This is a genomic window from Rhodococcus sp. C3V, from assembly GCF_029269915.1.
In the GTDB taxonomy this organism is placed as follows: domain Bacteria; phylum Actinomycetota; class Actinomycetes; order Mycobacteriales; family Mycobacteriaceae; genus Rhodococcus_F; species Rhodococcus_F qingshengii.
Genome location: NZ_JARJBE010000001.1, coordinates 112218 through 167232 on the forward strand (window position 1 = coordinate 112218; position 55015 = coordinate 167232).

General features: G+C 62.5%; 61 protein-coding genes and 1 tRNA gene (1 of these 62 running past the window's edge). 38 read left to right on the forward strand and 24 right to left on the reverse strand.

Going from position 1 to position 55015, the window contains the following annotated elements; all coding sequences use genetic code 11:
* Window positions 1–41 precede the first annotated feature (41 nt).
* Entirely contained in the window at window positions 42–287 is a 246-nt protein-coding gene (locus P3G66_RS00575; protein WP_276116063.1) for a hypothetical protein, read from the forward strand.
* A gap of 34 nt (window positions 288–321) precedes the next feature.
* Here P3G66_RS00575 and P3G66_RS00580 read toward each other — a convergent pair whose 3' ends face one another.
* Both P3G66_RS00580 and P3G66_RS00585 read right to left on the reverse strand, forming a co-directional pair.
* Window positions 322–768: a hypothetical protein gene (locus tag P3G66_RS00580; protein ID WP_276116064.1), complete on the reverse strand. Its 447-nt coding sequence runs from the start codon at window positions 766–768 to the stop codon at window positions 322–324.
* 73 nt (window positions 769–841) lie between these two features.
* Window positions 842–1723: an alpha/beta fold hydrolase gene (locus P3G66_RS00585; protein ID WP_050654557.1), complete on the reverse strand. Its 882-nt coding sequence runs from the start codon at window positions 1721–1723 to the stop codon at window positions 842–844.
* Between the two features lie 112 nt (window positions 1724–1835).
* Between P3G66_RS00585 and P3G66_RS00590 the strand changes: the two genes are divergently transcribed.
* The 3 genes from P3G66_RS00590 to P3G66_RS00600 are packed head-to-tail and all read left to right on the forward strand — an operon-like array spanning window position 1836 to window position 3376.
* Window positions 1836–2480, forward strand: a complete 645-nt coding sequence (locus P3G66_RS00590; RefSeq protein WP_003939902.1) for a TetR/AcrR family transcriptional regulator — start codon at window positions 1836–1838, stop codon at window positions 2478–2480.
* A gap of 9 nt (window positions 2481–2489) precedes the next feature.
* Window positions 2490–2939: a MaoC family dehydratase N-terminal domain-containing protein gene (locus P3G66_RS00595; protein ID WP_019745537.1), complete on the forward strand. Its 450-nt coding sequence runs from the start codon at window positions 2490–2492 to the stop codon at window positions 2937–2939.
* A complete protein-coding gene (locus P3G66_RS00600; RefSeq protein WP_021331850.1) occupies window positions 2936–3376 on the forward strand; it encodes a MaoC/PaaZ C-terminal domain-containing protein in 441 nt (146 codons plus the stop codon). Before P3G66_RS00595 ends, P3G66_RS00600 begins: the two co-directional genes overlap by 4 nt.
* Window positions 3377–3452: 76 nt before the next feature.
* On the opposite strand, the gene P3G66_RS00605 is transcribed toward P3G66_RS00600, so the two are convergent.
* Entirely contained in the window at window positions 3453–4307 is an 855-nt protein-coding gene (locus P3G66_RS00605) for a hypothetical protein (RefSeq protein WP_161121054.1), read from the reverse strand.
* A 120-nt stretch (window positions 4308–4427) separates the two neighbouring features.
* Between P3G66_RS00605 and P3G66_RS00610 the strand changes: the two genes are divergently transcribed.
* From P3G66_RS00610 to P3G66_RS00625, 4 genes are all read left to right on the forward strand, one after another.
* The gene (locus tag P3G66_RS00610; protein ID WP_276116065.1) at window positions 4428–5492 is read left to right on the forward strand and encodes an FAD-binding oxidoreductase; all 1065 of its coding nucleotides are present in this window, start codon (window positions 4428–4430) and stop codon (window positions 5490–5492) included.
* A gap of 118 nt (window positions 5493–5610) precedes the next feature.
* Window positions 5611–6798, forward strand: coding sequence for an ATP-binding protein (locus P3G66_RS00615; protein WP_042924931.1), 1188 nt, complete (start codon window positions 5611–5613; stop codon window positions 6796–6798).
* The gene (locus P3G66_RS00620; protein WP_003940327.1) at window positions 6795–7514 is read left to right on the forward strand and encodes a M50 family metallopeptidase; all 720 of its coding nucleotides are present in this window, start codon (window positions 6795–6797) and stop codon (window positions 7512–7514) included. Before P3G66_RS00615 ends, P3G66_RS00620 begins: the two co-directional genes overlap by 4 nt.
* A 174-nt stretch (window positions 7515–7688) precedes the next feature.
* Entirely contained in the window at window positions 7689–8525 is an 837-nt protein-coding gene (locus tag P3G66_RS00625) for an NAD(P)-dependent oxidoreductase (protein WP_047272023.1), read from the forward strand.
* Window positions 8526–8579: 54 nt separating this feature from the next.
* On the opposite strand, the gene P3G66_RS00630 is transcribed toward P3G66_RS00625, so the two are convergent.
* Together P3G66_RS00630 and P3G66_RS00635 are read right to left on the reverse strand one after the other, a co-directional pair.
* Entirely contained in the window at window positions 8580–9587 is a 1008-nt protein-coding gene (locus P3G66_RS00630; protein WP_003940093.1) for an NAD(P)H-dependent glycerol-3-phosphate dehydrogenase, read from the reverse strand.
* Window positions 9588–9684: 97 nt separating this feature from the next.
* Complete coding sequence (locus P3G66_RS00635) at window positions 9685–10413, reverse strand: FCD domain-containing protein (RefSeq protein ID WP_030536531.1); 729 nt, start codon at window positions 10411–10413, stop codon at window positions 9685–9687.
* A 133-nt stretch (window positions 10414–10546) separates the two neighbouring features.
* On the opposite strand from P3G66_RS00635, the gene P3G66_RS00640 reads away from it, so the two are divergent.
* The 4 genes from P3G66_RS00640 to P3G66_RS00655 all read left to right on the forward strand — a co-directional run bounded on the left by P3G66_RS00640 (window position 10547) and on the right by P3G66_RS00655 (window position 14107).
* The gene (locus P3G66_RS00640) at window positions 10547–11935 is read left to right on the forward strand and encodes a gluconate:H+ symporter (protein WP_003939838.1); all 1389 of its coding nucleotides are present in this window, start codon (window positions 10547–10549) and stop codon (window positions 11933–11935) included.
* Window positions 11936–11947: 12 nt separating this feature from the next.
* The gene (locus P3G66_RS00645; protein WP_003940404.1) at window positions 11948–12478 is read left to right on the forward strand and encodes a gluconokinase; all 531 of its coding nucleotides are present in this window, start codon (window positions 11948–11950) and stop codon (window positions 12476–12478) included.
* Between the two features lie 76 nt (window positions 12479–12554).
* Window positions 12555–12992 carry an SRPBCC family protein gene (locus P3G66_RS00650; RefSeq protein WP_054801947.1) on the forward strand — a complete coding sequence of 146 codons (438 nt, stop codon included), beginning with the start codon at window positions 12555–12557 and terminating at the stop codon, window positions 12990–12992.
* Between the two features lie 143 nt (window positions 12993–13135).
* Window positions 13136–14107 carry an alpha/beta hydrolase gene (locus P3G66_RS00655; protein ID WP_054825391.1) on the forward strand — a complete coding sequence of 324 codons (972 nt, stop codon included), beginning with the start codon at window positions 13136–13138 and terminating at the stop codon, window positions 14105–14107.
* Window positions 14108–14116: 9 nt separating this feature from the next.
* Here the strand turns inward: P3G66_RS00655 and P3G66_RS00660 are convergent, their stop codons facing one another.
* From P3G66_RS00660 to P3G66_RS00670, 3 genes are read right to left on the reverse strand one after another with little or no spacing between them, the layout of a single operon-like run.
* The gene (locus P3G66_RS00660) at window positions 14117–14920 is read right to left on the reverse strand and encodes a transglutaminase-like domain-containing protein (RefSeq protein WP_064073888.1); all 804 of its coding nucleotides are present in this window, start codon (window positions 14918–14920) and stop codon (window positions 14117–14119) included.
* A 58-nt stretch (window positions 14921–14978) separates the two neighbouring features.
* Complete coding sequence (locus tag P3G66_RS00665) at window positions 14979–15545, reverse strand: nucleotidyltransferase family protein (protein WP_231782588.1); 567 nt, start codon at window positions 15543–15545, stop codon at window positions 14979–14981.
* 2 nt (window positions 15546–15547) lie between these two features.
* On the reverse strand, window positions 15548–16390 hold the full coding sequence (locus P3G66_RS00670) for an alpha/beta hydrolase (RefSeq protein WP_276116066.1): 843 nt from the start codon (window positions 16388–16390) through the stop codon (window positions 15548–15550).
* A gap of 146 nt (window positions 16391–16536) precedes the next feature.
* Between P3G66_RS00670 and P3G66_RS00675 the strand changes: the two genes are divergently transcribed.
* Together P3G66_RS00675 and P3G66_RS00680 are read left to right on the forward strand one after the other, a co-directional pair.
* Window positions 16537–17646, forward strand: coding sequence for a DUF6670 family protein (locus P3G66_RS00675; RefSeq protein ID WP_210377760.1), 1110 nt, complete (start codon window positions 16537–16539; stop codon window positions 17644–17646).
* 18 nt (window positions 17647–17664) lie between these two features.
* Window positions 17665–18240, forward strand: coding sequence for an AAA family ATPase (locus tag P3G66_RS00680; RefSeq protein ID WP_276116067.1), 576 nt, complete (start codon window positions 17665–17667; stop codon window positions 18238–18240).
* Here the strand turns inward: P3G66_RS00680 and P3G66_RS00685 are convergent.
* Complete coding sequence (locus P3G66_RS00685; RefSeq protein WP_276116068.1) at window positions 18223–18867, reverse strand: SUMF1/EgtB/PvdO family nonheme iron enzyme; 645 nt, start codon at window positions 18865–18867, stop codon at window positions 18223–18225. The genes P3G66_RS00680 and P3G66_RS00685 overlap by 18 nt on opposite strands.
* A 26-nt stretch (window positions 18868–18893) precedes the next feature.
* Window positions 18894–20414 (reverse strand): PucR family transcriptional regulator, encoded by a 1521-nt coding sequence (locus tag P3G66_RS00690; RefSeq protein ID WP_241064861.1) that lies wholly within the window; start codon window positions 20412–20414, stop codon window positions 18894–18896.
* A gap of 175 nt (window positions 20415–20589) precedes the next feature.
* On the opposite strand from P3G66_RS00690, the gene P3G66_RS00695 reads away from it, so the two are divergent.
* Together P3G66_RS00695 and codB are read left to right on the forward strand one after the other, a co-directional pair.
* A complete protein-coding gene (locus P3G66_RS00695) occupies window positions 20590–21054 on the forward strand; it encodes a nucleoside deaminase (RefSeq protein WP_003940577.1) in 465 nt (154 codons plus the stop codon).
* Complete coding sequence (gene codB / locus P3G66_RS00700) at window positions 21051–22382, forward strand: cytosine permease (protein WP_276116069.1); 1332 nt, start codon at window positions 21051–21053, stop codon at window positions 22380–22382. The genes P3G66_RS00695 and codB overlap by 4 nt, the downstream gene beginning before the upstream one ends.
* 94 nt (window positions 22383–22476) lie before the next feature.
* On the opposite strand, the gene P3G66_RS00705 is transcribed toward codB, so the two are convergent.
* Window positions 22477–23322 carry a mechanosensitive ion channel family protein gene (locus P3G66_RS00705; RefSeq protein ID WP_003939801.1) on the reverse strand — a complete coding sequence of 282 codons (846 nt, stop codon included), beginning with the start codon at window positions 23320–23322 and terminating at the stop codon, window positions 22477–22479.
* A gap of 86 nt (window positions 23323–23408) precedes the next feature.
* On the opposite strand from P3G66_RS00705, the gene P3G66_RS00710 reads away from it, so the two are divergent.
* The 4 genes from P3G66_RS00710 (at window position 23409) to P3G66_RS00725 (ending at window position 27136) form a co-directional block, all read left to right on the forward strand.
* On the forward strand, window positions 23409–24047 hold the full coding sequence (locus tag P3G66_RS00710; protein WP_054828147.1) for a DUF2461 domain-containing protein: 639 nt from the start codon (window positions 23409–23411) through the stop codon (window positions 24045–24047).
* Between the two features lie 428 nt (window positions 24048–24475).
* Complete coding sequence (locus P3G66_RS00715) at window positions 24476–25468, forward strand: ABC transporter substrate-binding protein (protein WP_007729992.1); 993 nt, start codon at window positions 24476–24478, stop codon at window positions 25466–25468.
* An 83-nt stretch (window positions 25469–25551) separates the two neighbouring features.
* Complete coding sequence (locus tag P3G66_RS00720; protein ID WP_276116070.1) at window positions 25552–26337, forward strand: alpha/beta hydrolase; 786 nt, start codon at window positions 25552–25554, stop codon at window positions 26335–26337.
* A 70-nt stretch (window positions 26338–26407) separates the two neighbouring features.
* Window positions 26408–27136 carry a Clp protease N-terminal domain-containing protein gene (locus tag P3G66_RS00725; protein WP_080552754.1) on the forward strand — a complete coding sequence of 243 codons (729 nt, stop codon included), beginning with the start codon at window positions 26408–26410 and terminating at the stop codon, window positions 27134–27136.
* Here the strand turns inward: P3G66_RS00725 and mqo are convergent.
* Window positions 27120–28562: a malate dehydrogenase (quinone) gene (gene mqo / locus P3G66_RS00730; protein WP_050654569.1), complete on the reverse strand. Its 1443-nt coding sequence runs from the start codon at window positions 28560–28562 to the stop codon at window positions 27120–27122. The two genes, P3G66_RS00725 and mqo, sit on opposite strands and share 17 nt — an antisense overlap.
* Before the next feature lie 95 nt (window positions 28563–28657).
* Between mqo and P3G66_RS00735 the strand changes: the two genes are divergently transcribed.
* Window positions 28658–29566 (forward strand): LysR substrate-binding domain-containing protein, encoded by a 909-nt coding sequence (locus tag P3G66_RS00735; protein WP_042447004.1) that lies wholly within the window; start codon window positions 28658–28660, stop codon window positions 29564–29566.
* Window positions 29567–29624: 58 nt separating this feature from the next.
* Here the strand turns inward: P3G66_RS00735 and P3G66_RS00740 are convergent, their stop codons facing one another.
* Entirely contained in the window at window positions 29625–29828 is a 204-nt protein-coding gene (locus P3G66_RS00740; protein WP_003939930.1) for a cold-shock protein, read from the reverse strand.
* A gap of 346 nt (window positions 29829–30174) precedes the next feature.
* On the opposite strand from P3G66_RS00740, the gene P3G66_RS00745 reads away from it, so the two are divergent.
* Together P3G66_RS00745 and P3G66_RS00750 are read left to right on the forward strand one after the other, a co-directional pair.
* Window positions 30175–31224: an ABC transporter substrate-binding protein gene (locus tag P3G66_RS00745; RefSeq protein WP_228232258.1), complete on the forward strand. Its 1050-nt coding sequence runs from the start codon at window positions 30175–30177 to the stop codon at window positions 31222–31224.
* Between the two features lie 46 nt (window positions 31225–31270).
* Window positions 31271–31990 (forward strand): dienelactone hydrolase family protein, encoded by a 720-nt coding sequence (locus P3G66_RS00750; RefSeq protein WP_030536547.1) that lies wholly within the window; start codon window positions 31271–31273, stop codon window positions 31988–31990.
* Here the strand turns inward: P3G66_RS00750 and P3G66_RS00755 are convergent, their stop codons facing one another.
* Window positions 31991–32716, reverse strand: coding sequence for an SDR family oxidoreductase (locus P3G66_RS00755; protein WP_276116071.1), 726 nt, complete (start codon window positions 32714–32716; stop codon window positions 31991–31993). It lies immediately after the preceding gene.
* Between the two features lie 72 nt (window positions 32717–32788).
* Between P3G66_RS00755 and P3G66_RS00760 the strand changes: the two genes are divergently transcribed.
* Window positions 32789–33328, forward strand: coding sequence for a MarR family transcriptional regulator (locus tag P3G66_RS00760; RefSeq protein WP_225320148.1), 540 nt, complete (start codon window positions 32789–32791; stop codon window positions 33326–33328).
* Here the strand turns inward: P3G66_RS00760 and P3G66_RS00765 are convergent, their stop codons facing one another.
* Genes P3G66_RS00765 through pcaH form a run of 6 tightly spaced genes read right to left on the reverse strand, consistent with a single transcriptional unit; the run spans window position 33329 to window position 39257 of the window.
* The gene (locus P3G66_RS00765) at window positions 33329–34540 is read right to left on the reverse strand and encodes an acetyl-CoA C-acetyltransferase (protein ID WP_007730007.1); all 1212 of its coding nucleotides are present in this window, start codon (window positions 34538–34540) and stop codon (window positions 33329–33331) included.
* Between the two features lie 24 nt (window positions 34541–34564).
* Window positions 34565–35389, reverse strand: coding sequence for an IclR family transcriptional regulator C-terminal domain-containing protein (locus P3G66_RS00770; RefSeq protein WP_007730008.1), 825 nt, complete (start codon window positions 35387–35389; stop codon window positions 34565–34567).
* Window positions 35386–36567, reverse strand: a complete 1182-nt coding sequence (gene pcaD, locus P3G66_RS00775) for a 3-oxoadipate enol-lactonase (RefSeq protein ID WP_276116072.1) — start codon at window positions 36565–36567, stop codon at window positions 35386–35388. Before pcaD ends, P3G66_RS00770 begins: the two co-directional genes overlap by 4 nt.
* Window positions 36564–37892, reverse strand: a complete 1329-nt coding sequence (pcaB, locus tag P3G66_RS00780; RefSeq protein WP_050654574.1) for a 3-carboxy-cis,cis-muconate cycloisomerase — start codon at window positions 37890–37892, stop codon at window positions 36564–36566. Before pcaB ends, pcaD begins: the two co-directional genes overlap by 4 nt.
* Before the next feature lie 11 nt (window positions 37893–37903).
* Window positions 37904–38545 (reverse strand): protocatechuate 3,4-dioxygenase subunit alpha, encoded by a 642-nt coding sequence (gene pcaG, locus P3G66_RS00785; RefSeq protein WP_209909986.1) that lies wholly within the window; start codon window positions 38543–38545, stop codon window positions 37904–37906.
* A complete protein-coding gene (pcaH, locus tag P3G66_RS00790) occupies window positions 38538–39257 on the reverse strand; it encodes a protocatechuate 3,4-dioxygenase subunit beta (protein ID WP_007730015.1) in 720 nt (239 codons plus the stop codon). Before pcaH ends, pcaG begins: the two co-directional genes overlap by 8 nt.
* Before the next feature lie 171 nt (window positions 39258–39428).
* On the opposite strand from pcaH, the gene P3G66_RS00795 reads away from it, so the two are divergent.
* Window positions 39429–40175 (forward strand): CoA transferase subunit A, encoded by a 747-nt coding sequence (locus P3G66_RS00795; protein WP_030536554.1) that lies wholly within the window; start codon window positions 39429–39431, stop codon window positions 40173–40175.
* Entirely contained in the window at window positions 40172–40819 is a 648-nt protein-coding gene (locus P3G66_RS00800; protein WP_003940102.1) for a CoA transferase subunit B, read from the forward strand. The genes P3G66_RS00795 and P3G66_RS00800 overlap by 4 nt, the downstream gene beginning before the upstream one ends.
* Before the next feature lie 63 nt (window positions 40820–40882).
* On the opposite strand, the gene P3G66_RS00805 is transcribed toward P3G66_RS00800, so the two are convergent.
* Window positions 40883–41761: an AraC family transcriptional regulator gene (locus P3G66_RS00805; RefSeq protein WP_208690203.1), complete on the reverse strand. Its 879-nt coding sequence runs from the start codon at window positions 41759–41761 to the stop codon at window positions 40883–40885.
* Window positions 41762–41915: 154 nt separating this feature from the next.
* Here P3G66_RS00805 and P3G66_RS00810 point away from each other — a divergent pair, with 154 nt between their 5' ends.
* The 4 genes from P3G66_RS00810 to P3G66_RS00825 all read left to right on the forward strand — a co-directional run bounded on the left by P3G66_RS00810 (window position 41916) and on the right by P3G66_RS00825 (window position 46017).
* Window positions 41916–42488 (forward strand): peroxidase-related enzyme, encoded by a 573-nt coding sequence (locus P3G66_RS00810; RefSeq protein WP_003940498.1) that lies wholly within the window; start codon window positions 41916–41918, stop codon window positions 42486–42488.
* Between the two features lie 133 nt (window positions 42489–42621).
* Window positions 42622–44319: a hypothetical protein gene (locus P3G66_RS00815; RefSeq protein WP_081558474.1), complete on the forward strand. Its 1698-nt coding sequence runs from the start codon at window positions 42622–42624 to the stop codon at window positions 44317–44319.
* Window positions 44291–44908, forward strand: a complete 618-nt coding sequence (locus P3G66_RS00820) for a sortase (RefSeq protein WP_208690204.1) — start codon at window positions 44291–44293, stop codon at window positions 44906–44908. The genes P3G66_RS00815 and P3G66_RS00820 overlap by 29 nt, the downstream gene beginning before the upstream one ends.
* Before the next feature lie 26 nt (window positions 44909–44934).
* On the forward strand, window positions 44935–46017 hold the full coding sequence (locus tag P3G66_RS00825) for a M20/M25/M40 family metallo-hydrolase (protein WP_054828142.1): 1083 nt from the start codon (window positions 44935–44937) through the stop codon (window positions 46015–46017).
* On the opposite strand, the gene P3G66_RS00830 is transcribed toward P3G66_RS00825, so the two are convergent.
* Window positions 45978–47003, reverse strand: a complete 1026-nt coding sequence (locus P3G66_RS00830) for a LacI family DNA-binding transcriptional regulator (RefSeq protein WP_003939717.1) — start codon at window positions 47001–47003, stop codon at window positions 45978–45980. The two genes, P3G66_RS00825 and P3G66_RS00830, sit on opposite strands and share 40 nt — an antisense overlap.
* Before the next feature lie 234 nt (window positions 47004–47237).
* Here P3G66_RS00830 and P3G66_RS00835 point away from each other — a divergent pair, with 234 nt between their 5' ends.
* The 8 genes from P3G66_RS00835 to P3G66_RS00870 are packed head-to-tail and all read left to right on the forward strand — an operon-like array spanning window position 47238 to window position 54213.
* Window positions 47238–48080: a BtpA/SgcQ family protein gene (locus P3G66_RS00835; protein WP_003940276.1), complete on the forward strand. Its 843-nt coding sequence runs from the start codon at window positions 47238–47240 to the stop codon at window positions 48078–48080.
* A gap of 2 nt (window positions 48081–48082) precedes the next feature.
* On the forward strand, window positions 48083–48982 hold the full coding sequence (locus tag P3G66_RS00840) for a PfkB family carbohydrate kinase (RefSeq protein WP_276116073.1): 900 nt from the start codon (window positions 48083–48085) through the stop codon (window positions 48980–48982).
* On the forward strand, window positions 48979–49986 hold the full coding sequence (locus P3G66_RS00845) for a substrate-binding domain-containing protein (RefSeq protein WP_019745494.1): 1008 nt from the start codon (window positions 48979–48981) through the stop codon (window positions 49984–49986). Before P3G66_RS00840 ends, P3G66_RS00845 begins: the two co-directional genes overlap by 4 nt.
* A 2-nt stretch (window positions 49987–49988) precedes the next feature.
* A complete protein-coding gene (locus tag P3G66_RS00850; protein WP_276116074.1) occupies window positions 49989–50759 on the forward strand; it encodes an ATP-binding cassette domain-containing protein in 771 nt (256 codons plus the stop codon).
* Window positions 50756–51799 (forward strand): ABC transporter permease, encoded by a 1044-nt coding sequence (locus P3G66_RS00855; protein ID WP_003939698.1) that lies wholly within the window; start codon window positions 50756–50758, stop codon window positions 51797–51799. Before P3G66_RS00850 ends, P3G66_RS00855 begins: the two co-directional genes overlap by 4 nt.
* Window positions 51754–52845, forward strand: a complete 1092-nt coding sequence (locus P3G66_RS00860) for a phosphotriesterase (RefSeq protein ID WP_228232250.1) — start codon at window positions 51754–51756, stop codon at window positions 52843–52845. The genes P3G66_RS00855 and P3G66_RS00860 overlap by 46 nt, the downstream gene beginning before the upstream one ends.
* Window positions 52838–53590, forward strand: a complete 753-nt coding sequence (locus P3G66_RS00865; RefSeq protein WP_276116075.1) for a glutamine amidotransferase — start codon at window positions 52838–52840, stop codon at window positions 53588–53590. Before P3G66_RS00860 ends, P3G66_RS00865 begins: the two co-directional genes overlap by 8 nt.
* Entirely contained in the window at window positions 53587–54213 is a 627-nt protein-coding gene (locus P3G66_RS00870) for a TenA family protein (protein WP_276116076.1), read from the forward strand. Before P3G66_RS00865 ends, P3G66_RS00870 begins: the two co-directional genes overlap by 4 nt.
* A gap of 97 nt (window positions 54214–54310) precedes the next feature.
* Here P3G66_RS00870 and P3G66_RS00875 read toward each other — a convergent pair.
* A tRNA-Met gene (locus P3G66_RS00875) sits at window positions 54311–54384 on the reverse strand.
* A gap of 52 nt (window positions 54385–54436) precedes the next feature.
* A protein-coding gene (locus tag P3G66_RS00880) for an FCD domain-containing protein (RefSeq protein WP_073512605.1) crosses the window boundary here: on the reverse strand, window positions 54437–55015 show its 3' portion. It continues 132 nt past the right edge of the window; only the last 579 of its 711 coding nucleotides appear in the window; its start codon lies off the right edge, out of view — the gene reads right to left on this strand; its stop codon occupies window positions 54437–54439.

Here is a 55015-nt window from a genome sequence, read left to right on the forward strand (position 1 = left end):
ACTGCCGAGTTCGAAGACGATTCGAGTCTGGAGCCGGATGAATGGGGCGGGAGATGGTGCCGGCGTGGCTCGAGATCCTCACCGATATTGCCCAGACGAAACGAGTCGGTGTGACCTTTCCATCGACGCAAGTGCTGATCGACTGGCGCGATCGATATCTGCGCGTGTGGGATGGCTACATTGACGAACTCGAACCGGACGAGGATCACAAGGTCGCTCGACGTGCAGTGCTCGTCCATACCTTCGAACAGGCCGTCTCCCTCGCAGCCGAGCGCGAACAGGCATAAACCTGGTGCGGCCGCGCTACTGACCATAGATCCGTCAGTTCCCCGGTGGAACGACGGTGAACGTGAACCCTCCGGAAGTCATTGCGTTGGCTTCTTCGAACATCGAACAGAGAGCTTCGGCGGCGTCGGTCGCCAATGCTCGGGCAGCGCTGGGGGTTCGACCTCGGGCCGTCACCGCGAGCCCAGGTATGTCCGCATCTGTGATCGTCAGATCGGACTCGTAGTCGGAAGCACTGCCACCGAGTATCTGCGCGAGTTTTTCAGCAGGAACAGACATGCCGTTGGAGGCTTCCCGATCGCCGATGTACGCATCGCGCGGGGACCCGTCGTAGAGTCCGGTTCGATTACTACTGAACTGAACTACTGCAGTTTCGGTGAAGGAGATGGTCTTCGTCCACCACAGACCTCCCGCTACGACCAAAATGGCGGCGGCAACGGCCACCATTACCTGACCGCGGCGGTCGGAGAGGAATGTTCTCATCTGTCAGTTGTACCGCCTTGGCCGGCTGATTGACCGGCTTCATCACTACCTTGTCGGCGGCTGGTCCGCGAGATCACGTCCGCTTCGCATCGTCATGATTGCGGACGAACTTCATGAGTCGGGGAATCACCCGATCGGGTATGTGTCCCAGGATTCCGTGGCCGGTTCCGGCATAGATCTCCACTTCGGCTTCAGGTACAAGATCAGCTAACCTCGCGGCCACCTGCTCGGGGTTGGAGACCACCGTCTCAGCACCGGAGATTACGAGCATGGGAACCGAAATCGACTGCACTTCTGCATCCTTGAGCATTCGTGCCCACCCGATGCCGGGCCGGTAGTTCAGCGCTTCCTTGGCGAGGGCGAACTCGAGGTCGCCGAGAACGTACCCGGGGGACAGCCAATCGTTGAGCTTGCGAATATTCTTGTCGGTGCGGCGCATACCGGCGCGGACCATCTTCAGCAGCACACGCCACGAGGGCTTGTCGAAGACTCCACCCGGTTCGATGAGCGTCACACTCGCCAGTCGTTCAGGAGAATGAAGTGCTACGAGAACGGCATGCCACGCGCCCTGCGAGTAGCCGACCAGGTGGACGCGATCGACCTCGAGTTCGTTCAATACCTCGCTGATCCAGGTGGCGAAGTCGGACTCCCCGGTCAGTGGAGAAGTCTGGACACTGAGGCCTGGTGTGCCGATCGTGTCCAGTGCGTACACGACTCGGTCTCGGCACAGGTCCTCGATGACGATGTGCCATTGCAGACAGTTGGCCCCGAGAGAGTGCACCAGGACGATCGGCGTCTCCGTGCCGGTCCCCGACCTACGGACATGGGTGGTTCCGAACGATGTCGGCACGTCGAGTTGTGTCGACGGAACCGGCCAGGTGCTCTCCAGTTCTCGGTAGATGCTCTGGTACGCCTGCTTTGATGCTTCGTTCTTGAATCGTCCGATCTTCGGCATGAGCCTCCCTCTCGCTGCTTTCAATTTTGATGGTATGACCGTATCACTAATGCGGTACGTGCGTATCATTAACGAGTCAAAGTCATCCATTCGAAAGGGGAAGGACAGCCTCATGCCGCGACTGGTCGACCATGAAGTGAGGCAACGGGAGATCACCGACGCGGTGCGGCGAGTAATTGTCGACGGTGGGCTCGCGGCGGTGACATTTCAGTCCGTTGCTGCCGAGGCCGGGATTTCGGTGCGACTCGTGCAGTACTACTTCGGCACGAAGCGGGAATTCCTTCTCGCGACGCATCAAGCTGTGCGTCAGGATGCGGGTGCTCGCTTGATGCAGGAGTTGTCTGTTCTTGGCGCGGAAGCGACACCCCGCGAGGTTATTTCAGCGTTCCTTGTTGGCATGCTCCCACTCGATCGACAACGTCGGGAGGAAGCGATTGTTCTCGGCGCCTTCCACGCTGCCGCACTGACCGGACAAGGAATCGCCGCCGAGGAAACCCTCACTGCCCCAAGAGAGTTGACAGCGCTCATTTCCGGCCAGCTTCAACGAGTGACCAATCGGGACGCGGTTGCGCCGTCAATGGATCCCGACCTCGACGCCGAGCTCATTCTGGCGGCTGTCGCCGGGCTCGCCCAGGGGATGCTTCCCGGCTACGCCACAGCAGAATTGGCGGTCCAGTTGGTTGAGCGTCTCCTCGATCGCATTCTCGGGCCGACGAGACCTCAGGCCACGAATCAACCCGAAGTCGGCCGCCGTTAGTATTCCGGGATGTCTCCTGTGAACCCAGCGCTCGCCGGCCGGGTGTTTCCCTCATCTTCGTACCTTGTCGGGCGCGAGAAGATTCGCGAGTTCGCTCTGGCGGTGCGTTCGAGCAATCCCTTGCACCATGATGTCGGTGTCGCCAGGGAGGCCGGGTTCGTCGATGTCATCGCACCGACAACATTCACAACCGTTGTCCAGCAACGAGCGATCATGGCACTGCTGCGCACGCCGGATACCGGGCTCGATCCGACTCGTGTGGTCCATACTTCCGAGAAGATCGAGCATCAGCGTCCGATAGTCGCCGGCGATGACCTGTCTACGACACTGACGATTACAGGGGTGACAGTGCGTGCAGGCAGTGCGATCCTGTCGACAGTTTCCGAGATCCACGACGTGACCGACGCTTTGGTAGCAACGGTCACCTCGACGCTGCTGGCGCGAGGAGAAGGCGCATGACCGTACCCGTCGTGCCGGTTTTCGAAAACCTCGTCCTCGGTGACATCGTCGCGAAGGTTGATCTGGTCCTCACTCGTGATGACCTAGTTCGCTACGCCGGTGCCTCCGGCGACATGAACCCGATCCATTTCAACGACGCAATCGCTACTGCGGCTGGGCTACCGGGAGTTCTGGCGCACGGAATGCTCACTGCCGGAATTGCTTTGCAGGCTATCGTCGACTGGGTTGGTGACCCGAGCGGTGTGATCTCGTATGAAACTCGCTTTACTCGACCCGTCGTAGTCGATGCCGTCGATGGTGCTGATCTCTCCATCGCTGCGAAGATCGCGCGGATCGACTCCACAACGCGGACTGTGCGTATCGATGTCACCGTCATGCACAAGGGCCAGACGGTTCTGGGAAAGACCCAAGCGCACCTTCAGTTCCCGGGCGCCTGACAGGATCGCGGGCTGCTACTGGTCACATCGGGACCTACGCATCCGGGCGGGAGATCAACTGCATTGTGGCGCAGCACTACCGGAAAGACACCAACAGCTCGTCCGACGCTTGCATCGGTGCGTATCCGTCGGCGATGACGCGCCGACATCCGTCGATCTCGACGGTGAGTAATCGTTCCTCGTTCGTAGGACGGTCCACGTAGATCGTCGACGCCACCTCGGTGGCCACCGCGTCACAGTCGGGAGCGGGTGGAAGTCCGTCGAAGGTTTCCGTCGTAGACGATGTGCCTACGAATTCGGTGGAGGAGAATCGGCAGAAAACGCTGCCCGCCGACAGCGATGTCAGCGCCGTTGTACCTGTCGTGGCTGGTCGGTAGGTCGGCCTGCAATGCGACAGTTCGTAGATCTGATCGTCGGACAACGCTATTCGGTGTTCGGTACTGCCGACCGGTGTCAGTTCCTTGATGGCGGCCAGGCCACCGGGTTTCGGTAGTCCACACGAATCGGAGGGATACCCCGGCCGAGTTGCTCGGCCTCGATCGTCGACCAACCAGAATTGCTCCAGGACAGCCAGGCTGTAGTTGTCACCGCAGCCTTCGGGGAACCAAGTCTTGTGCGCGGACGAGCGGTTCAGCATTTCCACCGCCCGACTGAAATCGCCCTCCCAACGGTGAGCAGAGAAGCTGACGGTTCGGTCGGCTGCCACGTTGTCGCTGACAAACGGGTCGCACGTGACGGCGGCGACGGGTACGAAATCGTCTGGAACTGTCGCAGTTGGTGTCGTCTGGAGCGGGCCGATCGGATACGGGGTCGCGCACCCCAGCGTCTCGGCGTCGACTATTACGGCAACTGGTCGATCGGGGATGGTCACATGCCAAAGGCCGGCAACAGCGAGGATGACGATCACGACTGCAAACCAACGCCAGAGCATGAGCACACCGTATCGTTCCCGATGTACGCCGAGCGGGAACAGGCCTAGTCCTCCGTTAACCGCCGAAGTCCTCGCATCCAAATTGAGTGGATCCAGGTCGCGGCTCGCAGATATGGTCCAATGGTGACGCATCCGAATGGTCGAAACGACAGTCCGATCCTGGTGATTGGTGCCGGCATCGTCGGCGCGTCGATCGCGTATCACCTGGCGCGCGTTGGTCTCCGAGTCACCGTGCTCGAGCGGGGCTCGGTGGCGGGAGGGGTGACCGGCAACTCGTTTGCCTGGGTCGGCCTCTCGAAGAGTGCAGCAGAAACCTACTCCGATCCGTTCCGACATGGCGCCGCACTCGAGCTCGACCGACTGGAGCGCGAACTCGTCGAGCCATTCGGTCTGCGCCGCAGAGGCGCGATCACGTGGGAGACGACGGAAGCGGAGACTCGAAAGTTCGTCGACGCGCATCGAGCACTCGGCCATCCCGTCGACCTCATCGGTAAAGAGGAAATCCTTGCTCGTGAGCCGGGATTACGGACGGCCCCGTTAGTGGCAGCCTGCGCGCCTGATGACGGTGGCGTTGATCCGGTTGCGTTCGCTCGATCGCTCCTGCGAGGTGCCGAAGAGTACGGTGCCACAGTGTATTCCGATGTCAGTGCGCTCGGGGTGCTCACGGAGGGCATGAGAGTGTGCGGAGTAATGACTGCCGACGGTCCCGTCTACGGGTCGGCCACCGTGCTCGCTGCGGGTACCGCGATTCCTGGACTCGCGGCGTCGGCGGGAGTCGACGTCGAGGTCGACGCCTCCCCGTGTTGCCTCATCAGATTCTCGACGCCCCACCCATTGGTGAACGGAATACTCTCCTCTCCGGATTTCGAGATCCGGCAATTGGACGACACGACACTGATTGCGGCTGAAGATGTTCCGGTCGGGTTCTCCGGAGATGCTCGTGAGCTTGCGGGGCCGACGCTGCACGCGATCCGCAGTCAGCTCGAGGACGGTGACCAAGTGGAACTGATCGAGGCGGTAGTCGCTGACCGTCCCATCCCGCGTGGTGGCCGCCCGCTGCTGGGCTTCGCCGAAGGCGTGTCGGGGCTCTATCTGGCCGCGACGCATCCGGCGATCATTCTGGCCGGAGCAATTGGAGCCCATGCGGCCGGGGACTTCGCCCGAGCGTCAACCCTGGACGGTTAGACGACGACGCCGGAGCCCGGTTCGACAAGGTCGAGCCGATATTGCGGTTCCTAGTTCTCTCTAGGACACGCGCTAGAGAGCGGGATGTTCGTCTACTCGGCTTGTACCGTCGATGGGCATGGACCCCGTGCGCAATCCGTATGCCCCCGGTGCCGGTCAACGCCCGCCGGAACTCGCCGGGCGCGACAAGCAGATCGACGCCTTCGACGTCGTTCTCGAGCGAATTGCGCGTGGCCGCCCGGAACGAAGTGTTGTCCTCACCGGCTTGCGTGGCGTCGGCAAGACCGTCCTGCTCAATCAGTTGCGTTCGGCCGCGATCTCCCGAAGCTGGGGGACAGGCAAGATCGAGGCGCGCCCCGATCAGGATTTACGACGCCCACTCTCGTCGGCGCTGCACATGGCAGTCCGAGAGATCGCAGTCTCCCATCGCGATCCGGAGCGGGTCGAGCAGTTCCTCGGAGTCCTCAAATCGTTTGCCCTACGCGCCACTGCGGACAAGGGAATGCGGGAGCGCTGGCAACCAGGCATCGACGCACCCGCGATCAAAGGCCGGGCAGACAGCGGCGACATCGAGATCGACCTGGTCGAGTTGCTGCTCGACGCGTCGTCGCTGGCCAGGGATGTCGGCGTCGGGATCGCAATCTTCATCGACGAGATGCAGGACCTCGGTGCCGCGGATGTCTCGGCGATCTGCGGGGCCTGCCACGAGTTGAGTCAGGACGCGGCACCGTTGATCGTCGTCGGGGCGGGGCTTCCGCATCTGCCTGCTGTGCTGTCGGCGTCGAAAAGCTACTCGGAGCGCCTGTTCAGCTACCACCGGATCGACCGCCTCGAGCGTGAAGCTGCAGATCAGGCACTGATTGCGCCTGCCGAGCGTGAGGAGGTCGAGTTCACCGAATCCGCGCTCGACGCTCTGTACGAAGCGGCTGACGGGTACCCGTACTTCGTTCAGGCCTACGGGAAAGCCACGTGGGATGTGGCGGCGTCGAGTCCGATCACGGCAGAAGACGTGCGCGTCGGCGCACCGACGGCTGAGGAAGAACTCGCTGTCGGTTTCTTCGGATCGCGGTACGAGCGAGCAACACCTGCGGAGCGTGAGTACATGCGCGCCATGGCCGATCTCGCCGGTGACGACGGGCCCGTCGCAACCGCGAAGATCGCCGTCGAGTTGGGGCGCAAGCCGGCTTCCCTTTCGCCGGCACGCGATGGACTGATCAAGAAGGGACTGATCTATTCGGCAGAACGTGGATCCATCGGATTCACGGTCCCGCACTTCGGCCGATACCTGCGCGGACAAGCGGAGTGAACGCGCTCGAAACCGCGTGGGATCGGGTGGCGGCGCTCAGTCCCAATCCGCCGGCCTGGGTGGTTCAACTGGCCGCGTTGATCGCCGTGATCATCGTTCTCGAACCGCACCTGTGGCGGATCGCCCGCAACGTCGTCACCATCGCACACGAGGGTGCTCACCTGATCGTCGCCGTCCTGGTCGGTCGACGGTTGAAGGGTCTTCGCCTGCATTCGGATACGTCGGGTGTTGCGATCTCGTCGGGCAAACCGACCGGCTTCGGCGTCATTCTGATGACGTTCGCGGGGTACGTCGGACCGTCGATTCTCGGACTCGGCGCGGCCGGGTTGTTGGGCGCGCAGCGTGCGGTCTCGGTGCTGTGGATCGGCGTATTCGTCATCGCGGTGATGATGGTCCTGATCCGAAACCTCTACGGAGTCTTCTCACTTGCAGTCGTGGGAGCCGTGTTGTTCGGGCTCGTCTGGTGGGGGACCCAGGAGCAGCAAGTGGCCGCAGCGTACTTCCTGACGCTCTTCCTCCTCTTTGCCGGACCACGCCCTGTCGTGGAACTTCAACGGCAGCGAATGCGACGAGGCGGGGCACCGGACTCGGACGCCGACCAATTGGCCAGGCTCTCACCGATACCCGCGATCGTCTGGGTCGGGTTGTTCCTGCTCGTGAACGTAGCGGTGCTCGTGCTCGGCGGATGGTGGATTCTGCGCCCTGTGGGTGGCTGACCGGATTGATCCGTTGTCCCGTCAGGACAACGGGACCAACGATTGTTGATGCTCTGCGGACGTAGTCATCGCATGAAGGCGCTCATATCGTGGAAGTCGACGAGTGGTCGTGCCGGGACTTCCCGCGGCCACACCCGCAACGACGAAGACCGTCGACGATGACAAGGATTCGTTTTGGACGACAAGAACTTCCGCGGACGAACCGCGATCATGTCCGGGGGAAGCCGTGGCATCGGACTTGCCATCGCCCGTGCGATAGCGCGCCGCGGCGGAAATATCGTGTTGCTCGCCAAGACCGATACGCCGGATCCCAGGCTGCCCGGAACTATCCACACGGCTGTGGACGAGTTGAACGAGCTCGAGGGTCATGCCGTTCCGGTCGTCGGCGACGTGAGGAACGACGACGACATCGCGCGGGCCGTGGCTGCAGCGGTAGAGCACTTCGGTGGCATCGACATCGTGGTCAACAACGCGAGCGTCCTCGACATCTCGAAAACCGAAGATCTCGCGATGAAGCGATTCGATCTGATGCAGCAGGTCAATGTCCGTGGTACCTTCGCGCTCACCCGCGCGTGCCTTCCGTACCTTCGGGTTTCGGCCAATGCGCACGTGTTGACGCTGTCGCCGCCGCTCAACTTTTCGCCGCACTGGTTGGGTGCTCATCCGGGCTACATGTTGGCCAAATACGGAATGACATTGGCGGCCTTGGGTATCGCCGCAGAGTATTCAGGTGCACCGATTTCGAGTAATTGCCTGTGGCCGGAGACCATGATCGCCACGGCCGCTGTCGGAAACCTGCTCGGGGGAGACGATAGTATCGAGCACTCGCGTTCACCCGAGATCATGGCCGATGCGGCTGTCGAGATTCTCGGGCGTCCCGCCGGCACGGATACCGGTCGTACAGTGCTCGACGTCGAGATCTTGCGCGAGGCGGGGATCTCGGATTTCTCGCAGTACGGCGGTCAGTCACCGTTGGCGATCGACATCTTCGTCGACGCTCCAATTCCGTGATCTCGGGCGATCTACAGGTATCTAGCCAAATCGCTAGATACCTGTAGATCTTCCTCACGCCACTTCGTGCTCGCCGCCCGGGGCAACCTTCTGAAGTCCGCGATATGCGTCGCTGGCACTTTGGCGACCACCGATGACGGCCTCGACCTCCGCGGCAATCGGCATGTCGACGCCGTATTCACGGGCCAGATCCATGACAGTGGGGGCGGTCTTGACGCCCTCGGCGACCTGACCGAGCTTGGCGACCGCCTCCTCGACGGTCAATCCCTGCGCCAGAGCTTCGCCGACGCGACGGTTCCGAGAAGTCGGAGCCATGCAGGTGGCAATCAGATCGCCGACGCCCGTCAAGCCGGCAAAGGTGCGTGGGTTGGCGCCCATCGCTTCACCGAGTCGGGTCATCTCGGCGAGACCACGTGCGAGCACCATCGCACGAGTGTTGTCACCGACTCCCAGACCGTCGGCCATGCCCGAGGCGATGGCAACGATGTTCTTGAGGATGCCGCCGAGTTCGCAGCCGAGCACGTCGGTGTTGCGGTAGACGCGGAAGACCGACGACGCGAACAGGGGTTGCAGCGCGGCGGCGACGCGATCGTCCTGGGTGGCCACGACCGATGCCGCGGCCATGCCGTCGACGATCTCTTTGGCGATGTTGGGGCCCGCGAGTAGTCCGACGGGATGGCCGGGCAGGCACTCGGCGATCACTTCGGTGGGACGCTGCCGGGTGCCGGGCTCGAGGCCCTTGGACAGTGACAACACCGGGACCCACGCCCGAACCTCGTTGGCGATCTCGGCGAGGGTGGAGCGAACGGCGTGCGATGGCACCCCGCATACGAGTACGTCCGCTTCGCGGGCGGCTTCGACCAGATCCGAGGTTGCCTTGAGCCCCTTGGGAAGTTTGCGCTCACCAAGGTATTTGGAGTTGGTCCGTTGCGAATTGATCTCGTCGGCTGCTTCGGAATTGCGTGCCCACAACAGGGTCGGGGTGTTGCGGGCGGCGAGGCCGGCCACCGTGGTTCCCCACGATCCGGCACCGAGGACGACGACGCGTACCGGGCGGGCCATCAGAGTGCGCTGTTCTGGGTAGCGAGTGCTGTCATGGCGCCAAGCGTTCCACTTGCGGAGCAGTTGCGGGCCAATTCCGCCGAGTCTGTGGCTCGACTTACAGATGAGGCGGCGGTTCGGGGCTTTCGCGCATTGTTTCGACCGCTTCTGCGGATTCCGCGACGATCGAGCGCATGGCGGCTTCCGCGGCGTCGGCGTCCCCGGCCTGAATAGCAGATGCGACCACTCCGTGCAGGTGAATCGCTTCGGGGTCGGCCTCGTGGGGCATCAACGAGTGGCGGGTGCGGCCTTCGAGTATCTCGACGACGATCTGCGACATCGCCCGCAGCATCGGGTTACCGGAGGCGGCGAGCAGGGTGCGGTGGAAGTCGGAGTCATGGCCGAGATAGGCGCCGGTATCGGCAGCGCGAGAGGTAGCTGACATGCCGATGACGGCTGCAGTGAGAGCGCCGCACTGCTCAGGTGTGGCGCGAGTTGCGGCGAGTCGCGCAGCCAGAGGTTCGATGCCGGAACGGAGTTCGCTGAGGATAGACAGCTGCTCGAACCGATCAGGACCGGCCAGTTGCCAGCGGATGACATTGGGGTCGAGCGAGTTCCAGTGTTCGGAGCCCAGGATGGTGATTCCGACGCGTCGACGAACCGAGGCAAGTCCGAGGGATTCGAGAACGCGGACAACTTCGCGGATGACGGTTCGCGACACGTCGTAGCGCGTTGCCACCTCGTCGGCGGAGATCGTGGTACCCGGAGCGAGCACACCACCGACTATGTCTTGGCCGAGCTGTTCCAGCATCGAGTCGTGTAACTGCTGAAACGGGACAGAAGGCATACGTAGATCGTCCCATGCGTATGGAGTAAGCCCGGTGGAAGCCGAATAAATACTACAAATTAGTGTCTGCTCTTGAAATTGTAGGTTAATTAAGGAACAGTGACCTCAATCACTCATCGGACTGGGAGTCCCTATGAACACCACAGCATTGCTGGCGGCCGAGGTCGTCCCCGCTGGTAGCGACGCACGATTGATCATCGCTGCAGTCGCCGGCGTCGCGGTTATCATCGCGCTGATCACCTGGCTCGACCTGCACCCCTTCCTCGCACTGTCCATCGGTGCGGTTGGTGTCGGTCTGGCGGCCGGCCTCGGATCGGCCGAGTCGGTCGCGGCGTTCGCCACCGGCTTCGGGTCGACCATGGGAAGCGTCGGAATCCTGATCGGTTTCGGCGCGATGTTCGGCAAACTCCTCGCCGATTCCGGCGGTGCCGACCGAGTGGTCGACACGCTGGTCGGCCGTTCCAGCACCAAGGCGCTTCCGTGGACCATGGCTCTGGTCGGCGCAGTGATCGGTCTGCCGATGTTCTTCGAAATCGGTCTCGTCCTGTTGATGCCGGTCATCATCCTCGTCGCGCGGCGTTCCGGCTTGTCCCTGATGCGCATCGCGATCCCCACCCTCGCCGGCCTCTCGGCCATGCACGGTTTGGTTCCGCCGCACCCCGGGCCACTGGTTGCCGTCTCGGCTTTGAACGCAAACCTCGGCCTCACCCTCGCACTCGGTGTCCTCGTCGCGATCCCCACTGTTGTTCTCGCCGGACCGGTCTTCAGTAAGTACGCCGCGCGGTGGGTCGACGTGAAGGTCCCGGATCTTTTTGTCACAGGCGAAGATCGAGGCGAGGAAGAGAAGAAGCAGCGTCCCTCGTTCGCGGCTACTCTCGCAGCGATCCTCCTGCCGGTTGTTCTCATGCTGGGCAAGGCATTTGCAGACGTGATCGCACCCGATTCCGAGGCACTCCCCAAGTCCGTCCTCGACTTCCTCGGAACACCCGTTGTGGCTTTGGGTCTCGCGGTTCTGGTCGGAATGGTGCTGCTGGGTCGCGGCGGCGGAATGGACCGCAAGGCCATCTCGAAGTCACTCGAGAGTTCCCTACCTCCCATCGCAGGCATCTTGTTGATCGTCGGCGCCGGTGGCGGTTTCAAGCAGGTCCTGATCGACACCGGTATCGCCGGAGTGATCGCCGACGCGATCAAGGGCAGCAGCCTTCCCGTGCTGTTCCTGGCCTGGCTGGTGGCGGTATTGATCCGCGTCGCAACGGGTTCGGCGACGGTGGCAACGGTGACGGCGTCGGGCATCCTTGCTCCGGTTGCGGCCGATCTCTCGTCCGCACATGTCTCGCTGATGGTCTTGGCGATCGGCGCAGGCTCGCTCTTCCTCTCGCACGTCAACGACGCCGGATTCTGGTTGGTGAAGGAGTATCTGGGCGTCAGCGTGGTACAGAACCTCAAGACCTGGACCGTGATGGAATGCATCATCTCGGTATCGGGCCTGGCCGGAGTGCTCGTGTTGAGCGCATTCATCTAGGTAGGCGAGCACATGAACAGCGAAGCGGCACAGCAGAAGCAGTATCCCGTGCTCGTCCTGATGGGTGTCTCGGGTTCGGGAAAGTCGACGGTCGGCGGCATGCTCGCCGGAGCGATGGGTTGGGACCTTCAAGAAGGCGACGATCTGCATCCGCAGGCGAACATCGACAAGATGGCGACCGGGCATCCGTTGAACGACGAAGACCGCTGGCCCTGGCTCGACAAGATCGCCGTCTGGATCAAGAGCCATACCGACGCCGGTCAGCCGGGCATCGTCACGTGTTCGGCACTCAAGCGGAGTTACCGCGACGTGCTTCGCGGTGAGCACGTCGTGTTCGTGCACCTCGCCGGTTCGCGGGATCAGATCGGCCAGCGATTGACCGCTCGCCTCGATCACTACATGCCCGCCTCGCTGCTCGACTCCCAGATCTCGACACTCGAGGCCGTCGACCCGGACGAACAGGCCATCGTCGTCGACGTGGGCGGGAGTCCCGCCAAGATCGCGGAGGAGATCCTGCGACGGGTGGAGACATTCGAATACTGAGCAAGCCCGGCGTGTAAGCACCCGAGGTTCGGGTTACGGTGCTTGGGTGACTGCTGCTGCGCAGACGGACTGAACCGTGACCGACTTCGACTTCCACAGCGTCTGGACGCTTCCTGCCTCTGCTGACCGCGTCTACGAGGTTCTCGCGGATGCCGAACGGTATTCGCAGTGGTGGCCTCAGATACGCCGAGTCGGGACGATCGACGAGCATTCAGGCTCCATGTCCATCCGCAGCGCTGTCCCTCTGACGCTGCTGGTCTTCGGGCGACGCGAGGTGGAAGACTCAGTTGACCGCTATCTGAAAGTGCGTCTCACCGGCGCAATGACCGGGTGGAGTAGCTGGGCGGTGCGCCCCGCTGGATCTGGTTGCGCAGCCGAATTTCGGCAACAGGTAGCGGTGTCCGGAGCGCTTGGTCTGGCCGCGAAGGTCGCGAAGCCGCTGTTCGAGTGGAATCATGAAGCGATGATGCGTGGAGGGCACCGCGGACTGTGCGCATATCTCTCCCGGCCGTGATCGCGACCAGAACTTGCACACGCTCGAGCAATTGATCCATACCCGTCGTGTCATTTTGACGCAGCGTCAGTTATCGTTCACATCAGCAGCCGACAAGTATGTGTAACTCAAATGCACAAAACGGCTTGACCTGGGAGGACGCTATGCGGACGCGAGATTCGACGGTATGGCATTGGAACGTGAGTCCGCGAGCGCGGGTTATCTTCTGCCTGACCAGGACGTTCGTGAAGCCGATGTTCACCCTCTGGCCGACCACCGAACGTGGTATCCGCCAACTCGAGCGACTCGACGCGATGGCGGACAAACTGCCGAAGCCGAAGAACCTCGATATCGAGCCTTTCACGCTGGGTGGTGTGCCCAGCGAGAAGGTGCAGCATCCACGCAAAGCGCAGGGCGAGTTGGCCGGCGCCACGATCCTCTACTTCCACGGAGGGGGATTCGTCTTCTGCGGTCTGGCAACGCACCGGGCACTGTGCGGTTTGCTCTCTGCGAAGGCCGGAGTACCGGTGATCTCCGTGCGCTACCGCCAGCTGCCGGAAGGTTCCATCGGCACCTCCGTCAAGGACGCAATGGCCGCGTACACCGCGTTGCTCGAGACAGCCGAAAACCCGAACAAGATTGTGGTTGCCGGTGACTCGGCGGGCGGATACCTGGCCATGAAGGTCGCCGAAATTACCGCACTGCGCGGAATCACGCGGCCCGCTGCCGTGGTGGGATATTCCCCTCTTCTCAACGTGAACCTCGAGGACCATGATCCCGATTTCATGAAACGTGATGCCTACCTACCGATGTCACAGGTCGAAAAGCTCAAGGACCGGTGGCTCGAGGGTCCGGACGAGATTCCTGGTGCGCAGTCGCCGATCAACGCCGACGCCAGTCTGATTCCGCCGTCGTTCCTGGTGTCCGCCGAATACGAACTGATGCGTCCGGACGTCGAGATCATGACCGAAAACTTGATCAAGGCAGGACAAGCCGTCGAAACGCACATCTGGAGTGGGCAGATCCATGCTTTCCCGGTGATCGGGAAAGCTCTTCGGGAGGGGAAGGCGATCGTCGATCTCACGATCAAGTTCCTCGAGCGAACGATGGCATCACAGAACCAGATCAGCGCCTGACGCTGCTTTTCAGCCGATCGATGTGAGTGTTGCGTAGTCGTCGTTGTCGAGAACGCCGTCGACGACTGCGCGAACTTCCGAGGCGTGCAACGTGATCGAACCGCCGTGATTGTCGAGGAAGGCTGTGTCTGCGGCATCTCGGCCGGTCGAGATGCGCACAAGATTGCTGCGCGGCGCCAATTGCGTTGCATCGACCACGCGCCAGACGTGGTCGATATTGGCTTCGACTACGGCGTGAAAATCCATCGGATCGCAGCCCGGCGCGTAGACAGCCACCAGTCGAGCGGGAATCCCCACGGCGCGCAGCAGTGAGATGGTCAGGTGCGAGTAGTCGCGGCACACTCCGGCGCCGGCGAGCAAGGTGTCGACCGCACTGTCGGTGCCGCGACTGGTGCCGGGAACATAACTCAAATGTGTACTCACCCAGCGAGTGACTTCGACGAGGAGTTCGGCCGGGGGAGTGGCGAGATCGAATTGCCCGGCGACAAAACCGAAGAACTTGTCGGCCTCGGCATACCGGCTGGGGCGCAGATATTTCGACACGTCGTAGTCGCTGACCGACGCCGGTTCTGCGCGGCCGATGACGGTTGCGTCGTAGCTGACGATCAGTTTTCCTGGGGCACAGTCGAGTAGGTGGATCCGGGTACCGTGTTCGGCGGTGATCTCGCGGGGTTCGAGCGGATTGCCGTCATGGACGAACGACATCGTTTCCAGCAGTTCGACACCCGGCGCGCGCGTCACCGCGATCTTGAACTCCAGGTTGGTCGCCTCGTCGATCTCGATGTCGAGCAGGGCGGCGACGGTACGTTTCATCGGGCCATCTTTACACCGAATACGGACACCCACCACCTGGGAGGATTGTGACGTGCGATCAGGCTTCGGGGTAGTCGACGTCGACGCCGCTGCTGAGGTCGCTGCACTCCACCAACTCGACCCCGTTCTTGCGTAGGTAGGTGTTGGCGCCGCCGTCCCCGGTGAGTGACTTTGCAAGCGTCGGCCAGTGGTCGCGTCCGATCAGGACGGGATGGCCCGGACGGCCGTGAAAGACAGCTCTTCGCAGTATGTTTCGTGATGGGGAGCTGTGACCCACGATCCGCGTCACGGTGTCGGCGTTGAGGTCCGGGACGTCGACCAGAGAGATCGCTGCCGCATCTGCGTCGTCGATTCGCATGGCGGCTTCGAGTCCGCAGCGCAGTGACGCGCTCATTCCGTGTTGCCAATCCGATATCACCACAATGACATCGGTGGTGGGCAGTAGTTCGAGGGCGTCCTCTGCCTGCGCGCCGAGCACCACGATGACCGGTGAGAGGCCTGCGGACTGCAGTGTCGTCACCCCGTGGTGGAGCCAAGACTGACCCTCGGTGTTTGTGACGAGCGCTTTGGGTTTGCCCATGCGGGATCCGGCCCCGGCCGCCAGCAGGATCCCGCACGTAGACATGACTATGCTCCGGTGACCCGCGGACGCAGCCACTCGATCAGATCGTTCAGAACTTCTTCCTGCTCAGGCTCGTTGAAGATCTCGTGGTACAGGCCGTCGTACACCTTCAAGGTGACATCCGAAGAGCCGGCCAGATCTGCGACGAGCTTGCTGCCGGCCGGGTCCGTCAAACGGTCGTCCGAGCCGTGTTGAAGCAGTAAGGGAATGGTGAGCGAGGGCAGGCGCGCCGGGAAGCCTTCCGCGGCGGTGATCATGCCGCGCGCGATGCCGGCGGGAACCTTGCCGTGGTGAACCAGCGGGTCGGCGTTGTACTTGTCGACGACCTTCTGATCACGCGATACGGCAGCAGCTTCCAGGTTCTCGACGGGCACGTCCGGGAGGTATTTGCCGACGATCTTGCCCAGCTGCATCACGATCTTCGGAGTGCCGGTTGCGATGATCACCGCAGGTCCGGACAGGGCGAGGGCTTTGAGATCGGCCTGATGGTCGAGGGCGTAGGAAAGGGCGATCGCGCCGCCCATGCTGTGCCCGAGCAGGAACTTGTCCTTGCCGGGATGTGCCGCCGTCACGATCGAGAACAACGTGTGGACGTCGTCGGTGAAGTCGGAGAATTCCTTGAGGTGAACGCGCTTGCCGCCAGAGCGTCCGTGCCCGCGATGGTCGGGTGCGTACACGATGAGCCCGAGTTCCCCGAGCCGCGCAGCAACATGGTCGTAGCGCCTCGCGTGTTCGCCGAGTCCGTGGCACAGGACGAGAACCCCGGTGGGTTCGCGGTCCGGTGTCCACACGTCGTAGACGATCTTGGTGCCGGCCACTCCGGTGAACGACGACTCTTCGTGCTGCATTGTTGCGCCCTCTCTGCGACCGGTTCCGGTACGCGGATTCTCACATGCTATTCGCCGCGTGCGCAGGGCGCGGGTGTTCAGGGTGTGAGGTCGTCGAGGAAAATTCGACACTTGTTTGTTACGTCTGGTTACATTAACTTAGGGGCGTGACCGGACAAACCGTTGATCGTTCCGACCCTGTTCCCGCCACCCGCTCGCGCCGATTGTGGCGACCCGCGGTTCGGGCTTTGCTGGACGGCGCGCTACCGCTGATCGACAAGCGAATGGCGGAATCGGTACGCCCGTTCGATCGGCCCGAGATGCTGCGTCCGCACCTGGCTTCGCGGAAGTTCGCGTGGACGCACTACGGGATCTTCGTTCCCCGGCTGCCAGGGCCTTTCCGTTACCTCAACACCATGACGTTGATCGGTGCAACCGGGACGGTGGTGTTCGACAACGACTATCTCGCTGCACCCGACGCGCGAAACACAGCAACCGTGCTGAGTTCCACCGCAGCGCCGGGCCATCACTTCTACCGGGCGTACGACGCTGCCGATGAGTGTGCGTTCGAAGAAGATGGTTCGCGAATCGCCTTCGGTGACAACCTGATCATCGAGAACAGCTATCCGAACTTCCGAGTCACCGGGCGATACGACTCATTCGACGTCGATCTCGAGATCGTGGCAACGGACCAAGCGTCGTGGTTCGTGCGTAATCCCGTCTACGACCACGTCAGTCTGCTGGCACAGTGCTCCGGAACAATTGCGAGTCCGGATGGACCGGTGAGTATTTCGGCTCCGTGCACCGTCGAGTACGCGCGGTGCATGACACCGCAATCGTTGACTCGCCGCGCCCTTCCCGAGTCGTGGAAGCTCCCGGCCGACTTTTTCACCTACCAGATCGTTCAACTGGACGACCGGCATCAGTTGTTGCTCACCGATGTTCGAGCGTCAGGGGTTACGGCGTGCAAGCTCGCCTACATTCGGACTGTCGACGGTAGTGCGAAGGTCTTCGACGACGTCGAGTTCGACGTGCTCGAGTACGCCGACGCATTGCACGTCGACCCACAGGGTCGCGAGATGCGTGTGCCGCGCGTACTGCGTTGGCAGGTACGCGATCACGGCAGGACGGTCGTGGAGTTCGAGGCCGAGATCGACTCGGAGTGGCGCTACGGTCACGGCAAGGGATACGTCGGCGCGTATACCTACCGGGGAAGCTTCGACGGTGCGTCGATCAACGGCACCGGTTACATCGAATGGGTGGACTGCGAAGTGTAAGGCCCCTAGGGTGTATCGGTGCCTTTCGTAGACCCCGCCGCGCTGACGATTCGTCCGCAGAAGATCCTTGTCGCGGGGACTTCCGGTGCCGGAAAGACGACTCTCGCCGGTCGAATCGGGCGGCTTCTCGAGATCGAACACACTGAGCTGGACTCGCTGTTCCACGGGCCCGGCTGGATTCCGCTCGACAGTTTCGAAACCGAAGTACGACGCTTTTCCAGCGAGCCGGCCTGGGTGACCGAGTGGCAGTACGGTGCGGTGCGTGAGCTTCTGGCCGAGCGTGCGGACCTGATGCTGTGGTTGGATCTGCCTCGGCGGACGGTGATGCGCCAGGTGATCACACGAACCGTGCGTCGGCGATTGCAGCGAGAGGTGTTGTGGAATCGCAACATGGAGCCTCCACTGCACACCATTCTGTTCGATCCGGATCACGTGGTGCGCTGGGCCTGGCGAACCGACGGACGCAACGCCGAGCGAATGACCACGGTTCTTGTCGATGTGCCGTCGTTGCCGATAGTTCGGCTGCGCAGTCGAGAAGAGATCGAGGCTGTGCTCGAAGTCCTCAGCCGTCTGCCCTCAGATCGTTTGAGCTAGGCGAAATCCCAGGTCGTCGATTGCAAACGTCGGATGGCTTCGCCTCCTTACGGTAGCGCCGCAACCGCGCTCGCTTTCGGCCCAACTGCCGCCGCGAAAGATCCGGTACGCGCCGTAGACCTCGGGGTCGTAGAGATCCCAGCACCATTCCCAGACATTGCCGATCATGTCGTACAGGCCCCAGTTGTTGGGTGCCTTCGTTCCGACGGGACGAGCCCTACCCTCTGAATTGTCGCTGTACCAAGCAATCTCGTCGATCTCGCCGTAGCGGTAGCCGGAGGTGCCGGCCTTGCATGCGTACTGCCACTCGGCCTCGGTGGCGAGCCGGTAGCCAGTTGCGCCCCGGTCCCACTGCGGAGAATCGGTGTCGACGTCTCGATATGCGGGTGTCAGACCGTCCGCGACCGAAAGTGCGTTGCAGGTTGCGATGGCGTCCTTCCATGAAAGGTCGACCGTTGGTTTGCTCGAATCGTCCGACGAATCTCCGTGAAGCAGCGCCCTGGTGGTGAGATGGCGTGCGAGGCGGAAGGATTCGACTTTCGAGGTCCACGCAGTACCTTTGCGGTCGTCCCGAAGGTGCACCTCGCCGGCAGGGATCTCGATCATCAACTCCGCTGCTCCGGTCATTCGTTCATCATCGCAGAGGTTGTCGCTCACCCGGGGAGACGCTCGAACGCTGCTTGTGGATCAAGGCCGGTGCGCATGCGCCATGCGGTCAGCGCAAGCCCGAGGCAGACCACCTGTGCCGGATCGTCGAGGGAAACACCCATCAGCTTCTCGATACGCGTGAGCCGTGCATAAAGCGACTGACGCCGAATGCCGAGGAAATCCGCGGTTCTCGCCTTGCCGCCCCGATGTGCGAGGTACGCGTCGAGCGTTCGGACGAGATCGGCGGAATGTGCTGTGTCGTATGCGATCAGCGAACCGAGTTGCTCGGTTACGAACACGGACAGCGAAGCGGGTGTCGTTCCGGCGGCGAGCAGTCGTTGGACGCCGACGTCCCTCGCGAGGATCACTCCGGTCCGGGTGCCGAAGCGCCGCGCGATCTGGACGACTTCGCGAGCTTGCGCGACCGCAGCCCCGACGCCCGACAGATCCGCGACCGGCGTCGCCACTCCGAGCGTGCGTACCGCGGAACCGCCCGGCCCGCGGCGTAGCAGCTCGTCGGCTTCGGTGAACGCAGTCCGCACTCGAGCGGGGGATGCGGACGCCCACCCGTGCGCGAGCACGATGACGTGATTGGCCGCAGTCCCGACGACACAGGAGCCGAGCACGGCCCGCACGGCGTCGCGTACTTGGTCAGCGAGCTCTCGAACCGGGGTTTGCCGATCGATGTCGACAGCGGCGACGAGGACGTGGTGCCCCTCCGACAACGGCGTCCACCCGGCCGCTGTCAGTCGCTCGGACAAGTCGCCGTGCGATGTGAGCACACCGCCCACCACGTCGGTGATCACCGATTGGGCGAGTGACTGTCTTGGGCCGAGATCGCCGTGACGGCCGAGTTCCAGAGCTACCGCGACGGCGGCGCAGTTTGCGACGGCGGTTCGGCGTGTGGTTGCCGGCCCGCACAGGACAAGTCGACCGAGTGAGTTCGTCGGGCCGCGTACGTCGTGGATAGTGCGTTCGGTCTCGGATCGCTCTGCGCCGGTTGTGCTGCGCTCGACGGTTCTGCCATCCGCGTCGAGCAGATCGACGCCGCACCCCGCGAGTCGTGACACCTTGTCGAGCAGCGCAGTCATGCCCTGGCCTGCAACCACGAGACTCAGAAGTTCTTGCCAGACAGGCTCGCCCGCTTGCGCCGAACCGAGAGTGCGGCGGAGCATGAGGTCGTGAAAGTCTTCGACCATCCGCTCGAAGGGCACTACTGCGTGCAGGGCCAAGAACGCGAGTCCCCGTCGGCGCGAAGCTTCGACGAGTTCGGGAGGGGCCGTGAGGAACGAGCGCCCGACTTCCATCGCGAGTGCGACGCATCCCGCGTCCGCCAATTGGTCGATGTAGGCGGTGAGCTGCTCGGGAGATCGCCCGTGCAGACCGAGGCCCGTGGTCAGAAGGACCTCACCTCCGGACAGCAGCCCACCCATTTCGTACACCTCGGACGAATGGACCCAGCGGACCACCGCGGTATCGACGTCGCCCGCGAGCACCTCGATTGCGGCGGCCTTGAACGAGGGCATCGCAAGAACTTGTCGCAGAGTCGGGAGCATTTCTATATCGTCCGCCGAGGGGGCACTTCGTCATAGAGCTAGTTCTGCCGAACTGACAGGTTGTCCCTTGTCGGGCTGTTACCACCGTGGTCGGATTGTGACACGAGCCACAATCGACGATTTTGGTCAGACTCCAGGAGCGCACATGAATCATCCGGCACACACCGATGAGTATTTTCTCGGACTTGCGATCGAACAGGCGAAGATCGGTTGGGAGGAGGGCGGCGTGCCGATCGGCGCGGCGCTGATTCACCGGGGCGAGGTTCTCGCAGTCGGACGTAACCGTCGGGTCCAGATGAACAGCGCCATCCGTCATGGCGAGACCGACTGCATCGAGCGCGCCGGACGACTGCCGGCCTCGGTGTATCGCGAGTGTGTCCTCTACACGACTTTGTCGCCGTGCTTCATGTGCGCCGGAACGGCTCGCCTGTACGAGATCCCTCGAATCGTGGTCGGCGAAAATCGTTCCTTCGAGGCATCGGAGGAATGGTTGCGCAGCAGCGGAATTCAGGTCGACGTCGTCGACGACGCGGAGTGTGTGGCACTGATGGACCGCATGCTGGCCGAGCGCCCGAGCCTGTGGCTCGAAGACATCGGCGAAGTTGTATGAGCAGCGCCGTTGAACCTGCCACGGTCGCAGGCGATTCGGAGAGCGCAGGCCCCCCGGTCGATCCTGACTATCCCGTTACTCCGGTTCCGCTTCATGCACGAAAGCCGTTCTTCTCGCTCGCGGTGGTGTTGTTGGGGTTCACCATCTTCACACCGACGATGTTGGCCGGAGCAGCGCTCGGTACCGCGTTCTCGTTCTGGAAACTGATGGTGGTGATCGCCGCCGGATCCGCCATCTTGGGGGTTTACGTCGCCATGATGGGGTTCGTCGGAGCTCGAACCGGACTGACAACAGTTGTGATGGCGCGCTACAGTTTCGGCACTCGCGGGTCCAAGCTCGCTTCGATCCTGCTGGGCGGTACCCAGATCGGCTGGTACGGAGTCATCATCGGCACGATCGGCGATCTCACCGCCCAGGCGCTGGGCTGGGATTCCTACCTCGCCAGGGCGTCGGTGATGATCGCGGCGAGCATCTTGATGTGCGTCACCGCCTGCTACGGCTACCGCGGAATGTACTGGGTTTCGCTCGTCTCGACGCCCTTGATCCTGGCGTTGGCCTGCTGGGTCGTATTCCGGTCCCTCGAAGAGGTCGGTGGATTCTCCGGCCTGGTCTCGGTTCAACCGCAGACGACCATGACGATCGCGCTAGCAATCACCACTGTCGTCGGCACGTTCGTATCGGCGGGAACGCAAGCGCCCAACTGGACCAGATTTGCTCGCTCCGGATCACAAGCGGTGTGGGCCTGCGTTATCGGGTTCCTCCTCGGAAACGGATTGATGATCCTGTTCGGCGCCATCGGAGCCATCACGTTCCACGAGGGTGACTTCGTGTTGATCCTCTACAACCTCGGGCTTGTCGGCTGGGGCCTGGTCTTGCTGTTCGGAAACCTCTGGAAGAGCAACGCAGACACCGCATACGCATTCGGAGTGGCCGGTGCCGAACTGTTCAGAAAGCCCCGCAAGACCCCGTTCGTCATCGGTGGATGTGTGATCGGCACGGCGCTCGCTCTGACCGGTGTGCACAACCATCTGGTCGACTACCTGAGCCTGCTCGGAACTTTCATCCCGCCATTGGGCGGCGTGATCATCGCTGACTTCCTGTGCCGGTGGCGGCGAGGCATACCCGAGGGGTACACCCCGCAGCCGGTCCACTGGCGAAACCTGGCCGTCTATGCCGTCGCAGCGTTCCTCGCTTGGCTTTCCGGTGAGTTCGAGGTGGGAATCCCGCCGCTGATCGGAATCGTGGTAGCCATTGCACTGACGATGTTCCTGCACAAGGCGTTTGGCAACAGATCGGCAGATCGGGAGGTCTCGACCTCCACCGTCTGAATCATGCTTCAGGCACCAGCGAGCCCCCGGCGGTATCGACCGCGCCGGGGGCTCGCGCACTTGATGGAAAGGGCAGACGCTTCCGTCTCAACCGTCATCGCAGAACAGGCAGGTACGGTGCCTCGATACCCTGCTCTTCGAACGCAGTCAGCGCCGAGCGCGCAAATGCGCGCTGGACTGCCCATTGGCGCCCAGGCTTGACCTGCGCCGTCACTCGAATGGTAATTGCCTCGGCAGTAACCGAATTGACTCCCAGCATCTCCGGCTTGTCGATCATGTCCGCCCTGATCGGTTCGGACTCTGCCGCCTCGAGGACAGCTCGCGTCGCCACCTCACACGCTTTGTGCACGTTCGCATTGTGGGCGATCGGGAGATCGAGAACTGCAGTGGCGTAACCCTGACTCATGTTGCCCACTCGCAGGATTTCGCCGTTGCGGCAGTACCACAAGGTGCCGTTCACATCTCGAATCGTGGTGACGCGCAGGCCCACTGTTTCGACGGTGCCGACCGCGTCGCCGAGATCGACGACGTCGCCGACACCGTACTGATCTTCCAGCAACATGAAGATGCCGGAGAGGAAGTCACGCACCAGGTTTTGTGCACCGAAACCGATGGCAAGACCGATGACGCCGGCGGATGCGATGAACGGCGCGACGTTGATCCCGAGGATGCCGAGGATCTGCAGCACACACCAGACGAGGATGACGATGGACACCGTCGATTTGAGTACCGAACCGATGGTCCGGGCTCGCTGCGATCGGCGCTCGTTCACCTTGGCGTTCGGAGACTTGCGAGGCTTCGACATTCGATCGATCCCGCGGTGCAGTGCGAAGCGCAGAACGACTGCGAGCGCCACGTAGATCGCGATCTCGACGGGTCGGTGAATCAACCAGTCTCGGTTGGTATCGGTCAGTTCCCATGCTTGTATTTCGGAAATCATCTCCATGCAGTCTACGGATTCGGGCCGATCCGGGCATCGGTGCAGGGCAGACGGTCCAAAGCCGAACAGGCAGCTAGGCTTACGTCATGGCTGCGTTCACTGGCATACCCGTTGCTGCACTCGATTTCTACGAAGACCTGGAAGCCGACAACAGCAAGACCTGGTGGGCAGCGCACAAGGAGACGTACGACGAAGTGGTTCGTCGTCCGATGGCGTCGTTGACCGCAGCGTTGGAGGACGAATTCGGCACGGCCAAGCTCTTTCGGCCGTATCGTGACGTTCGATTCTCGAAGGACAAGATCCCGTACAAGACGCACCAGGGAGCGTTCGTCGGTCTCGCCGAGAGCTGTGGCTACTACGTGCAGATCGACGCGGCAGGGTTGATGGTGGCCGGTGGTTTCTACGCCAGCAGTTCGGAGACCATCGCGCGTTATCGTGCGGCTGTCGACGACGACGTTCGAGGCCCGGAGCTCGAGAAGATCCTGGCCTCCGTCGAGAAGGCCGGATTCACGATCGGCGGCGACAAGCTCAAGACGGCGCCTCGCGGATACACGGTCGATCACCCGCGGATCGAATTGCTGCGTCACAAGTCGCTGACCGCTGGGCGTACTTACCCGAGCCCGCCGTGGTTGGACAGCGCCAGGACGTTGAAGGAAGTTCGCGCGGCGTGGCGCGCACTGACGCCTTTGGTCGAATGGTCCGGACAGGTGCTCGGGCCGAACTGACCGTCCGACAGAAAAGTGTGACGTAGCCGTAGGAGAGTTCACCTCGAGTTCATCAAAACCCGAGACGCCTGGGGCTAGCGTGGTGTGTGTAACCGAAAGTTTCGACCCCGCTTCGAGTCGCAGCGCCGCAGTTCGAAGCCATTTTCTCTCGATCGACATCGTGAACAACCCGTGTCAGTGGAGACCATCATGGCTATGTTTCTCGCTCTCGTCCTGATCATCTCGGTCCTCGGAATCGTCGGCACCTACCTCGCGTTCAGTGCGGTCTACTTCGTCGAGATGCGCAAACTCGACAAGTAAGGGGTGCGAATTGGCCTGATTCGACTATTTCTGGGCCGATCGCGACGACCCTCCCTGCGTACGCTGTTAGGGCATCCTTATCCGCTCGCAACAGTGGATGATTCATTTCTTTTGGAGGTTCGACACGCATGCCCGCTCAATCCACGCTCTTGCTTCCCGAGGGCTACTCCGACAACCGCCTCGTTTCGGACCTCACACGTCGGCAGTTCGGCTTCGGTGCCGGGATCGCCGGGCTGGGCGCGTTCCTGGCGGCCTGCGGTGACAGCGGGAGCAGTTCGGGTGAAACCGAAATGCGTTCTGTGACGACACCTCTCGGAACGTACGACATTCCTGTCAATCCGAAGCGGGTTGTCGCGATCGACTCACGGCTCGACCTGGAACCTGCTGTAGCGCTGGAACTTCCGCTCGTCGGTTACACGTACGCCCAGGCGACACCGTGGGTGCCTATCGATTCGTCGGTACCGTTCCTGTCGGAGATCCCCAACCGCGAGCAGATCTTGGCGCTCGAGCCCGACCTGATCGTGTGCCTGAACTACGAGAGCGAGTGGTGGCCGGTGGCCGAGATGTCCACCATCGCACCGGTTCTGACGACAGAGTTCACCGACGACTGGCGCACAAACCTCTCGCGGTTGTCGGGCTGGCTCGGTCGAACGGCCACACTCGATCGATTGACGCTCGACTACGACAATCTGATTTCCGACATCCGCAGTCGTCATGCCGAGAAGATTGCGTCCAAGACCGTCGCCAGTGTCTCGTTCATGCCGGACACGAACACGCTGTACGTCACGAGCATCCGTACCTCCGAGAAGGGCGACAAGCCCAGCGACATGACGCTCGGCGACATCGGTGGCAAAACCGCCACCTCGGAGGGGCTCGATCCCGAGGGCGGGGTCAGCCTCGAGGGCCTCGACGTGCTGGCCGGCGTCGACGGCTTCATGATCACCGAAAACGAGGACAGTGCGGCGTACCAGGCATTGGTGGCGAGCAAGCTGTGGCAGCGACTCCCGGCAGTGCAGGCGGGCAACGTCACCAGTCTGGGTGGCTCTACCTTCTACGGTTCGATCTACACGATTTCCTACGTGGCGCAGGGTTGGGATGCCCTGTACAACAAGATCAGCTGAAGCCTCTGCCGACCGGACCGATGAGTTTAGGTAACGCGGGCGGTCTAATCAGGTAGGCATTGACCAGACCTGAGGAGATCGACGTGCAAACAGAGCAATCCCCAGCGGTAGTGCAATCCCGCGACGGTACGACCATCGCATACGAACGCTCCGGTGCCGGACCAGCAGTGGTCCTGGTCGCCGGAGCGTTCTGCGACCGCGGTTGGTTCGATTCCCTGGCTGCAGAGTTGGCGGCGGACTTCACGGTGTACTCGTACGACAGGCGCGGACGCGGGGACAGCGGTGACAGTCGCGCGTTCTCGATCGACGCCGAGGTGGAGGACTTGCGGGCGGTCGTCGCTGCCACCGGTGAAACACCGCTCGTTTACGGATTGTCGTCGGGTGCCGCGCTGGCTTTGGAAGCCGCTGCGCAGGCCGTTCCGATGCGTAAGCTTGCCGTCTACGAGGCGCCGTACATGGACGACGACCAGCGTGACGAGACTGCCCAAAGTGATCTGGAGCGATTGATTGCGGGCGGCGACAGGGAGGGCGCTGTGACGCGTTTTCTGGATCTGACCGGTGCATCCGCGGAGATGGTCGACGAGATCAAGCGGAGTGCCGATTGGCCCGACATGTGCGCCATCGCGCACACCTTGCCTTACGACGTCGCTGTGTGTGATCACGGCTGCGAGTCGCTCGACTGGCTTGCCTCCATTACCGTCCCCACGTTGGTCATGTACGGCGGTGACAGTGGTCAATGGGCACCTGCTTCGGCAATGCGAATTGCCGCAAAAGTTTCGGGGACAAAGACTTTGGAGATCCCCGGTCAGGGCCACGGCGTTGCCGACGACGCTATTGTCCCGGCTCTGCGTGAATTCTTTTCCGGCTGAGCACTGGGCGGCGAAGACGATCGTCAACCTAGGGTTGACGTTTTCGATTGCGTCAACCTATGGTTGACGCATGAGCAAACCAGTGGAAATGACCAACAAGGTTCGACTCGACGACCTCATCGACGCGATCAAGAAGGTTCACACCGATGCTCTCGACCAACTTTCCGACGCCGTGATTGCCGCTGATCATCTCGGTGAAGTTGCAGATCACCTGATCGGTCACTTCGTCGACCAGGCGCGCAGGTCGGGAGCGTCGTGGACGGAGATCGGCGCGAGCATGGGTGTCTCGAAGCAGGCTGCGCAGAAGCGTTTTGTTCCCAAGGCACCGAGTGATCAGAAGCCGATGGATCCGAACGAAGGGTTCAACCGGTTCACTCCCCGGGCGAAGAACGTCGTCATGGCCTCGCAGAACGAAGCCCGCGCCGCCGGTAACGCAGAGATCCAGCCGGAGCACCTGCTCCTGGGGCTCGTCGAGGAGCCTGCCGGGTTGGCTGCGAAGGCGATAGTGGCGCAAGGGGTGGAGCTCGGATCCGTCCGAGCTGCAGTGGCCGGTGTACTACCGACTCCGACTTCCGAACTACCAGAACTCATTCCGTACGACGCTCGTGCGCGCAAGGTCCTGGAACTGACGTTCCGTGAGGCTCTTCGCCTGGGCCACAACTACATCGGAACCGAGCACATCCTGCTCGCGCTGCTCGAACTCGAAGACGGATCAGGTGTTCTGGCTGATCTCGGAATCTCGAAGTCGGTGGCGGAGTCGAACATCGTTGGAGCACTGGCCGTCATTCAGGATCAGTGATCGGTGTCAGTGCCGGCATCAATTCCTTAAGTGCCGGCATCCATTGCTCGATGTGGCTCGGAAAGCACTTGGCGAGTACGTCCGTCATCACAGATGGTGCAACCGAAGCTCCCGGCGATGCACCCAGGAGACCGGCAATCGATCCCTCTGCGCTGGTGATTACCTCTGTGCCGAATGTCAGCATCCCGACCTTTCTCGGGTGAGGCTTCACCAATTGGGCGCGCTGCCCGGCCTGAATCAGCTTCCAGTCTGCGGGATCGGCCTCGGGATAGAAGCGTTGCAGTGCGGCAAACTTGCGCCGTTTCGATGACAGTAATTGGCTGAACAGGTATCGGACGAGCGAGATGTTCTGTATTCCGACAGCAAGCAATACTGCGACGTTTCGGAATCGGATCGTAGCGAACAAGTCAGTTAGCTTGCCATGCTTGAGGAGTCGTGTGCTGAAGGTGGCATACGGTCCGAACATCAATGACGGGCAGCCGTCGACCACACGCCTGTCGAGATGGGGGACCGACATCGGTGGTGCTCCGATCGCGGCCTGGCTGTACACCTTCGCGTTGTGGGAGTCGACGACGGTGCGTTTTTCGGTATGCAGGAACTGGGCTCCGAGTGGGAACACCGCATAGCCTCGAACCTCGGGAACTCGCGCCTTCTGAAGAAGCCTGAGCGCGTACCCGCCTGCGCCGACGAAGACGAATCTAGATCTCAGTTGGAACTGAATGCCAGAGATAGTGTTTCGCCCACAGATGAGCCACGTGCCGTCTGTCATGCGCTGGAGTGATGTTACGTCGTGGCTCGTGCGGATGCGTGCACCACGATTTGTCATGGTGTGAAGCAGTTCTCGGGTCAGAGCACCGAAGTCCACGTCTGTACCTGCTGCGTATCGAGTCGCAGCTATCGGTTCGGAATCCATTCGGCCGCGCATCATCAGCGGCGCCCAATTATTGACCGTCTGAGGATCTTCTGTGTACTCCATGGCTGAGAATTCGGGTAATCCATGTAGCGTGGCGTGGCGCTGACGTAGATATTCGATGTCTCGTTTGCCGAAAACGACGTCCATGTGAGGGGTTGGGTTGACGAACGATGGGGTTTGTTTCAGCTCGCCGGTTTCCGCGAGTGATCCCCAGAATTGGCGAGACAGGTGGAATTGGTGGCTGATCTCTACAGCTTTCGCGGGGTCGCTGGGGTCGGGCATGTAGTTCAGTTCGCATAGGCCCGAATGGCCGGTTCCTGCGTTGTTCCACGCGTTGGAGCTTTCGCCGGCGGGTTCGCCGAGCCGTTCGAGTACCTCGATGGACCAATCGGGTTGGAGTCTTGCAATCAATGTACCCAGCGTTGCCGACATGATCCCGGCGCCGATGAGTATTGCGTCGAGTGGGGGCTCTTCGGAACCAGGTTTCAATCCCGACGGTGGCGACGTGAACATGGGCGGCCTTTCCTCAGAGGTTGGGGTGTATGTGCATCGTGGCCCCAAACAGACTCATCCGTCCAATGAAGAAACCATCGGTTTATGATCCGAATATGGATGAGTTTCGATCGGCTGAAGTAGAAGGGCTGGCGCCGCTTCTGGCGGCCTTCGATGTGGCCGCGGAGGAAGGCCACATCACGAGAGCTTCCGACCTGCTCGGGATTCCTCAGTCCTCGCTCAGCCGGAGATTGAAGACGCTCGAAAAGACGCTGGGATTTCAGCTTTTTCAGCCGGTTGGGCGCCGGGTTGCACTGACCTCGGCAGGGCGCGAATTACACGAACTAACTAGCCGCCTCGTCAAGGAGCTGGACAACGCAGTAGGTCTGGTCCGTAGTAACGCGGATCCGGAGGGTGGCCTCGTACGATTCGGGTTTCCACTGACATTGGGCCCGATCAGCGTCCCGTCGCTGCTCGCAGAGTTTCACGAGGCGGCGCCGCGGGTGCGATTGAACCTTGTGCAAGCGCATGGGGAATCACTCGCGCAAATGGTCCGAGACGGGCGTCTGGATCTTGCCGTGATGATTCCAGCGCCGGAGGACTTGCCTACAACGCTGTTGGGGCATCAGCAAATACTCCTGCATGTGGGTACTGGACATCGATTAGCGGCGAGAGATTGTGTCGACCTCGCGGAACTGGTCGACGAGACATTCATCGCGAGTCCGCCCACCTATCACCTTCGGATGTTGCTCGACTCTTGCTGTATGCAAACCGGATTCGAGCCGAGGGTTGCATTCGAGATCACGGAGTTCGAAACGATTCGTGCCCTGGTCTCGCGTGGTCTCGGTATCGCGTTGCTCCCCGTCGCCGAGGTCGATCACCCGGATCTCGTCGCTGTTCCGGTAACGGGCGTTCGCGATCGAACCATCGCGTTGGCCGTCGGCAATTACCGCCTGACGCCCGCCGTAATTCGACTGCGTGATCACCTGATTGCTCGTGCAACAGCGCTTCTCGGGTCGCCGTAAGGACAATGCAGAAGAGGGCCGCACCCTTGCGGGTGCGGCCCTCTTCTTGTGTCACTGATTAGACAGCGCGCACATTGGTGGCCTGAGGACCCTTCTGGCCCTGGCCAACCTCGAACTCCACACGCTGGTTCTCGTCGAGCGACTTGTAGCCGTTGCCCGAGATTTCAGAGTAATGAACGAACACGTCCGGTGTTCCGTCGTCGGGAGCGATGAAACCAAAGCCCTTTTCGCCGTTGAACCACTTCACGATGCCCTGTGCCATACCGATACTCCCTACAAACTCGATCCGGGCCCTCACATCGAAGTCCCGATCTCGATATGTCTATCCTCCCACGCCGCGCAAGTCGAACGGTGGGCGACGTGCAAAAGACGGTAATTCGGAAGCTTTCGAGGAGGGAATGGCAACTGATCTTCGACTGATTTTCGACGCTGGAGCGACCCGATCGCCGAAGGCAGGGACTGGTGGCTCGCCCAACTGCCTGCGGTGATAGATCAGCGGGAATGTACTTGTCCGCTCGAGAACGGTCCATTTTTATCGCTCCGATCTCTCGGAATCGCAAACGTAGGAACCCTATGGAAGATGAGGGTGGGCTAACCTCTCTTTCGCTGTGCCCTCGGCGCGCGCAGCAGTCGCCGAGAAGGAGAGTGCATACATGTACGGAACGATTTGTGAATCCACGACGTCTGAACTTGTGGACCAGCTCAGTCGCCGTGGGTTCTTCGGGGTCGGCGCAGTGGCAGCGGCCGCCATCCTTGCGGGGTGTTCGACTACATCAGATGCTTCTGATGCCGGCGAACAACGTGAGGTGATCAATGCGCTCGGAACCACCACGATCTCGGGAAAGCCGGAAAGGATCGTTGTTGCCAGCGACTTCACGGATCTGGAATTCCTGCTCTCGCTCGGCGTTCACCCAGTCGCCTACGGCAACACAGGATCGTGGGACCGCGGTTCACTGCCTTGGCAGAGCACCGCGGGAATAGCCGACCTCGAAAGCTTCGGCACCACAGGCGAAATCAACCCGGAAATCATCGCGCGCTACTCGCCGGACCTCATCATCGGAATGAAGACTTATCTCGAACCTGCAGCCGAGAGGCTCAGTCAGATCGCTCCGGTCATCGCGCTGGACTGGACCACCTCGTGGCGTGACGGCGTCGCCACGGTCGGGCAGGCAGCTTTTGTCGACGAGGCTGCTGCTGCAGCGATCGCCCGGACCGACGCTCTGATCTCCGACACCGCAGCTTCCCTGAACGGCTTGGGTGGCAAGACGATCATGATCGGCTCGATGTACGGCGATCAGTTGTATGTGCAGGGGGATGCCAGTGCGCCCGGGGTTCTGCTGCGCGAACTCGGACTCGACTATCGCGGATACAACGCCGAGCAGATGACTGCGCTGTCGATGGAGCAGGCGGAGGTACTCGCACCCGCAGACATTTTGCTCAGCCTCGCTTCTGATCAGGAAGCGACGACGAGGTTGGAGAACTTCGCAGTTTTCCAGAACCTCCCCGCGGTGAAGGCGCGATCCTATGCGCCGGTCGAACTTCTGCTCTCGAATGCCTTTGTCGATAATTTCGGTCCACTGAGCGCGCCGTACGCCTTGCCGCAGCTCGCCGGGGTCTTGACCGGGCTTGCGGCGGGCCAGGGAAAACAGCTCCCCTGACCTCGCTTCCGAGCCTATTGACGCCGCGTCGGCCTAGCATCGAAACATGGTGGACATAGATCTGACGGGCCGCGCCGCAGTAGTCGGCGGATCACAACCGCTGCGAGCGATACTCGAAACCCCCACTACCCCCGGCCCGTGGCCGGGGGTAGTGATGATTCACGAGGCCTTCGGGCTCGAGGAGGTGATGCAGCGGCAAGCCAAGCGGCTGGCCGCTGCGGGATTCCTGACGCTCGCTGTCGACCTCTACAGCGCGGGCGGGGCGAAGCGGTGCCTAGTGCCCACCATGACGTCGATGCTTCGAGGACACGGCAAGGCGTTCACCGACATCGAAGTCGCTCGCAGTTGGCTGGTGGAATCCCCGGACTGCACCGGAAAGATCGGTGTCATCGGATTCTGCATGGGCGGCGGCTTCGCGATGGTCAGCGCCGGAGATTTCGACGCTGCCTCGGTCAATTACGGTCAGCTTCCACGCAAACTCGATGAGGCCGTGGTGGATGCGTGCCCGATCGTCGGGAGTTTCGGAGGCAAGGACTTTTCGCTCCGGGGCGCGGCAGCGAAGCTGGAGACGGCGCTCAGCAATGCCGGTATCGAGAACGACGTCAAGGAGTACCCCACCGCCGGCCACGCGTTCCTCAACGACGCGGAGGCCGGACCCAAGGTGCTTCGTCCTTTGGAGCGCATCCTCGGAATCGGTCCCGATCCTGTTGCAGCGCAGGATGCCTGGAAGCGAATCGACTCGTTCTTCGAGCGCCACCTGGCGTGATCAGCGACTGGTTCTCTCACCGCCGTTGACTGCCAATACCTGACCGGTGATCTGCCGGGCACCCGGTGAGGCCAAGAAATGGACGGCTGATGCGATGTCGTCCGGGGTTCCGGCGCGCTTGGTGCTGGTGGATTCGATCAGCATCGCGCGACGCTCGTCCGTCAGAAAGTCCCGGAAGAACTCGGTGTCGGCGATGTAACCGGGGGAGACGATGTTCGCGGTGATGCTTTCTGGGCCCAGTTCGGCGGCCAGATCGATATTCCACGTGGCAACTGCTGCTTTGGCAGCGCCGTACGCTCCAGCTCCCTTGTCGGCGGCAATCGATCCGATGGTGATGACGGCACCGCCACTGGGGATTCGATCTCGAACTGCTGCTGTGGTCAACACTGCCGAGATCAGATTGGAGTCCAGATTGGCCCGCCACCCGGCGGCCAGGGATTCCAGATCTGACGGCGCTTCGCGATCGAAGTCCGTGTTGCCGCCGGCGCAGTGCACCACGACGTCGATGGTTCCCGGAAGTGAATCCTGCAGCCGCTTCAGGTCTTTCGGGTCGGAGTTGTCACACGTCAAGGCGTGAACATTATCGCCCAACTCCTCCGCGGTCTTTTCGAGTGTTTCCGTGCGTCGGCCGGTGACAAAAACTGTGTCTCCGTCTCGGGCGAACGCCGCTGCAACTGCGCGTCCGATCCCTGTTCCGCCGCCGGTTACCAGAACTGTGCGTGTCATGCCTACCTCCGTGAGCTACGTTTAGACCTATACGAAGAACGTATCATTTAGAGCTAAACGAGGTGTGCAGTGGTGGGCGACTACAACCCGGACGACGCGGTGGACGCGGTCGCGTTGGCCTGGCTTCGCGAAAGGCCGGGCACGCCCGTGGAGGGTATCGGCATCGTCACCAGGCTGTGGATGTGCGCCAAGCTGCTCGGTGAGGATCGCCGACGGGTACTCGCCTCGGCCGGTGCGGACACAGCGACGCTGGACCTGCTCAGTGTCCTGCGGCGATCCGGCGAGCCGTATCAGTTGACGACTCGCCAGATCACCGAGCAGACCGGAGTCACGGCCGGTGCAATCTCGCAGCGACTCGCGCGCGCGGAGAACGCGGGTCTGGTGGAGAGGTCTTCCGCCGCGGAAGGGTCACGAATAGTGCTCGTGACCCTCACTGCCGCCGGTCACGAACTGGTGGAGCAATTGGTGGACCGAGTCCTCGGCCGTGAAGCCGAACTGACGTCGATTCTCACCGAGCAGCAGCAGGCCGAACTCACCGACCTGCTGCGTGTCTTTCTCGACGGCCTACGCGGCGAACTCGGTGACTCCGGCGTCGCGCACGTCGGGGCTTGATCAGGACAGGCGCTCGAAGACCGCAGCCAGGCCCTGCCCGCCGCCGATGCACATCGTCTCGAGGCCGTAACGCGCTTCGCGACGGTCCATCTCGCGCAACAGGGTGGCCAGGATTCGTCCACCCGTAGCTCCGACCGGATGTCCGAGGGAGATGCCGGAGCCGTTGGGGTTGATGCGTGGGTCGTCGGCCTCGAGATTCCAACTCTGCAGGACTGCAAGTGCTTGTGCCGCAAAGGCTTCGTTGAGTTCGATGACGTCCATGTCCGCCAGGGACAGCCCGAGGCGGCCGAGTGCCTTCTCCGACGCCGGTACGGGGCCGATGCCCATGGTGCGCGGCGGAACGCCCGCAACGCTCCAACTCGCGAGGCGTGCGAGCGGTCGCAGTCCGAGGGTACGAGCTTTGTCGGCGGTGGTGACGATCGCCAGTGCTGCGCCGTCGTTCTGACCGCTGGCATTACCTGCAGTCACGGTGGAGTCGGGGTCGATCTTTGCGCGCATGGGACGAAGGCGCGCAAGCGATTCCATCGAGGTGTCGGCGCGTGGATGCTCGTCGGTGTCGACGAGCAGGGCCTCGCCCTTGCGCTGCGGAACGGATACCGGAACGATTTCTTCGGCGAAGACGCCGTTCTTCTGTGCTGCGACTGCACGCTGATGGGACTGAACCGCGAGTGCATCTTGATCCTCGCGGCTGATGGAGAACTCGGCGCGCAGGTTCTCTGCCGTTTCGATCATTCCGCCGGGAACCGGGAAGTCACGTCCGCCGGCTGTGACGCGGGCGCGCGCGAGACGATCGCTGAGCGCAACTCCTTCACCCTTGACGCCCCAACGCATTCCGGTTGCGTAGAACTCGGCCTGGCTCATCGACTCGGCACCGCCCGCGAGGACCAGGTCACTGCCACCGGACTGAACCTGCATGACGGCCTGGATGACTGCCTGTAATCCCGACCCGCACCGGCGATCCACCTGCATGCCGGGAACATCGATGCCCAGACCCGCGTTGAGCGCCGCGATGCGTCCGATCGCCGGAGCCTCACCGTTCGGCGAAGCCTGGCCGAGAATGACGTCGTCGATCTCCGCGCCGGAAATGCCGGTACGCGTGACGAGTTCGGTGATCAGCGTCGAGGCGAGATCTTCCGGGGCTACGTCACGGAAGACACCGCCGAAGCGGCCGACAGGGGTACGGAGCGGTTCACAGATGACAACGTCAGGCATTGGTTCTTCCTTGGGTCTGCTCGGTCAGCGGGTGGCAGCCGAGTGATTGTTGGACGACTGAGTACGTCCGAGATCGACGGAGATGGCGTCCGCAGTGGCGACTGCGGCCGGAACCAGTTCACCGCGAACAGCTTCGGCGCTGTAGCGGGCGGCTTGGGTGGAGATGTTGACGGCCGCGACCACGTCACCGGTCGCGTCCCGGATGGGTGCGGCGAGCGAGCGCAGACCCTCTTCGAGTTCCTGATCGACAATCGCGAACCCGTCGGCGCGAATCTTCTCGAGTTCGGCACGCAGTCCGTCGGCGGTGGAGATGGTCTTGCCGGTCAGGCGGGCGAAGGACACTCGGGCGAGGTAGGCGTCCAGTGCGTCGTCCGGCAAGCCGGCGAGCAGAACTCGACCCATGGATGTGGCGTACGCGGGAAAGCGCGTGCCGATGGTGATGGACACCGTCATGATGCGGCTGACCGGAACACGAGCCACGTACACGACGTCGTCACCGTCGAGGATCGACACGGACGTGGATTCACGGACCTTGGCGGACAAGGCTTCCAGATGCGGCCCGGCGATCTCGGGAAGGGACAGACTGGAGAGGTAGCTGTAGCCGAGTTCGAGGACACGGGGCGTCAACCAGAACACCGAACCGTCAGTACGTACGTATTCGAGTTCGACGAGCGTGAGTAGGAAGCGGCGAGCAGTCGCACGCGTGAGATCGGTGTGCCGGGCAACCTCGCTGAGGGTGCGACGCGGGTGCTCACCGTCGAAAGCCTTGATGACGGAAAGCCCACGGGCCAGCGACTGCACGTAGTCCGGGGACGGTCCCGGCGCCTGCTCGCTGCTGTTCTCACTCATGTTGTCTCGTTCTCCTCAGGTTCGGCCGAGAGGTCCGCGAGTGCTTGCTTTCCCAGCGCAAAAGCCAAGTTGCTGTTCGGCACACCCGCATAGACCGCGGTATGGAGAAATACTTCCACGAGTTCGTCGGGATCGATCCCGGCACGCAGCGCAGCGCGAATGTGCATGTCGAGTTCGTGTTCGTTGCCGACGGCAGTGAGGATCGCGAGAGTGAGGAGCCTGCGGGTGTGGTGATCGAGGCCGGGGCGCGCCCAGATGTCACCCCACGCCGTGCGAGTGATGAAGTCCTGGAAAGGGGCGGTGAACTCGGTGGCACCGGCAATGGAACGGTCGACGTGGGCGCCGCCGAGCACCTGGCGTCGTACGGTCATGCCGGCCGACACGGCGGCGCTACGTTGGGCGAGCGCAGATGTGTGCGAGGCAATATGCGTTGCAAGTAGTTTGGTGACGCGCCCGGCTTGTTCGACGTTGGCCAGGTGTGCGCCCGGATCGACCACGTGCAGTACCGCATCGGCGATGCCGTCGGCGATCGCACCCAACGTCGACGGAGGCGTCGCCGGATCCTGCTCGCCCGCGACGAGGAGCGTCGGAGCGACGATGCGGGCCAGGTCGTTGCGGCCGTCCCACGTCGAAAGCGCCTCGCAGCAGGCGGCATAGCCCTCGTCGGGTGTGGCTTCGACCATCGCGACGTGACGGGCGACAAGCTCCGGATCGTTCTCGGCCAGTCCCGGCGTGAACCAGCGTCCGACGACGGCGGCCGCGATGGATGCAATACCGTCCGCACGGACAGCCCGAGCACGATCGATCCACGGTTGAGCCGGGGCGAACTGCGAGGACGTGCACATCAATGTCAACGTCTCGACGCGAGTGGGGTGGTGCGCGGCGATCCATTGGCTGACAGCGCCGCCGAGGGAGAGCCCGACGAGATGTACGGACTCGAGTTCGAGCGAATCGAGGAGAGCGATGACATCGCCGGCGAGATCGGCAATTGAGTAGGGGCCCGTAGGCACCGGTGACTTGCCGTGGCCGCGATGGTCGACGGCGATGACGCGGTAGCGATTCGACAGCGCGTGAATCTGCGGCTGCCACATGGACAGATCGGATCCGAGTGAACCCAGGAGAACCACTGCCGGGGCATCGAGATTGCCGGTCTGTTGAAAGTTGAGCGCGACGCTCATCGAGATCCTCCTGTGGGGCGTTCGGCGAGGGCGCGGTCGACCAGATCGGTGGCGTGGCCCAGATAGTGTGCGGGGTCGAGTAGTTCGGCGATCTCGGTTTCGCTCAGGTGCTCTGCGATGGCGGGATCACGATCCAATCTGGTTCCGGAAGTGGCTGCCGCGGTGACGATGTCGCGCGCTCGATCAGTGTGTGCGGACAGGGCCTTGGTGACACGCTCGGCGAGAATCAGGCCACCGGTGATGTCGAGATTGCGAGCCATCGACTCGGTGTGTACTTGCAGGCCGGTGAGGCTCACGGACAGTTGGTGCGCCGCTCCGCCTGCCAGACGCAGGAGATCGGTGACGGTTTCCCACTCGGCGTGCCAGGGGCCTGCAGCGCGGGCGAATTCGTGATCCATGTTCGACAGGGCTGTGGCGACCAGTGCGGGAGCACGTCGCGCTGCTGCGCGGGCGGTGATGGCCGCGACGGGATTCTGCTTGTGCGGCATGGCCGATGAGCCGCCCGGAGCGCTTTCGGCGACCTCGGAGAGTTCGGTGGACGCCATGACGGTGATGTCGGTGGCGGGCTTGGAAACAGCGCCGGCGACGATACCGAGCGTGGTCGCGAGTTCTGCGATGGTCACGCGGTCGGTGTGCCAGGGAGTGACCTGCCTGGCCAGGCCGAGTTCGTCTGCCAGTGCATCGGCGATCCTGAGCCCATCGGGATACAACGCAGCGAGTGTGCCTGCGGCGCCGCCGAACTGAACCGGCAACGTGGACAGCACGATCTCGAGGCGGATCGCGGCGGCGTCGAGTGCGGTGAACCAACTCGAGGCCAGAAGGCCGAAAGTGGTCGGAAGTGCTTGCTGGCCCAGAGTTCTCGCGACCATCGGAGTGGAGCGATGGAGGCGGGCGAGGTGGGCGGCGGAATCGGCGGCGCGGGTCAGGTCGGCCAGAACCACCGCGCCCGCGCGTCGCGTCAACAGCATCAGCGCACAGTCCATGATGTCCTGACTGGTGGCGCCCGGGTGCACCACGGAGGCAGGCACACCTTCCTGTCCGACCCTTTCGCGCAGCATCTTCACCAGCGGAATGACGGGATTTCCGCCGGCGGCCGACGCGCGGCCGAGCGCCACGATGTCCAGACCGCCCGGTTGTGAGAGTTCGGCCGCAGCAGCAGCCACCGCGGCGCAATGTTCCCCGTCCGCCAATCCGACGGTGGCCATCGCACAACTCAGTGCGGCCTCCACGTCGAGCAACGCGGTGACCCACGCCTGGTCGGACAGGTGCTCCGATACGCGGGTGGCCCCGAACACCGGGTCGAACAGTGCGCCGCGAGTGGGCATGTGTACTCCTCTTACAGTTCGAAGAAGGGCGTCTCGACGCCGTTCGCGTCCTCGTCCTGAACATAGACCGTCCAGGAGTACCCACCGTCGACCTTGGTTGCAACCAACTTCGCGCGTTCGGTTTCGCTCAGTGAGGACAGCACCGGATCTGTTGCGTGTGCGTCGGCGTCTTCGGGGAAGTACAAGCGGGTGACCAGGCGGTCGAGCATGCCGCGAGCGAAGACCGACACGTTCACGTGTGGGGCCTCGTCCGCATCCGTTTCAGTGGGCTGCGCACCGGGCTTGACAGTGTGGACCAATGCAGTGCCCGTGGGATCCGCTGCGCTGCGGGCGAATCCGCGAAAACCAGCCGGAGTGAGCTCCACTGCGCCACGGGGATCGTCCGGATGGTTGAAGCGTCCGAGTGTATCGGCCTGCCATGTTTCGATCATCGCGTCGGCGACGGGTGTACGGGCGCCGTCGATCACCGTGATGGCCAGCGTGATTCGTCCGGGGGTATCGGCGGGAGCGGCGTCGGGGCCGTCCGTCCAGGGGAGGCCGATGTGCCAGTACGGCCCGACGGTCTGAGAGGGCGTGACACCGAAGGGGGCGGTGGTGAAGTCGCCGGGGACGACCGGATAAGTGGGTGCGGGCTTCGCGGTGTGATCAGTCATCGTGGTCTTCCTCGTTCTCGAATACGGAGGCGTTACGGCCGCGCAGGACGATGTCGAAGCGGAACCCGAGAGCCCAGTTGGGGACTGTGGCGTCGTAGTCGAAGACGCTGACCATGCGGTGACGTGCTGCTTCGGGTACCGCGTTGTAGATCGGGTCCTGGAAGAACATCGGATCGTCGGGGAAGTACATCTGCGTCACGAGGCGCTGCGTGAATGCCGTGCCGAACAGCGAGAAATGGATGTGTGCCGGTCGCCAGGCGTTGTCGTGGTTCATCCACGGGTAGGCGCCCGGCTTGATCGTGGTGAAGCTGTAGTGGCCGTTCGCGTCGGTGACGCAGCGACCCAGGCCGTTGAAGAACGGATCCAGCGGCGCGGGCCAGTTGTCGCCGGTGTGGCGGTAGCGTCCACCGGCGTTGGCCTGCCACACCTCGAGCAGTGTGTGGGGGACGGGTTTTCCGTCGCCGTCGAGTACGCGGCCGTGAACGACGATGCGCTGTCCCTGTGCTTCGCCGCCGTTGGCAATGGTCAGGTCGTTTTCGCCGGCGCCGACGCGATCCTCGCCGAATACCGGCCCGGTGAGCTCCGTGAGCCGCTGGGGGAGCAGCTTCAGCGGCTGCTTCGGGTGGCGAAGGGAAGTCGTCTTGTAGTCCGCGAAATCGGCCGGGGCGTTGACGCCAGTCGGCCGCTGGTACCTCGGCGGTAGATGCAGCATAGGGAACCTCGTCGTTCGGTTACGTGAAGTTGTTCGCAATGTGTACATGTGTTGCGCTCTGCGAACAGAATAGTTCGTAGATGTGACCCAGGCAATGCCGGGGGCGAAAAATGTTCGTTATGCGGACGGGGGTTCACAATACGTACGGGTCGCGCTACTGTGATCGACATGATGGACAAAGTCATTCCCACTGCTGCCGAGGCCGTCGCCGACGTGCCGGACGGCGTCACGATCGCTGTCGGAGGTTTCGGGCTCGTCGGAGTGCCGGAAATCCTCATCGATGCGCTCCTCGAGCAGGGCGCGACATCACTCGAAACGGTGAGCAACAACTGCGGCACCGACGGGTTCGGGCTCGGAGTGCTTCTGGAGAAGGGGCGTATCCGTCGTACTGTCAGCTCGTACGTCGGCTCCAACAAGGAGTTCGCGCGTCAGTACCTTTCCGGTGAGCTGGAAGTCGAACTCACGCCGCAGGGCACGCTCGCCGAGCGCATGCGCGCCGGGGGAGCGGGCATCCCCGCGTTCTTCACCCCGGCCGGCGTCGGCACCCAGGTCGCCGACGGCGGCCTGCCACTGCGTTACGACGGCAGCGGCGGCATCGCAGTTGCCAGTCCGCCCAAGGAAACTCGTGACTTCGACGGCGTCACCTACGTGATGGAGCGCGGCATCGTCGCCGACTATGCACTGGTCCATGCCTGGAAAGGTGACCGGCACGGCAACCTCGTCTACCGCGCGAGTACCCAGAACTTCAATCCGGCTGCAGCAACGTCGGGGCGCATCACCATTGCGCAGGTCGAGCACCTCGTAGAGCCGGGTGAGCTCGACCCCGCCGAGATCCACACGCCGGGCATTCACGTTCAGCGTGTTGTCCACGTCGGCCCCGTGACGGTCGGCATCGAGAATCGGACGGTACGAGCATGACTTCTGTACTACCCACCAAACTCACCCGCGAAGAGATGGCGGCCCGCGTCGCGCGCGAACTCGAGGACGGGCAGTACGTGAACCTCGGCATCGGTATGCCGACGCTGGTTCCGAACTACCTCCCGACCGACATCACCGTTGTATTGCACTCGGAGAACGGCGTTCTGGGCGTGGGGCCGTACCCGACCGAGGACGAACTCGATCCCGAGCTGATCAATGCGGGCAAGGAGACCATCACCGTTCTCCCCGGTGCGTCGTTCTTCGACTCCTCAGCGTCGTTCGGCATGATCCGCGGCGGCCAGGTCGACGTTGCCGTGCTCGGTGCCATGCAGGTCAGTGCCACCGGAGACCTCGCGAACTGGATGATCCCTGGCCACATGGTCAAAGGCATGGGCGGCGCGATGGATCTGGTCCACGGCGCAAAGCGCGTCATCGTGATGATGGAGCACGTCTCGAAGAAGGGTGAGCACAAGATCGTCGAGAAGTGCTCGCTTCCGCTGACCGGTAAGGGCTGCGTCCAGCGAATCATCACCGACATGGCCGTGATCGACGTGACTGACGACGGTCTCCGCCTGGTGGAGACGGCGCCGGGCATCAGCGTCGAGGACGTGGTTGCTGCTACCGGAGCGAAACTGATTCTTTGACAGTCTGTTTCATCTGATGGCTCAGCCGCCGGGTCGTGACTTCCATCCGACCTGGCGGCTGTTTTACGCCCCGACGTCGCTCAGCTCGCTCTCGACCGGAATCCAGAGCTCGAACCGTGCGACGGTGAAATCGTCGTTGTATTCGGTACGCATGATCTCGGGACCAGGTACGGAGCGAAAAGGGTTGGCAGGGAACCATTCCGTGTAGATATCTCGCCACAAATACTGCACAGATTCGATTTCCGACCCGTCGGCGGTGAAGACGGCCCACGTGTGTGCGTCGACCGTCAGCAGATCGAAACCCGTGGGTGAAGGTTTGCCGGTGACCACTCCCAGGTAGTAATCCAGTTCTGTGCCTTCGGTTCTGGGAGGCGCCAAATTGTCGACGACACTGACGATTCCCGCCGGGTCCTGATCGGAGAGCTCGCGCAACCCTCGCAACGCAACCTTGTCCACGGAGCGGGTGAAATCTTCGATCGCAGAATTGGGACCTTCGTGAACCAATGGAACCCGGGTCTTGAACCCGACTACCGTCAGGGCAGGTTTGTCCACAAGCATGTAGTCCATCGGTGTGGCTCCTTCCAGTGTCACGTGAATGACAAGTTTCTGTTGGGATTTGAGAACGGCGGGAGCGCGTTTGACCGCGCCGGGGCTCACGCCGTGAAATGCGGTGAACGCTCGTGTGAAGGCTTCCGCGGACGAGTAGCCGTACTTCACGGCGGTCTCCAACACTCCTGATCTGCTGACGGACAACTCGGCACCAGCCAGGGTGAGTCGACGTCGACGGATGTATTCGGATACGGGAATGCCGGCCAGGGCCGAGAACATCCTCCGAAAGTGATACTCCGAGGTGGTTGCCAGCCTTGCCATCTCGGCTGTCTCGATCTCGCCGCTCAGATTGCTTTCGATGTAGTCGAGCGCGCGGTTCAGTCCGTCGATCATCGTGTCTTCCTGTTCACGGGTTTCACGCTACGCAGATCACTTGGGCCGTACCCGACTATCCGTGCCCGAAAAAGTAGGGCAGGAAATGCATCTGGACAACTCAGTTAATCATCATTATCTTGAATCGAACATCGATGGCTGACCAGGAGGCACAGTGAGCACCCGTTTTCCGCAGGCTGAATTGACCGAGGTGCCCGAGGACATCGCCGCCAAGATTCTCGAGATCCAGGAGAAGTCGGGGTTCGTGCCCAACGTCTTCCTGATGTTCGCTCGGCGCCCAGCCGAGTTCCGGGCATTCTTCGCATACCACGACGCGATCATGCTCAAGGAAGATTCCGCACTCACCAAGGGTGATCGAGAAATGATCGTCACCACGATCTCTGCGGCCAACAAATGTACGTACTGCGTTGTCGCGCACGGCGCGATTCTGCGTATCTACGAGAAGAAGCCGCTGGTTGCCGACCAGGTTGCGGTCAACTATCGCACCGCAGAAATCTCCGATCGTCAGCGCGCGATGCTCGACTTCGCCACCAAGGTGAACTCCGCCTCGCACGAAATCGCCGACGCCGACTTCGACGCCCTTCGTGTGCACGGCTTCGGCGACGAGGACGCGTGGGACATCGCCGCGATCACTGCATTCTTCGGGCTCAGCAATCGCATGGCGAGTTTCTCCGGCATGCTGCCCAATCCGGAGTTCTACCTGATGGGGCGCGTTCCGCGGTCCTGATTCTTGCGGGTAGAGCAGCACCTCTCAATTTTTCGGACCGACCGGTCGTAACGTCTGGAAGTCAGCCGACGAAGTAAAGGCTGTCCACGCCGGAATTGCCGTCTTCGTAAAGAAGGCCGAAAGGTTGAGCGCTATGTCGGAGAAGTCCATCGCCCATTCTCGGAGGGTCCGCTCTGCGGCCGCCGGTGCCGTACTAGCTCTCGGATTGGCGGTGGGCGGCACGGGAATTGCATCGGCAGAGCCGGAAACCGTGTGTACCCCGAGCGCTGATCCGCTGGTGACCTGCGCCGAGGAAGAGGCAGCTGCCACCACCGACGCCGACGCGGCGACGAGCACCGAGACCACGCCGGAGAAGGTTGAAGCCGGGGTCGCCGGCACGGGCAGTGCCGAAACCGCTGGTACGGACGCTGCAGCACTGGCGGAAGCCGAAGCAAAAGCCAAGGCAGCTGCCGACGCGGCAGCGAAGGCCGCCGAAGCAGCCGCGACGGCAGGGGTCGACTCGTCCGCAGCGACAGACACTTCGGTGAAGGCGACCGAGGCAATGACCCAGGCGAGCGTCGAGGCAACCAAGGCGGCGGTCGAATCGACCAAGGCCAAGGCGGAGGCCGGGGCCGCGGAACAGTCTGCCAAGGAAGCCGAAGAGGCGGCCAAGGTTGCGGAGTCCGCGGCGGCCGATGCCAAGGAGGTAGCAAAAACAGCTCAGGCAGAAGCCGACGCGGCCGCAGCCAAGGCTGCGGAACTCGAGGAGGCTGCGAAGGCCGCCGGTTCGGGGCCCAAGACCGAAGAGGCAGCAAAGGCGCGCGCCGAGGCTAATGCTCTGCAGGCCAAGGCCGATGAGGCGAAGGCTGCCGCGGATGCAAACGCCAAGCTGGTTGCGGACAAGAACAAGGAAGCCGAGGAAGCCTTCAAGAACTGGGATTTCGCGAAGGCAGCCGTCGCTAAGGCTCAGGCGCTGGCCGCGGCTTGGAACGCCAAGCAGCTCGCGATCACCGTCAAGGAAACTCAGAAGGTGGCCACCGCCGCTGAAACCACGGCCAAGGCAGCCGAGTCCGCAGCTGCCACCGAGGTAGAAGCTGCTACCGCCGCTCGTAAGGCCGCAGATGAAGCGGCGGCTACTGCGGCTTCCGCGCAGAAGGATGCCGACGCTGCGCAGAAGGCCGCGGAGACGGCCCAGGCCGAAGCCGATGCTGCGGGCGAGGCTGCCACCGACAAGCGAGCCATCGCCGACGAAAAGGCTGCCGAAGCCGCCAAGAAGGCCGAAGCTGCCGAAGCGGCGAGCAAGAAGGCGCAGGATCTCTACCTGGCCGCCGAAGACGCGAAGGCCGCAGCCGACGCCGCGGCAGCAAAGGCCAAGGAAGCTCAGGCCGCTGCAGCCGCCGCAAAGGCCGAAGCGGATGCAGCGCAGAAGATCGTCGACGAGCTCAAGGCAAAGGGCGAGAAGGAGATCGACAACGGAACAGGCGTCGGCGGTGAAGTGATCATCGGTGAGCACACTGACGACGGCTCCGGGGTCACGAAGGTCGACGAGACCACCGCTGTAGTGAACAAGACCGGCGTCAAGCTGGTCGGCTACTACAACAACAAGGGAGCCTTCGACGTCGTCGACTACTACGTCACCGATGCCGACGGCGATCCGGCGCTCGCCGGAAGCCTGCCCCCGGTCGACCTTGCTCTCGGTGACACCGCAAGCAGCAGCACCAGCGGTAGCAGCAACTCCAACCTGCCGGCTGTATTGATCGGCGTCGGAGTCGTGGGCGCTGCCGCCGCAGCAGCTACGACGGTGGTTGTTCGTCGCAAGCGTCATGACGGCCCGGGCAACACGTCTGCGTAGCGCCGGCCTCTCGGCGGTAGCGATCCTCGCCCTCCTCGTATCCGGATGTTCGGGCGAGAACGCGGGATCGCTACCTGACCGCTCGCCGGTGCAGTCGCATATCGCGGCTGCACCGGCTTCGGTGACCGTCGATCCGGCAGAACCCGAGAGGATCGAGTTGAGGTCTGCGTCCGGGGTCACGTACCTGAGCAGTCCGTTGCACTCGGAGAAACTGATGCGCGGCGGCGAGAGTGGGCAGCAACTGAATCCCGTCGACGAACTGCCGGTGTGGTGGGGTGAAAGCGGAATGCCGGGAACGTCGACCACACAAACAGTTGTCGTGGTCGGCCACAACTACACCACTCGCGAAGCACCGTTCCGGGCGCTCCGGGTAGTGGAGCCGGGCGATCGAATTCTCCTGGGTACACCGAACGGCACGCTTGAGTACGACGTCGAAACAGTCGGACCGCTGCACAAAGGTTCGCTGCTGGGCGCTCACGAGTTGCGCGAATCGGTTCCGGGACGGCTGATCCTCGCCAATTGTGATGTCGTCGAAGGAGAGTCGACCGACGACAATTACGTTGTCATCGCCCAGCTGGCAGCGCGCTGAATCCGTGGCAGTGCAAGAATAGGTACATGGATTCCCTCGGACTTCTCTCGGAACTGGTAGCTCTCGACACGGTCTCGGGGGAGGCAGCTCCTCAACGGCGGGCGATGGATTCGATTGTCTCGTTGGTTCTCTCACGTGCGCCACAGGCGAAGGTGGAGTCAGACCTGACCGGCAATCATCCCTGGGCCTTGATCACCAACGAAGCTGCACCCTCGGCCGCGAGACTACTGTTCGCCTGCCACGTGGACACGGTGCCAGTGGGCACTGTCTCCGACTGGGAGTTCGACCCGTACGCCGCACAGGTCGACGGCGAATTGTTCCTCGGCAGAGGGACATCGGATATGAAGGCCGGCCTTGTTGCCGCTACTGCCGCGGTTGTCGACGCTTTCGAACGTGGAGTCCCGGTCGCGCTGTTGCTGACGAGCGACGAGGAAATCGGATCGCTCGGGGCTGTTCGTTCGGCCGACGCCGTTGCGAATCTCGAGGTCGGGGCCGTCATCGTTCCCGAGGCGACCGGCAATCGCATCAACCTGGGGCACCGCGGCGCACTGTGGCTCGAAGTGTCCGTCAAAGGAAAAGCCGCGCACGGGAGTACGCCGCAGCGAGGAACCAACGCCGTCCTCAAACTGCTTGACGTCGTCGACCGAGCCCGGCGTGAGCTTCCGCTGTCGTCCGACGCGTTTCTGGGTGCCGAAACCTGGAACCTCGGCTTGGTCGGCGGGGGTTCGGCTCCGAACATCGTGCCGGACAGTGCACGTGCGGTGATCGATCACCGCACGGTGGGAGACGGCGCCGACCTGCTCGCGTGGTGGCGAGCCCAACCAGAAGTCGACTCGGTGGAGACGTCGATTCATCTGGGAGGTGTGCGTACCGACGCGTCGGATCCGTGGTTGGCTACCTTGCCTATCCCTGTTGCAACCGAACCGGTTTCGTACTTCACCGACGCTTCGGTACTGGCCGCCGCCGCCCCTGGTGCTCCCGTCGTGATCTGGGGCCCTGGCACTCCCTCGCTGATGCATGCGGCCAACGAAAGCGTCAAGGTTTCCGAACTGGACGATGCGATCGCTGCTTACGGTGCGGTTGCCGCCGCTTGGCCGACGGTGGACTGACGGACAATCAGTTCAGGAGCAAGCGCGATGTGGGCTGTCGACTCGGAAGAGTTGTTCATCGCCTGATCCAGAAGTCGCACAGCTTCTTCCGCGATTCTTTCCTGCGGCTGCCCGACGGTGGTCAACGGCGGGTTGCACAATTCGGAGAATGGGATGTTGTCGAAACCGGTGACCAGAACGTCGCCGGGAACGTCGATGCCCAATGTGTGACACGTCTGCAACACGCCAAGTGCGATCAAGTCGTCGGCGCAGACCAGGGCGTCGGGGCGAGTTTTGCCGGTCAGGATGATGTTGGATGCCGTGCGCCCCCACTCGATCGAGTACTCGCCGAGTTGTGTCCACTCGTCACGAGTTTCGATGCCCATTCGATCCGCGTGGCGGAAGAAGCCGGCCCGGCGAAGTTCTGTTGACGAATTGGTCAGCTCGGAACTGATGAAGGCGGCTGATTGCGCGCCACGCTCGGACAGATGCTCCATCACCAGGGATTGAGCGGCGTCGTCGTCGACGCCGACCCAGTCCGTCTGGGTATCCATTGCAAACCGGTCCAGTTGAACGACCGGAAGCGTTGCCGCGCTGGCTCGGACGGCTTCGGCACTCAGTTCGCCGTGGCACGGGCTGATGATGATTCCGTCCACTTGCCGGGAGACGAGCGACTTGAGTCGCTGCGCTTCCACGTCGGGATCGGAACGAGAATCGCACAGGAACAGTTGTAGTCCGCGCCGAGCGAGGACGTGTTCGACGTTGACCACCAGCGAAGTGAAGAAGGGGTTCGCGATACTCGGAACCACCATTCCGACGGTGTCCGTCCGATTGCGACGCAGTGAGCTGGCGATGATGTTTCCCGAGTATCCGAGAGAATCCGCGGCTCGTTTGATCGTCGCTGCAAGCTCGTCCGAGACAGGGCGGGAGCCGGACAGTGCCCGCGACACGGTGGCCGTCGACACCCCGGCCAGTTCCGCGACATCGCGAATGGTCGCCTTGCGCATGCGTCCCCCGTTTTCTGCTCGATTCGGGTCCGAGGTTATCGAACCGCACGGTCCAGTGTCCCGCATGTAACGCGATTGAGGCAATCGTTTACAAATTCGAATTGTGAAATCCTTGACACAACCCGGTGTTGATCGCATAACCTGCTAATTCATCAAGGCAATCGATTACATCGTGTGCAGATCTTGTGCATGGACATACAGCGCAAATCTTGCGCATGGAATGGGGTAGCTGAAGTGACCGCATCACCGCTCGGAGTCTTTCCGCCCAAGCCCTCGGCGCTGGCAGAGATGTTCACCGGCACGCCATCTCTCATCGGGGCCATTCACCTCCCGGCCCTGCCGGGCAGCCCGCACTACACCGGGCAGCCGGTTTCGGAAATTGCTCGCTTCGCCGTCGAGGAAGCACACGCGTATGTCGACAACGGTTTCGACGGGGTGATCGTCGAAAATCACTGGGACATACCGTTCCTCAAGCCCGGCGAACACGGATACGAAACCGCCGCGAGCATGGGAGTCATCACGGCAGCGGTGGTCGGCGAGTTCGGCAAGGCCGTCGGCGTCAGCATCCTGTCCAACGCCGGCGAGTGCGGAGTGGCCGCAGCGTGGGCGGCAGGCGCGAGTTTTGTGCGCGTCAATCAGTGGGCCAATGCCTACATTGCCAATGAGGGCTTCATCGAGGGCCAGGCCGCCAAGACGACGCGCTTCCGCCATCGCATCGGCGCCGACCCGGTCCGGATCTTCGCTGACGTGCACGTCAAGCACGGTGCGCATGCCATTGTCGCGGACCGCACTGTCGCGGAACAGACCGAAGACGCCGAGTTCTTCGACGCAGATGTTCTGATCGCGACGGGTTCGCGCACCGGTGACGCCGCTTCGGTCGACGAGGTTTCCGTGATCCGAGACAACACCGTTCTTCCCGTGATCATCGGATCCGGCATCACGGCTGCCAATGTCGCAGCGCTGATGAAGGAATGCGACGGCGCCATAGTTGCATCCTCGGTGAAGGACAATGGACGCTGGTGGGGACGGGTCGCAGGCGAGAAGGTCCGCGAACTGTCCCGGGCCGCAGGAAAGTAACCATGATTGTCTTTTGTGGATACGCCAACAACGATGTGACGGTACATGTCCCACACGTACCGGTACTCGGTGAGCGCGTTCAGGCAACGGCCATCAGTCAGATCGACGGTGGAATGAATGCAAATGCTGCGGTATCCGCGGCCAGAATGGGCGCGCAAGTGATCTTTGCCGGTGCCGTGGGCCCGGACGCGCGGTCCACCGAGTTTCTCGAATCCCTCGAGGCAGACGGCGTCGACACCAGTTGGTCGCCGCGAGATGCGTTCCTGTCGACGGCAGTTGTTCTCATCGCGCAGGACGGCGATCGCTCAATCATCAGCCAGGACGACCCGAACGATGCCGAACGAATCGGGGTTGTCATCACCCGATTGGCTGCTGCCGGTGGTGGACGGCTGTTCCTCGACGGATACCGTGCGGGCTTCCTGCCAGAGGGATTGCCGGGAAGCGTAAGTCTGGTAATCGATCTGGACGGTTGTGAAAACAAAGCCGCGGCACTGCGCGCGTTCGCTCTGGCCGACCACGTCGTCGTAGGGCGTGCCCTGTGGGAAGGCGAGTTCGGGATCGGTTTCGACCAGTGGCAGACTCTGGCCGCCGAGCACCACACCCACCTGCTGGTGACCGACGGCTCGCGAGGTTGGACACTGGCCACACCGGACGGCGAGGTGACGAGCGAACCGGCAGTAGTGGTCGACGTCGTCGATGCCGTCGGGGCCGGTGATTGCTTCGGCGGTACGTACATCGCTTTTGTCGACGCCGGGCGCTCACCGGTGGACGCCGCACGACTCGCCGGGGCATCGGCTGCATTGGCTTGCGCCACCGCAGGCCCCCGCGGATGCCCCACCCGAGATGAATTGGACAGCTTCACAGCAACATTGACCCCTCACACCCTTTGGGAGACTCGATGATGAAACGTGCATTGCCTCTGGCGCTGGGAGCTGCAGTCGCGCTCACGCTCACCGCTTGTGACTCGGCTTCGTCGAGTGACTCGAAGGACGCATCGGGGGGCTCGTCCATCCCGCAGCCGACCCGGGTCGCCGAAAGCTGTGACGGGACGAACGGCAAGCTCAAGGTCGGTCTGGTGACCATCAACCTCCAGGCGCTGTACTTCAACCAGATCAACAATGCCGCGAAGAACGTCGCGGACAAGGCAGGCGTCGACCTGCAGATCATCAGCGGCAACGACGATTCCGTCGCGCAGGCCAACGCCTTCGACAATCTGATCGCCGCCGGAGTCGACGCGATCATCGTCGATGCAATCGACACGGACGGAATCAAGCCGTCGGTGGTCAAGGCCAAGAACGCGGGCATCCCCGTCGTCGCGGTGGACGCGACCATCGACGATCCGGCACTGTCGACTCAGGTCGGTACGGCCAACGCCGAGGGTGGTGCCAAGATCGGAAACACCTTGGCCGACGTCGCGAACAACACCGGAACGGTCGGTATCGTCGGCGCGCTCAACAGCACTGTTCAGTTGGAGCGGCAGAAGGGCTTCACGGAGACCGTGACCGGCCGCGGAATGACCGTCGGCACCGTCGTGGACGGACGTAACATTCAGGAGAACGCACAGACCGCGGCGGAGAACCTGCTGACCGGCGGTGGCGACATGAAGTACGTCTACGCAACCGGTGAGCCGGCACTGATCGGTCTCGTCGCGGCGGTCAACAGTCAGAAGGCGCAGGATCGCATCGAAGCAGTCGGTTGGGATCTTTCGGATCAGGCGGTAGGCGGACTCAAAGCCGGTTGGCTTAAAGGCGTGGTCCAGCAGAACACCTTCGAATTCGGCCATGAGGCAATGAATTCGGCAATCGACCTGGCTTGCGGACGCGGCGCTCCGGCAAACATCCCGGTTCCCACCCAGATCGTGACCCCGGAGAACGTGGCCGACTACATGTACTACTTGGAGAAGTAATCATGGCACCTCCACTGATCGAACTCTCGGGCATCACCAAGTCGTACGGACCGGTGAAGTCCCTTCAAGGAGTGGACCTTCGGCTGGCGAAGGGTGAAGTACTCGGAGTGGTCGGCGACAACGGCGCCGGTAAGTCCACTCTGATGAAGATTCTCGCCGGTGCGGTTCAGCACGACGGCGGCGAAATGCGCGTCAACGGTGAACCAGTGCGCTTTTCGACGCCTCTCGACGCCCAGCAGAAAAAGATCGGAATCGTCTACCAGGATCTGGCTCTGTGCGACACGCTGGACGTCGCCAGCAACCTGTTCCTCGGCAGAGAACCGCGAAAAGGCCCCTTCCTCGACCGGCATGCCATGCACGAGAAGGCGGCTCACATTCTTGCCGACCTGCATGTCAAGGTGAAGTCGACCTACCAGGAGATCGGGCAACTGTCCGGCGGACAGCGGCAAACCGTCGCGATCGCCCGCGCAGTCTCCTTCCGCCCAGACGTACTGATCCTCGACGAGCCCACCGCAGCGCTTGCCGTCGCCGAGGTCGAGTCGGTGCTCAAGCTGATCACGGACGTCGCAGCGGCCGGCGTGGGCGTCATTCTCGTGACACACCGCCTGCAGGACCTGTTCCGCGTGTGTGACCGAATCACGGTCATGTACGAGGGGCAGAGTGTCGACGACGTTCCGATCGGCGACCTCAACATCGAGTCCCTCGTCGGACTCATCACTCGAACTCCGCTGCCGCAACGGACATCGGCAGCAACACAGGGAGCCACGGCATGACCACTCTCGAGAAGACCCAGGCGCCGATCGAGCGCAAGCTCGCCGCGAAACCCTCCTTGTGGGACAGCGTCAACAAGCCCACCCTCGCGATGCTGGCGGTGACAGTTGCTGTCGCAGCCGTCTTCTCGGCGACCACGTCGTCGTTCCTGACATTCACGAACCTGTCGAACCTGGCAACCCAGATCGCTCCGGTTCTGATCATCGCGGTGGCGATGACTTTCGTGATCACGGCAGGTCAGATCGACCTGTCCGTCGGTGCGATCGTCGCGTTCGTCGCGGCGATGAGTGCCGAGCTTATCCAGGCCGGCGTCGATTCGTCCCTGGTCTTCGTCGCCGCCCCGGTGATGGGTGCGGCCTGGGGCCTGGTCAACGGATGGCTCGCTGCCTATCAGGGTATTCCGCCGTTCATCGTGACTCTGGCGACGATGTCCGTCATTCGCGGTATCGCGCTGTATCGGACCGAAGGATTCTCCGTTCCGGTTCCTGCCGACACTTACTTCGCGAAGCTCGGAACTGCTGAGTTCCTCGGGTTCTCCGCCAGCGCCTGGATTGCTCTCGTCGTCGTGGTCATCGGAGCAATTGCGCTCAACCGCATGCGCTTCGGGCGCTATGTCACCGGTATCGGCTCCAACGTCGAATCCGTGCGACGGTCCGGCGTCAACACGCGTCGTGTGCTCATGATGACGCTCGTCTTCACCGGCTTGGCTGCCGGTATCGCGGGACTGCTGATCGCGGCTCGACTGGGCTCGGGTTCGGCCAACTCCGCAACGGGATTCGAGCTCACCGTGATCACCGCGGTGGTTCTCGGTGGCACCAATCTCTTCGGCGGTCGCGGCACCGTGATCGGTACCGTCATCGGCGCCGTCCTGACCGGAATCATCGCCAACGGATTGACCCTGCTCGGCGTGAGCCCGTTCCTGACGCCGATCATCACCGGTGTCGTTCTGCTACTGGCCATCTGGATCAACATGCGCGGACATACACTGAGCGCGCTGTGGCGACACCTGCAGTCCGCACCGTCGGGGCCTGCACGCTCATGAGCAAGGTTCGTACTGTCACGGGAACCGTGGACAGCTCGGAACTCGGACTGGTTCTCCCACACGAACATCTGCACAACGACGTCACCGGTGCGTACACCGAGGCCCCGGATCCGGTTGTGGCACAGCGGTTGGCCGGTCCGGTACGCGCCGAGGATGCCTGGCTTCTTCACGACAATCCGTATTACAGTCTCGACAATTGTCGAGTCGACGACGGATCGGCCGTGGTGGAAGACCTTGCGGACTTCGCCCGCCTCGGTGGTCGGACGATCGTCGATCTGACACCGCCGGGACTGGGCCGGGCACCGGAGAAGCTGGCGGAGTTCTCGCGAAAGTCAGACGTGCGAGTGATCATGGGTTCAGGGTGGTACCTCGAGACGACCCATCCGGTCGAGGTCCACGAACTCGGTGTCGACGATCTGGCAGGTTCGCTCGTCGAGGAGTTCGATCCGGCAAAGGAATTGGCTCCTGGCGTGATCGGGGAGATCGGAGTCTCCCCGCTCTTCACTCAGAACGAGGCGAAAGCGTTGCGGGCGGCATGCATCGCCCAGCGCGAGGTGGACGTGCCCCTGTTCGTCCACCTTCCGGGCTGGCAGCGCGTGGGACATCACGTCGTCGACATCGTGGTCGACGAGATGGGCGTCGATCCGCAAGCAGTGGTCCTGTGCCACATGGACCCGTCCGGACACGACGCCGACTACCAACGATCGCTCGCCGACCGCGGTGTCTTTCTCGAGTTCGACATGATCGGGATGCCTTTCGATTTCCCCGGCGAGGGTCTTTCTCCGCATCCGGCGGAAACAGCCACTGCGGTAGCCGGATTGGTCACCTCCGGTCACGCATCACAGCTCCTGCTCAGTCACGACCTCTTCCTCAAATCAATGCTCAGAAAGCACGGCGGAAACGGATTCTCCTACGTACCACTCGCCTTCGCCGCCCGATTGGTGCGCGCAGGCGTAGATCCCCAGCAAGTGTCCGCACTGATGCGAGACAACCCGAGGTCGCTCTTCGAGCAGGCCGCGAAAGGAAACAGAAGCAGTCATGGGTAAACGAGTACTGATCGCCGGCGAGAGCTGGATGACGACGTCGACGCACGTCAAGGGCGTCGACGAGTTCAGTGTCCATTCCTACGTCGAGGGTGTCGGTCCGCTTCGGGATGCGCTCACCTCACGTGGCCACGACGTGACACACATGCCCGCACACCTGGTGCCGACGCAGTTCCCCGGTACCGCAGAAGCGTTGTCCCAGTTCGACGTCGTCGTTCTCTCCGACATCGGAGCGAACTCGCTGCAGCTGGCTCCCGGCGTGTTCGACCAGTTCCGCGCCGGCGAGGATCGTCTTGTCGCGCTTCGTGACTGGGTGAACGCCGGAGGCTCACTGATGATGATCGGTGGCTACCTCTCGTTCTCCGGGTTCCAGGCGCGAGCAGCTTTCCGCCAGACCGCGATCGCCGAGGTACTGCCCGTGACGATGCTGGCCGAGGACGATCGCGTCGAGACACCGGCCGGGATCGTTCCCACCGTCGTCGATGCTGCTCACCCGGCTCTCGGTGGTGCCGGCGATTCCTGGCCGGCGCTCCTGGGATACAACCGCGTCGTCGCGAAGGCCGGTGCCGTGGTTCCCGCCACCATCAACGGCGATCCGCTTGTCGCTGCCGGTGAATACGGCGCCGGACGGTCGATCGTCTTCACCTCGGACTGCTCGCCGCACTGGGCTCCGCCGGAGTTCTGTGAGCAGTGGCCCGGATACACCGACCTGTTCGACGGCTTGATCAGTTGGGTCGCCGGCGAATGAGTCGCTCCTCAGACCTGCTCGCGCGGCAGCAGAGTAATCTCGCTGCCGCGCGGGCGGTTCCATTCATCGAGGACACCATCGGCGGGACGTTGAGTGATGAGGGATTCCGCCGGTACCTCGTGATCGAAGAGGCATTCGTACTGACGGCCGTCAAGGTGTTGGGGTTGGTGGTCGCCGAATCCCCAACGCTCGACGACGCGCTCGACCACGTGACGTCGATGTCGAACCTGGTGGGCGAACAGCGCGAGTACTTCGCGCAGTTGCGTTCCCGCTTCCCATATGAGGGTGACGCAGCGGCGCTGGTCGAGGAGTCGGCCGTGCTGTCCACGCATGCCTTGACCCTCGCTCGCGAAGAGGGGAGGGCGGCGGCCCTGGTTGGTATGTACGCCGCGGAAACCCTGTATCTGTCGTGGTGCCGGGAGGCGGCGGCAGTGAAGGTAGATCGCGAACCAGCGTTGCAGGACTGGGTGGACATGCATGTCGCTCCGCCGTTCGTGTCCCAGGTGGCGGTGCTGGCGTGCGAAGTGGACGCCATGCCGAGGTCAGTGAGCGACGAGGACCTGGATCGGTGGTTCTCGGGCATGCTGGTCGCAGAGATCGATTTTCACAACGTGGTGGTGTGAGGTACTGCTGTGCGCCTTTATTAACCCCCGGCGGTTAATAAAGGCGCACAGCAAAAGGCCCGTAGGTCGCTTTCGCAACCTACGGGCCTCTTCTTTGTAGCGGGGACAGGATTTGAACCTGCGACCTCTGGGTTATGAGCCCAGCGAGCTACCGAGCTGCTCCACCCCGCGTCGGTGTGAAACCAACAGTACACGACTTCTGGAGGCGCAATTACCACCCCTGTCACCGGCCGGAGTGGGCGCTTTCCGAGTAGTAACCGCGGATGTGGCCGACTATGCGCTGACGTGCGAGTTCGCCGTTACCCGCGTTGACCGCATCTACCAATCCTCGGTGCTCGTCACGCAGTCGCATGCAGGTGCTCGGCCAGCTGTCGACCTGGACGCCCGCGAGAACGTAGGCCTCGATGGACTCGCGCAGGCCGGTCATCATGGCTGCGATCACCTGATTGCCCGCCGCATCGGCGAGCGCCACGTGGAACTGTGCGTCGAGTAGCAAGAATTCCTCGGCCGAGAGAGCTGCGTCCTCCATCGAGTCGAGCAGTTCGACGGCCGCGCGGAGGTCGGGTGCCGGGGTCCGCGATGCCAGGGACTGCATCACCTCGGATTCGAGTACGAGTCGTGTCTTCACCACATCCGAGACCGGAAAGCCTTGTGCTGCAACCTGCATCCGCATCAGCATGGTCATACCGCCGGTCGGTTTGGCCACGATCATCGCGCCGGACGTCGGGCCGGAGCCAGTCTGCGCCTTGAGGAGGCCGAGTGCTTCCATGACCCGCAACGCTTCTCGGACCGATGACCGTCC

Coding starts and splice junctions, on each gene's coding strand:
- P3G66_RS00765 (WP_007730007.1), bottom strand. CDS start 34,540: ATGCCTGACGTTGTCATCTGTGAACCGCTCCGTACCCCTGTCGGCCGC.
- P3G66_RS00575 (WP_276116063.1), top strand. CDS start 42: ATGGGGCGGGAGATGGTGCCGGCGTGGCTCGAGATCCTCACCGATATT.
- pcaH (WP_007730015.1), bottom strand. CDS start 39,257: ATGCTGCATCTACCGCCGAGGTACCAGCGGCCGACTGGCGTCAACGCC.
- P3G66_RS00655 (WP_054825391.1), top strand. CDS start 13,136: ATGCGGACGCGAGATTCGACGGTATGGCATTGGAACGTGAGTCCGCGA.
- P3G66_RS00585 (WP_050654557.1), bottom strand. CDS start 1,723: ATGCCGAAGATCGGACGATTCAAGAACGAAGCATCAAAGCAGGCGTAC.
- P3G66_RS00690 (WP_241064861.1), bottom strand. CDS start 20,414: ATGCCCTCGTTCAAGGCCGCCGCAATCGAGGTGCTCGCGGGCGACGTC.
- P3G66_RS00595 (WP_019745537.1), top strand. CDS start 2,490: ATGTCTCCTGTGAACCCAGCGCTCGCCGGCCGGGTGTTTCCCTCATCT.
- P3G66_RS00590 (WP_003939902.1), top strand. CDS start 1,836: ATGCCGCGACTGGTCGACCATGAAGTGAGGCAACGGGAGATCACCGAC.
- P3G66_RS00805 (WP_208690203.1), bottom strand. CDS start 41,761: ATGATCGACGGACTGAACCGCGCGCTCGACTACATCGAAAGCAATCTG.
- P3G66_RS00865 (WP_276116075.1), top strand. CDS start 52,838: ATGGGTAAACGAGTACTGATCGCCGGCGAGAGCTGGATGACGACGTCG.
- P3G66_RS00840 (WP_276116073.1), top strand. CDS start 48,083: ATGATTGTCTTTTGTGGATACGCCAACAACGATGTGACGGTACATGTC.
- P3G66_RS00750 (WP_030536547.1), top strand. CDS start 31,271: ATGGTGGACATAGATCTGACGGGCCGCGCCGCAGTAGTCGGCGGATCA.
- P3G66_RS00635 (WP_030536531.1), bottom strand. CDS start 10,413: ATGCCTTCTGTCCCGTTTCAGCAGTTACACGACTCGATGCTGGAACAG.
- P3G66_RS00740 (WP_003939930.1), bottom strand. CDS start 29,828: ATGGCACAGGGCATCGTGAAGTGGTTCAACGGCGAAAAGGGCTTTGGT.
- P3G66_RS00685 (WP_276116068.1), bottom strand. CDS start 18,867: ATGACCGGAGCAGCGGAGTTGATGATCGAGATCCCTGCCGGCGAGGTG.
- P3G66_RS00725 (WP_080552754.1), top strand. CDS start 26,408: ATGAGCAAACCAGTGGAAATGACCAACAAGGTTCGACTCGACGACCTC.
- P3G66_RS00770 (WP_007730008.1), bottom strand. CDS start 35,389: ATGAGTGAGAACAGCAGCGAGCAGGCGCCGGGACCGTCCCCGGACTAC.
- P3G66_RS00855 (WP_003939698.1), top strand. CDS start 50,756: ATGACCACTCTCGAGAAGACCCAGGCGCCGATCGAGCGCAAGCTCGCC.
- P3G66_RS00615 (WP_042924931.1), top strand. CDS start 5,611: ATGGACCCCGTGCGCAATCCGTATGCCCCCGGTGCCGGTCAACGCCCG.
- codB (WP_276116069.1), top strand. CDS start 21,051: ATGAGCAGCGCCGTTGAACCTGCCACGGTCGCAGGCGATTCGGAGAGC.
- pcaG (WP_209909986.1), bottom strand. CDS start 38,545: ATGACTGATCACACCGCGAAGCCCGCACCCACTTATCCGGTCGTCCCC.
- P3G66_RS00800 (WP_003940102.1), top strand. CDS start 40,172: ATGACTTCTGTACTACCCACCAAACTCACCCGCGAAGAGATGGCGGCC.
- P3G66_RS00670 (WP_276116066.1), bottom strand. CDS start 16,390: ATGCAGCACGAAGAGTCGTCGTTCACCGGAGTGGCCGGCACCAAGATC.
- P3G66_RS00715 (WP_007729992.1), top strand. CDS start 24,476: ATGCCCGCTCAATCCACGCTCTTGCTTCCCGAGGGCTACTCCGACAAC.
- P3G66_RS00695 (WP_003940577.1), top strand. CDS start 20,590: ATGAATCATCCGGCACACACCGATGAGTATTTTCTCGGACTTGCGATC.
- P3G66_RS00820 (WP_208690204.1), top strand. CDS start 44,291: ATGACGGCCCGGGCAACACGTCTGCGTAGCGCCGGCCTCTCGGCGGTA.
- P3G66_RS00735 (WP_042447004.1), top strand. CDS start 28,658: ATGGATGAGTTTCGATCGGCTGAAGTAGAAGGGCTGGCGCCGCTTCTG.
- P3G66_RS00830 (WP_003939717.1), bottom strand. CDS start 47,003: ATGCGCAAGGCGACCATTCGCGATGTCGCGGAACTGGCCGGGGTGTCG.
- P3G66_RS00580 (WP_276116064.1), bottom strand. CDS start 768: ATGAGAACATTCCTCTCCGACCGCCGCGGTCAGGTAATGGTGGCCGTT.
- P3G66_RS00600 (WP_021331850.1), top strand. CDS start 2,936: ATGACCGTACCCGTCGTGCCGGTTTTCGAAAACCTCGTCCTCGGTGAC.
- pcaD (WP_276116072.1), bottom strand. CDS start 36,567: ATGAGCGTCGCGCTCAACTTTCAACAGACCGGCAATCTCGATGCCCCG.
- P3G66_RS00645 (WP_003940404.1), top strand. CDS start 11,948: ATGAACAGCGAAGCGGCACAGCAGAAGCAGTATCCCGTGCTCGTCCTG.
- P3G66_RS00640 (WP_003939838.1), top strand. CDS start 10,547: ATGAACACCACAGCATTGCTGGCGGCCGAGGTCGTCCCCGCTGGTAGC.
- P3G66_RS00795 (WP_030536554.1), top strand. CDS start 39,429: ATGGACAAAGTCATTCCCACTGCTGCCGAGGCCGTCGCCGACGTGCCG.
- P3G66_RS00710 (WP_054828147.1), top strand. CDS start 23,409: ATGGCTGCGTTCACTGGCATACCCGTTGCTGCACTCGATTTCTACGAA.
- P3G66_RS00705 (WP_003939801.1), bottom strand. CDS start 23,322: ATGATTTCCGAAATACAAGCATGGGAACTGACCGATACCAACCGAGAC.
- P3G66_RS00815 (WP_081558474.1), top strand. CDS start 42,622: ATGTCGGAGAAGTCCATCGCCCATTCTCGGAGGGTCCGCTCTGCGGCC.
- P3G66_RS00755 (WP_276116071.1), bottom strand. CDS start 32,716: ATGACACGCACAGTTCTGGTAACCGGCGGCGGAACAGGGATCGGACGC.
- P3G66_RS00665 (WP_231782588.1), bottom strand. CDS start 15,545: ATGTCTACGTGCGGGATCCTGCTGGCGGCCGGGGCCGGATCCCGCATG.
- mqo (WP_050654569.1), bottom strand. CDS start 28,562: ATGTTCACGTCGCCACCGTCGGGATTGAAACCTGGTTCCGAAGAGCCC.
- P3G66_RS00630 (WP_003940093.1), bottom strand. CDS start 9,587: ATGGCCCGCCCGGTACGCGTCGTCGTCCTCGGTGCCGGATCGTGGGGA.
- P3G66_RS00825 (WP_054828142.1), top strand. CDS start 44,935: ATGGATTCCCTCGGACTTCTCTCGGAACTGGTAGCTCTCGACACGGTC.
- P3G66_RS00660 (WP_064073888.1), bottom strand. CDS start 14,920: ATGAAACGTACCGTCGCCGCCCTGCTCGACATCGAGATCGACGAGGCG.
- pcaB (WP_050654574.1), bottom strand. CDS start 37,892: ATGCCCACTCGCGGCGCACTGTTCGACCCGGTGTTCGGGGCCACCCGC.
- P3G66_RS00850 (WP_276116074.1), top strand. CDS start 49,989: ATGGCACCTCCACTGATCGAACTCTCGGGCATCACCAAGTCGTACGGA.
- P3G66_RS00870 (WP_276116076.1), top strand. CDS start 53,587: ATGAGTCGCTCCTCAGACCTGCTCGCGCGGCAGCAGAGTAATCTCGCT.
- P3G66_RS00605 (WP_161121054.1), bottom strand. CDS start 4,307: ATGCTCTGGCGTTGGTTTGCAGTCGTGATCGTCATCCTCGCTGTTGCC.
- P3G66_RS00845 (WP_019745494.1), top strand. CDS start 48,979: ATGATGAAACGTGCATTGCCTCTGGCGCTGGGAGCTGCAGTCGCGCTC.
- P3G66_RS00610 (WP_276116065.1), top strand. CDS start 4,428: ATGGTGACGCATCCGAATGGTCGAAACGACAGTCCGATCCTGGTGATT.